Here is a 57,671-nt window from a genome sequence, read left to right as displayed (position 1 = left end):
CACCTTTGTGGAATCAGGGCGCAATCCGGTTAAAATCGAAGAACGACTTGGGCTGCATAGCGGGAACTGACAATACGCATGACTAAAAGCGATTCCCCGGTTCGCCAGCCGGTCGATATTCGGTGATTGAACCTGGGAATTCCCAAAACATCCAAGGTCATTGTTCATATCATCAACGGCAATAAAAAGCACATTGAAAGGTTGCTTCTCCTTTTTCTTCCCAGTTGTTGGCGAACAACTAATTATTGAAGCAAGAGCAAGAATTAGCATTGATTTAGTCAGGAAATTCTTCATTATTCTAAAAGTGTAGTTTTTAATAAGGCTTCAGCATGGGGCTAATTAATCAACAAAGCATGTCAGGATCAAATGATAATCACAAAAACTCATCAATTTTTACTTATCATTTGTATACGATTTATTAAAAGCCTTTTGACTGGTGATCTCGAAACGACCTTCCTGCCGGATATCCTCCGACGAACTTCCAATCATTATCTTGAACCAGCCCGGTTCCACACCCCATTTCATGTTGCGGTCAAGCATTTGCAAATCTTTTGGAGTTAAAGTAAAATGGACTGTTTTGGTTTCACCAGCTTGCAAATGTATCCGTTCAAAACCACGCAGTTCTTTTACAAAACGGACCACCGAACTCACTTCATCTTTGATGTATAACTGAACCACCTCATCGCCTTCCATTTCTCCGGTATTCTTTACATCTACAGAAACTTCAATATTTCCCTCAGCTTTTTGTTTCATCGGGTTAATTTTAAGGTTTGAAAAAGCAAACGAAGTAAAGCTCAGACCATAGCCAAAAGGGTAAAGAACACCGTTAACGGTTGTTTTGGCAGAGGAATGTGTATTAGGTTTGTAAGGAAAACACATTGGTATTTGCCCGACTGATTTTGGGAACGTAAAATTCAATTTTCCGCCCGGGTTGTAGTCGCCGAATACAATGTCAGCAATGGCCTCGCTACCGTATTTACCCGGGAACCATGCTTCAATTATGGCCTGGCAGGTTTTGTCTGCTTTGTTAATGGTCAGCGGGCGACCGTTCATTAACACCAGAACGACCGGCGTTCCGGTTTCCTGAATTTTATCAATCAACAGTTGCTGATAACCAGTCAGATCAAGGCTTGTTCTCGATTTGGATTCGCCGACAATATCATTGTTTTCCCCCATAACCAGGATGGCCACGTCTGCTTTTTTTGCCTTCTCAACCGCGTCATTAATTTCTTTCCATTCATCAGTTGAAGGTTCTGAAGGGATGATCTCGCTCTCCGGCCAGCTTTTATCGACAATATCACAACCTTTGGCATACATTACATTGATATCACTTCCCAGTTTATCACGGAAAGCGCTGACCACCGATTTGTAGCTGATTTGTTTAGGACCATAACGGGATACAGACAGCGTGGTATCCATGGCATTCGGACCGGCAATCAGGATATTTTTTATTTTTTCTCTTTGAAGTGGAAGGAAATGATTTTCATTTTTTAATAAGGTCATGGCTTCGTAAGATGCCCGTTTGGAAACTTTTTCAAAATCGGGATTTAAAAACGTTTTTTGAGAAGCTTCAGGATCGTTAATATAAGGCCGGTCAAAAATCCCTGTCCAGTATTTTACGCGCAGAACATCACTTACGCGGGCGTCCAGCGTTTCCATTGATAAGGAACCTTCCCCGACCAATTCACGCAAAGGTTTTATAAAAACTGACGGATCATTGAAAGTCGTCCGAACATTCATTCCGGCCTGAACTGCCTGACGCACTGCATCCTTGTAATCGGGAGCCACACGGTGTTTCGACCAAATATATATCAGGGCATTGCTATCGGATACCACATAGCCTTTAAAACCATAATCTTTGCGCAGCAGTTCTGTTAAGAAATACGGCGATCCTGTAACCGGCACACCATCATAATCATTGTATGAACTCATCGTACCCAAAGCATGTCCTACTTCAAAAGCTGTTCTAAACGGTGGCAACAACAAAGTATGCATCTCCCTGAAACTGATTTGCGGATCGGTGCGGGTCATTCCATCCCTTCCTCCAATAGGAATGCTGTATGCGGCAAAGTGTTTGACGGTTGATACCACACGGTTTTTCTGGATAGCTTTCACCTCCTGTAATCCCAACTGAGACACCAGGTAAGGATCTTCCCCATAACTTTCTACTATTCGTCCCCAGCGTGGATCACGGGCAACATCCAGGATTGGTGAATATACGTTTGTATAACCATCAGCTTTGGTCTGAATGGCAGTGATATTCCCGATCTGCGAAACCAGGTCTTTGTCCCAACTTGCTCCAACCCCGCATTGCGCAGGAAATAATGTTGCACCGGTAACACAAGCTCCGTAAATACCCTCGTTGGTAAAGTCTACGGGGATGCCGAGCCGGGTATCTTCAACAAACCAGCGTTGCACTTCGTTGATTGTTTTTACATGATAAGAAACCGGCCAGGAACATTGATCCGACTTGTTCCCGTTACAGTGTTCATCGATATTACCAATCCCGTCCTTCCAGACTTCGTTTTTCCATTCAGGTGTTGGTAGTGTGTCTTTCAGTACTCTGGGATAGCCATATAGTGTAGCCAACTGGCAGGTCTTTTCTTCCAGGGTCATGCGATTCAATAAATCCGTGATCCGCAGCTCGATGTCCAATGCAGGGTTCTCGTATGGATCCATCTTTCCGTTTTTGTTAAGATCAATCCAATCTTTATGGTACATCGATTTAATTTTGAAAGGAACGTATTTCCCTTTCCCTTGAACAGGAAATACTATAAAGCCGAGAAATAAGGCTATTAAAACAGAAATAGTAATTTTATACAGGTTTGTCATTTTTATTTTTTTTATTGCTGCCCGATAAAAAAAGGCTAGCGAATTATATGTATCATTTTTTATAATAAGGCTGATAATTAGCCAGGAAGTGGTCATACACGTTATCAGGAATATGAATCAGGTCATGCGTATTTTCCATGTGATCTTTGATCTGATTAATTAATTCATTGACTTTATATTTGTATTCAGGCTGAAACGCAAGATTGTCCTTTTCTTCTGGATCTTTTCTTATATTGTATAACTCTACAAAAATTTCATCTTTAAAAGTATCCAGTATAAGTTTGAAATCATCCTGTACAATACATCTCTGGTTATTGCCATAGGCACCGTTTCCATCGTATTGAATAAAAACTGGTTTTCGATCGATAGTTTTGCCGTTAACGACCGGCATGAAAGAGATCCCGTCTGTTTCAGCTGCGTCAGGTATCTTAAGATAATCGATAAGTGTTGGCCATACATCCATTAAGCTCACTACTTCATCCGTTTCATTAACAGCGGGTTTGAAGTCAGACGGAAATTTGATAACAAAAGGCACCCTGGCCGATTCTTCGTACATACAGTTTTTTTGCCATAAACAATGGCTGCCCAGCATCTCGCCATGATCTGCTGTAACAATGATCAGCGCGTTATCATAGATACCCTTATCTTTCAGGGCCTGAATTATCCGTCCCACTTCATCATCAAAAAGGCTGACAAGCCCGAGATATTTCGGCCATATTTCCGACCATTGTTCCCTGGAATAACGCGAACCAAAAAAGCCGGTCAGATTATACAATTGAAGCGGAGACTGTCCGGGATACCATACACCAACATTGTCAGGAAGAGTAAAATCATCTTTTTTTACCTCGCTGTAATAGGGCTCCGGAACATCGAGCGGTGGATGGGGTGCCAGGAACATGGCATTAACAAGCAATGGTTTTGATCCCTCGGAATGGCCCTTAATTGTCTCAACCACCTTATCGGCCACATACTGGTCGAAATAATACTTTGCCCCCGGTTCATAAAGCCCGGTTTCCGGTATTGAGTAATTTTTTATGGAAGTATGCGTGTTTGCCACAAGCTCAGGATCAATTGCTTTGAAATTGCTGCCTCCGGCTTTGCGAACATTTTGTTTTTTCAGCCACTTTTCGTAGTTATTTGTTGTAATCCACTTAGTTTTCGTTTGCGGGTCTTTATCTATCTTATCCTGCGTGAAAAAATGTTGTTTGCCTATATGCCAGCTATCCCAATCTTCTGACATAGTCCTGTACAAATCAGGCATCCCTGACCTAACCTTCTGATAATGTCTATCCTCTGGTTGCCAGCCATTTATTATACAGCCGGTATTATTGGGGTACCTGCCTGTGAAAAATGATGCCCGGGAGGGAGCACAAAGCGGACATGCAGTGTATAGCCGGTTAAAAGTAACTCCTTCCTCCTTTAACGAATTAATATTAGGCGTAAACTTACCTATTGCATCATAGCGGAGCTGATCGGCCATGATGATAATTACCGGAACATTCTTCTCTTTATTTTGAATCTGTGGTCGGGCCTCTGTTTTAACCTGTAAGCCCAGGGCTAATAAGAGGTAAAGAAACAATCGCGTTTTCATGTTATTAAAATTATAAGTTTTTCAGTTGTATCATACGGAACTCGCGTGGATGATTTAATTATTTCCTTTTGTGCAATCCTGTCCATACTTATTTAAACTTTGTTATTTAAAAATTGTCCAAAAATCGATTTACAATGAATTACCAATCAGATTATTTCAGCTTCATAACATCCTATTTCAGTTTTCAAAAGCACCTGCTATGGATTTAGATAAATGATTTCGAAAATAAGGTGTTAAGATCTTCATCATTTTATCATTTATTAGTCAATCACGACTTAAAGGTTAAATGTTATTCTACTTTCAGGATTGTTTGTTTCAGGTTTTGGGAGTCAGGCCCTGTCATTACCAAAAAATTGCCGGATTCCACCACATGATCTAAATCCATATTATAAAATGAAAGATCTTCGGGAGTTAGGTCAAATTCCAGGGTCTTCACTTCTTTCGGATTTAAAGTTACTCTTTTAAATGCCTGAAGCTCCTTTAACGGTCTTGTTACTGAACTAACTTCGTCCCTGATGTATAGCTGTATAACTTCATCGCCGATAAACCGGCCTGTATTTTTAATTTTCAGGCTAACTGTCACATTCTCATCCTTGCTGATGATGCTTTTAGAAATAGAAGGTTCTGAAATTTCGAACGTTGTATAACTCAAACCATATCCAAACGGGTAAAAAGAATTATTCAATTCGGAATTATCATTGGACTTACCTTTTGGAATGGTAACCGGAAGTTTCCCCCCCGGATTATAACTGCCAAAAAGAACTTCTGCAATTGCCTGATTTACCAACTGATTTTGATGCCAGCTTTCCAGTATAGCATCTGCTTCGTAATTCAGCAGCGATAATAAATGAGGATTATTATTGACGAGTATAACCGGTTTTCCTGTACTTTTTAATTTGTGCAATAGTTCCGAATGTTGCAGTACGAAGTCTGTATTTTCCTTATTAATTGTTGAATTTCCGGTTTCGTGAGGTGATTGTTGTCCGGTATTGCCGGTTACAAATAGTATAACATCTGCATCCTCAGTCACTTCTTCAGTTTTATTTCCCAGATCACGTTTCAATTCTGAAATTCCTTGTTTAAATTTTTTTGAATCTGTTATTGTATTATGACCCCTTGCAAATAATACCTTTACTTTTTCACCGCTTTGCTTTTTTATTTCTTCCAATAATGAAGTTGTAAAATTTGAAGTATCGTTTGGCATTTCCAGCTCAACGGGATATTTATCGATGCCAATAACAGCAATGGTCTTCAGTTTATTCGCCTGAAGTGGTAGGATTTGCTCTTTATTTTTTAATAAAACAATGGATTTTAATGCAGCTTCATGTGCCAGCCGAATGTTATCTTCAGTGCCGCTTATTTTTTCGGCGTGATCAGGGTCTACAAATGGATCATCAAAAAGACCCAGTCGGAATTTTGTTTTAAGAATGGGCAATACCATTTCATCCAGCAGATTTTCGCTTATTTCTCCTGATTTTACCAGTTCAACCAGTTCAGCGTAGCATTCATCAGAATTAAATTCTAAATTCAAACCGGCATTGAAAGCTATTTTTGCTGCCTCAATTTTATTCTCTGAAATAGAATTATAGGCACTTTTATGAAAGAGGTCAGAAATACCATAATAACCAGACAGTACAACACCGTCAAAATCCCATTCCTCACGAAGGATATCTTTTATGAGCCACGTATTGGTAAATGCAGAAACTCCGTCTATTTCATCATTTGAAACCATTATACCAAGAGCGCCGGCATTTTCAATACCTTCCTGAAATGGAGGCAAATACATTTCTTTGATTACCCTTTTCGAAATATTTGATGATTCAGACTCTTGACCAAATTCACCTAAATGTGTTAAAGTTGCTATTACATGATCTTTGGTTTTAAAATCACCTTTCCCCTGCAAGCCTTTTATGGCCGCAGAAGTTACCCGGGTGACCAGGAACGGATCTTCACCAAAAGTATTTTCAGTCTTAAACCAATTAGATTTTGTTGCAAGCTCTGCTGCCGGCTCCAGTACCTGTTGCGTACCTCTTGCACGAATTTCCGCAGCCGACATGGCAAACAACTCTTCAACGAGAGTCGGATCCCAGGTAGCCCCCAATCCAATGGGACTTGGCAGCAAAGTCCCATCTTTTACTGTTTGTTCATATAGATGGTCTTCCAATATTATAACCGGAATACCATACTTGTTTTCATTCATGAAGAATTTTTGGATAGAATTGGTAAACTCAGCCAATTCCCTTGAATTCATTGTTTTTTTTATATCCTGCGGAATGAAAACATAACCGGTTCCGTTTGGGAAATTTGCTGTTGCTTTATCCTGATTTAAATGGCCCGATTCATCGAAAATACCATCCATATTTGATTCACCAGTACAAAGGGTTTGTGCCACTTTTTCTTCAATACTCATCAATGAGATCAAATTTTGTGCCCTGACTTCCGGAGTATTGCCGGAATTCTTATAATTCTTAAAATTATCCTCTTTATTTATGCCTGTACAACTTACAAGTGCTAACAAGAACAACCCAAGTATCCCGTAATTTAAATGCTTAATTTTCCAGATCATTTGATTTAATAGAATATTTTGTTTGTAAATGTTTTTCATTTTTTCAAAATTAAACGCTGAATCAACCGGATTTTATACCGGATAATTTCAGTTTAAAAATCAGGAAATTATATTTCTGAACAGGGCAAAAAACGTTCGTATATTGCTGCAAATCGTTCTTAACCTTCAAATACAAATATTTCATATTCTTACAGGAGAAAATGGTGTGATGTCTGTCGAATATATTAATCCGGTTTAATACAATCATGTCTTGAAGGAAAAGTAAATAATACATTTCTTTTGACTTTCTTATCCCAATTCGGTAGGGAGAAAATAAAAAATCAATCGGATTCCCTTGAGGATAAAAATTAAATGATAACCGATAAGGAACAGGCACTAAAATCCTTAGCGTGTGTAGTGAGATGGAGCTTTACCGAAATATTTTTTAAAAGCTTTGGTAAAATGTTGTGGTGCCGAAAAACCACATTCATAAGCGACTTCCGAAATATTATATTTTTTGCTTACGAGGAGTTCCATTGCTTTTTCCATTTTAATTTTAGTGATGTACCCTTTTACTGATAATCCTGTCAATGCTTTTAGTTTTCGGAAAATAACAGGACGACTAACAGCCAGTTCTTCGCAAAGCGTATTTACCGAAAATTCAGCTTCATTTAAATTCTGAATTACAATTGATTCCAATCGTTTAAGAAATTCGCGGTCGGCTTCATTTTTAATATTTTCCTTTATGGCTTCAAATCCCTGCTCCCTGTATTTCTCTTGAAGAATTTCCTGCATCTTCAACAGGTTGTGTATAGTTATTTCAAGGATATTGACATCAAAAGGTTTTTCAACAAAAGCGTCGGCACCGGTTTCAAGTCCGGTCAGTTTATGTTGTTCTGAACTTAATGCCGTAAGCATGATTAACGGAATATGACTGGTTGCCGGATCGGATTTTAATATTTTGCACAGTTCCATACCCGATAATCCAGGCATCATTACATCCGTAATTATCAAATTTACATCTTCATTTCCTGCTTTCTCCAAACCCGATTCACCATCCACCGCCTCCAAAACATTATGTTTAATTTTCAGCCGGTTACTGAGTTGAGTGCGCAATTCGTTATTGTCCTCAACCAAAAGTAACGTATATTCTTTTTTAACATGTTCTTCAGTTGATTCTGTTATGCTTCTTAAAGTATCATCAGGCTCAACAGAATGTTTTAGATATGCATCATTAAATGGAAGCAAAACAATAAAACAGGTACCTTTTCCTTCTTCACTGCTAAAAGTAATTTTGCCACCATGTTGTTCAATCAGACGACGAGAAAGAACCAATCCCAGTCCACTACCCGGTTCCTGACGGTTGGCCACATTTTCTGCCCTGAAAAACCGCTTAAAAATATCTTTTTGCTGTGCTTTAGGAATACCTATTCCGTTGTCGGATACTTCCACTTCAACATATTTGCCTTTACGATTGGTTTTTATAGTTACCTTTCCTTCATCGTGCGTATATTTTATGGCATTGGATATCAGGTTATTAAGCACGCGTTGTAACTTAAAATGATCGGCATGTACGTAAAGCCCATCAGTCAAACTCGTTTCAATAATTATTTCGCGACGTTCCGTTATGGGAGAAAAATCATTTACTATTTCTGAAATGAACGGTGAAATTTCCAATCGTTCAGGATTAAGTTCAGAAGTTACGTACTCTGATTTCTGAAAATCGAGCAGTTGGGTAATAAAATGGTTTAGCCGCTGAACATTCCTGTTTATCGACTGCATATCTTCATTCGAATCTCCAAAACCTTGTTTTGTTGAGAGATTATCTGCAGAAAACTTGATTAAGGATAAAGGTGTACGAATGTCATGTGCCAGATTAATAAACAACCGCATTTTTTTTTGAAAATATTTTTCCCTGATAATTATTCGACCAAAGGAAATGCTGAAATATACCAAAGCTGCCAGGAATATGATATATAAAATAAATGCCCAGTTTGATTTCCAGAAAGGTGGCAATATAGTAAAACTTAACTGTTTAACTTTTGGATTCCACACTCCGTCGCAATTGGAAACCATTAATTTAAATGTATAATTTCCCGGGCGAAGGTTGGAATAATTAGCTTGTCGGTTAAAAGTGGGAGTATTCCATGTATTATCATAACCTTCCAATATCCATTTGTACTGGTTTTTACGGAAATTGGTAAATTCAATAGCTTCAAATCCAATAGTAATGTTATTTCTGTTATAATCGAGTACTGTTTTCTTAAGGTAATTGGGATAGGTTATCTGGCCATTATCAATAGAATCATTTACCTCTTTCCCTATTATGTTTAAAGTTGTAATAAAGGGGACAGGCAAATTGGAATATGAAGTTATTTCTTCAGGCTTAAAATAAGATACTCCGTTTGCCCCGCCCAAAAAGATTTCGCCTGAGGCTGTACGAAAATAGGCACCCAGGTTAAATACATTATCCGAAAGCCCGTCACGTACATCGTACTTTTCCGTTTTTGAATTTAATGGATTGAATTTTAAGATGCCTGAATAAGTACTGAGCCAGAGATTCCTGTTGTCATCGGGGGCTATTCCACAAATAACATTTGAAGGGAATCCGTTTAATTCATTAAAAAATGTAGTTTCTCTGTTTTCAAAGTTATACCTTACCAAACCACCACCTTCGGTACCTAACCAAATGATACCTGATTTATCTTCATAAAGAGAATATACATAATCGTTGTCTAGATTAATATCATTGAACAAGGAATAAAGGATTTGTTCAAATTCAACCATTCTTTTATCGATCCTGAAAACCCCGTAAATAGAGCCGGCCAGAATTTCCCCATTTTTCCGTTGAATCACTGTCCGAACTGCGGGGATATTGTAAGTAATATATTTATTTGTTGTTCTGTTCCAGACTGTTACTCCTCTATTCATTTCCGAAAACCATACATCTCCTTCATTGTCAACCAGCACCGAATAAACATAATGAATTTCTTTTTTAGTTCCCTCTTCATTGTAATCCGTCATTGTACTCACATTGCCAGTTTCGGGATCGATGATATTAATTCCGCCTCCATAAGTACCGGCAATTATTTTTCCTTCCGTATCCTCTGCAAGACATAAAATAGAATTATTATTCAATTTCCCGTTTTCCCGGGTATAGTGAATCCATATGTTCTTTTCCCTTTTCCATTCAGATATTCCACCAATAGTACCAAACCAAAGATTACCGGATTTATCTTCCAGAATACGTTTCACCGTGTTATTTCCAAGACTGTTTTTATTATCGGGACTGTTTTTAAGTGTGAAAAACTTTTTTTGATTCGGGTCATAAAGATTTAATCCACCACCAAAAGTACTAATCCAAATCCTATTCTGAATGTCATAAAACACATCGTAAACGTTGTTTATCGAAAGTGTGTTGTCGTTCCCAAATTCATGTGAAAGGTGAGTTAATATTTTGCCTTCAGAATTGACAATAAAAACACCGTTTCCGTCGGTACCTACGATGAAATTACCTTGAGGAGTGCTTGTTATAGACCTGACAACGGATTGCTGATTCTCAATGTCAAGATTAACATTTATTTTTTCTCCATTTGAATCAATAATGAACAGGTTGCCTTGCATTGTTCCAGCCAATAGCAGGCTGTCCTGCCCATGATATAATGAAGAGACTGCTTCTCCATTGAGGATTAAATCCTGCGAAACAAGATCGCCGTTTCTTAAAATTCGATATTTTGCAATACCAGATCGGGTTCCCAGCCAGATTGTTTCATTTTTACTACTAATGGTCCTCAGATTTCCGGGCTCAATATCAATCCTTGAGAAACGTTCAACAGATATTTGAAATGAATATAAATGTTCATATGTAATCAGTAATAATGTATCCCTGTTGATTTTTACAAAGTCTATAACCTGGCCTTTTTCAGGCAATTCGAACATATAAAATAAATCATCCAGTGGATTATACTTTAATAACTGTCCGTTTTTGGAAACGGCCCAGATTTCGTTATCAATGCACTTTAATTTATTTACCTGTAAGATCGGGCTTTTTTTTGTCCCCTGAATGGCGGTGCTGTATGTGTTGATCGAATATCCTGAATATCGATTTATACCGTTTCTGGTTGCCAGCCAAATAAAACCAATAGAATCCTGAGCAACGGAATAAATCACATTGTGACTTAGCCCATCATTCGCTGTAATGTGCTCAAAAGAAATATTTTGAGCAGCAACACTAAAATGAGCCAATAATAAACAAAGCTGGAATAACCTTTTCATCAATCTTCAAACTGACCACTCATATTATAAACTTTAAATTACCAATTTTTATATCGTTTAAGCATTTTTGTGATCAAATTCTTTACTGAATATCTTATTTGTAAACAATCTTAGGTTCCGGTATAAAATCAACAAAAGTTGCTCCATTCTTCTTAAATTCAGAAATTGTTTTCTTTCTGAGCGCTGTTAATTTATCCTGAAATTCCTTTCTGACAGCGAGATTGTGAAGTTCCTCCGGATCATTTCCCAAATCGTATAACTCCTCTATGTAATCTTTCCAGATATAGCGTATATATTTGTATTTGCCTTAACGACACATGATCCAAGCACGTGTTTTAGATCCTTTATGAACGATAAATTTACTCTAATTACCAGTTTTGCATGCATCTTTTAATGCCTCTGTAATTACTTCATTCCCGTAACGGTTACCGATATAAAGCTGGATCATTACCGAATCCTTCCAGTTTTCCTGTTCAGGATTAATCAACAGTTGCCTAAAATCGCATCCATCGAGTTTATTAGACGGTGTAACATTACAAAGGGAATGAGTGGTTTTGATAATATCAACGCCATTAATGGGGTAATTACACACCTTCCCTTCGGCAAACCTATTAGGTTGTCTTACAATCATTGGAGCCAACAGGTTGGCATCATACGGTGCAATTTTGAGTTTATATCCATGCATAAGAATTGGGATATGCGTGGACGGTACGCAATGACTGATCATCACTAAAAATGTAAAGAATATTAGGTTTCTTATGGATAATAGTTGATGTATTATCAACTATAGCGCTAATTATTCCCAGTAGCCAACATATTGAAAATATTAATGAGACCATAGTTTATATAACCGCTTAATGTAACTATTAAAGAAAGATTCAGCATTTATCTAATGTTCTTGATTTTTGAGTATACAGGCTTTTTTCTGTGCCTCATACAGCGACTCAGGTTTCAACGTCCCTCGATTTAATCCTTCCCAATTGCCATCGGGTCGATCAGGGAATCGCCCAAGAAGCTTTGTAGCTGTTCCGCCAATAACATAATTTTTAGCAGACACCCAGGGATTTTGTGCTGTAATGGTTTTAGCCTTACAATTCCAAAACACCTGGTTCGCTCCGGCCCAGCCATGGCCTGTTCCGTAATTGCCTCTATCCTGAACGCTAATGGATCGGTCTGTTTTGATTACATCATACAACGTCCCTGTTGCCCAACGATGATGAGGTCCAATATCGGATTGACTGTTTACAGCTTCGCACTGGGTAAATACATTCGGGCCACAAACTTTTCTTCCGGTAACAAAATCATGTCGTCCGTAAGTTGAAAAACAACGTTTAAACAAATTCAGCTGACCATCACATTCAAAAGCATAACGACGACCACCTATGATTTCTGATTTCGGATCCAGACAATTACAATCTGTGACCGTTATATTTCTCGAGTTATTTGCAACGCTTACGCAACTGTAACCGAAAAACCGAGCTGTTACGTTCTTAATCCAACAATTTTGAGCCTTTACCAGTTTAATTGCAATCCAGGCATGATTCTCATCAGTTTCGTTTTCGTAAGTCGATTTTAAATACAGGTTTTCAATCCCGCATTCTGAAATTCTCCCTTTAAAATCATACCGGTAAACAGATCCTCCTCCATATTTTTCTTCCATTGCCATAACGACCGGATAATCTGTTTGGATTGTATCTCCAGATATTTTTTCGATTTTTCTTTCATATAATAAATCATAATTATCTTCTGTCCACTGCCTTAAGTTAAGATTATCTTCAATCTGGTCCATTTTAAGATCATGAAGCCATTTTTTTGTCCCGGGTCGATAAACTATTATGCTGTTGCCGTTTTGCAATCCATCAGTCGATGCTAAAACCAGTTTCTTGGCTCCAACGGGCACATATTTCTGGTGAATTGTCTTTTTCGATTTTTCGTCCATAATCAAATCACCTGTTCCCTGTATTTCTATTAAATTATACTTTGCTTTTTTAGTGGCCTTCAAAACCGTTTTGTCTTTGTTTTCGCCCCGAAGCACAACTCCTGATTTTCTTATTATTAAGGTTTGAGAAACTTCATATAACCCGTTTTTCAACAACACGGCACCTCTGAATCCGTTTTCATCTGGGAGAAAACTTTCAACTCTATTTATTGCATCCTGTATTCTTTGAAAATCGTCTCCATTCCCGGGAGAAACTTCCTTCACGACTCTAACATTAGGAATTTTTCCCCCTTCATGATACCCTACACGACCAAAATCAGGAATTGTATTCCCCTTTTCATCAGGATTGTATTTTAACTCATTGTTTTCATAGCTTATCCTCCTGGATTGCCAGGAATCCTGTCCATATAAATTCATTATTAAAAACATTGACAGAAATGTACTTATAAAATATTTCATAAGATCAAGATTGCTTATTATATGGTATTTTGTGCCTGCCTGGTGGCAGACTAAGAATTTGTCCTACGTCCGATTACGGATCGGGACTCATGTAACTATTTTATTAAAAAAAATATATCAATATTTCTAAATCACAATTTAAAAATCAATGGCCTATTATCAGGAACCGGATTACCCTCCTCAAATTTCTTTAAACTTGTATGGTTTTTAATCCTGTAAATCAGGAAAAGCAGCAGTCAGATCCAGTTTGTCTCCCATACCTTTCTGAAGGTCAATTAACTCTTTGAACATTTCCTTCACCTTGCCGTGATATTCGTTCACCTCCGATAAATCATTCATTTCCAAAGGATCTTTATTCAAGTCGAACAACAGTACTTTTTTAGCCTCGGGGTAAACAATCAGTTTAAATCCGTCTTTACGGATCATACGCTGAAGATTTTTGTAACAGCCGTAAATGGCAGGGTATGAACTTACGTTCTGCTCGCCGCGAGCTATTTTCATCACACTGTTAAACTCGACATATTGGGGCTTTTGTGCTCCGGCCAGTTCCAGTGCTGACGGCATAATATCCTGGAGATAAACATCCAGATCGATTTTTTTGTCTTTTGGCAGATCAGGGCCAATTATGATCATGGGCGGACGAACACTCAGATCGTACATATTTTGTTTTCCCATCAATCCATAGTTACCACAAGACAAACCATGATCAGCTGTATAGAAAATATATGTATTATCCATTTGCCCTGATTTTTTTAATACATCCAGAATTCTTCCAATCTGCTGATCGAGATGCGTAATCAAGGCATAATATTCCCGGCGGTTCACCTTCACTGCATATTCGGTACGTGGGAACGGGGCAAGTCTTTCATCACGCAGGTCTTTACCACAGCCGATATCGTCTTTATAAGGATATTCAGGCAGAAAGGTTTTCGGGACAGAAATATTTTCCAGCGGATACATATCCACAAATTCTTTCGGCGACTGGCGCGGGTCATGTGCTGCATTAAAAGCGATGTACATAAAGAACGGATTGTCTTTTTTCGACGCCTGACCGATAAAGCCAATCGCCTCATCTGCCAGCACTTCGCTCCAGTGCTTTCCGCCCTGCCAGTAGCCCCCAAAATGAGTATCCCAGGGTTCCCATATCGTGTCGTTCTCGCTCAATGGACGATTGTATCCTTCGGGAGTCTGCCTGGGCATTCCCCCCCTAACCGTTCCCATGGTTTCAAAGCAGGAATCAGGGGTCGCTTTTACATGCCATTTCCCTGCCATGTAAGTATCGTAACCGGCATCTTTTAACAGGTTTCCCCATAGGCCTGCGGTTATTTCAGGCTTTTTCAGACTGGGTATCAGCTTTTTGGCCCGCCAAACAGAACGACCTGTATTCAGCATGGTACGCGAAGCTACACACACTGCTCCACCCCAGGCACCCATGTTATAGGCATGGGTAAAAGTCACACCACTTTTTACCATTTTGTCAAGGTTAGGAGTAATTATCTCATGGTTACCTAAGGCATTAATAGTACTATAACATTGGTCATCTGCAAAGATGAAAAGGATGTTGGGCTTGTCTGCCTTATCCTTCATGCTTGAGCAGGACGTATATAAACAACACACAGCTAACAAGCCTAAAAGAAGGTTTAAATTTCGTTTCATTACTTAATGTTTATTTGATTTTGATTATTTACCTGTTGGAGAAACTCTTTTTCGGTTGCCAAATGTCATATGTCTTTATATTGTCTATGAGTTCTTGCCGATTTCTTGTTAAACACTTCAACCGGAACATCATTCATTGTATTTTAAAGGATCTTTCCAGTTCTGGTCTAACCTGATGTATGATTCGGTACCGTATTCATCACCTTCGAAACTGGATTTACAGGAATTGACAAAGTTAATCGCTCCTTCTTTCATTCCGTTAAATACCGAGGGATCACTTAAATTAACGGCAGATTTTTCATACGGGTCATTAGTCAGGTCGTAGAGTGTGAAAGTACCACTTTTTGCATACACTTTATACTGGTTATCGGAATACGCCACCTGGTTTCCGTAACAGAACCCGATCGGCTTCGGACGTTCCTGCATTTTTCCTTCCAGTAAAGGCAGGATACTTATACCATCCAACTGGTTGGGAGTTTTGCCTGTATCTATATCCAGAACATCCATAATTGTCGGCAGATAATCGGATGTAACAAAGGGAATATCGGTTTCAAAATGTTTTTTTACCGCTTCGGGCCACACCAAAATTCCTGGCACCCGCACACCTCCTTCATGAAGCGAGCGTTTCCTGTCCCTGAAACCACCACTGCTTCCCGGGGTATCCCGTTCGGGACCGTTATCGCTGCAAAACCAGATCATGGTATTTTCCGCCAAGCCTTTTTCGGCCAGGAAATCGCGCAGGCGGCCAACCTGTTCGTCGAGGGCAGTAATACAACCGGCATAATTTTTCATGTAATCGTCCTGGTCAGGGTACATGTCGCGGTACTTTGGCCCGGCAACAACGGGTAAATGCGGCGCATGGAACCAAACGACCGTAAAAAATGGTTTTCCATCGGCTGATGCCTCCTCAATAAAGGGCACTACACGATCCATAATCACCCGGCTGTCATCACCGTCAAGATTTTCAGTCACCTTATTTCCATTGATGTCCCAGTAATGCGTCCCATAATCGGTATAAGCTTCATCTTCTTTTAAGTAATCCCATCCCTCGCGGGTTGCTCCGGCAACTGGTTTTTTCATTGGATCCCAAGTAGGAACTTTTGACTCAGTAACAAAAGCATAGTCATATCCATGTACAGCTGGTGGATTATACTCCTTTAGGTTTCCGGGTCTTCCTCTATTCGCATCTTTTTCGGTATGTGTCAGAGTCCCCAGATGCCATTTGCCGAAATGAGCAGTCGCGTAGTCTTCCTCTTTGAGTAATTCGGGTAAGGTAACTTCTTCGGGTCTTAAAATACCCACGTTTGCAGTAAATACACCTGTTCGGTAAGGATTGCGTCCCATCAATACACTCGCACGGGTTGGCGAACATACAGCGCAGGCTGAATAAAACCGATTAAACTGAACGCCTTCTTTTGCCATTTTGTCAAGATTTGGCGTTTTAATCACCGGATTACCATTGTATCCAACATCTCCCCAGCCTAAATCATCAGCCATCAGCAATATAACATTTGGTTTGCCGGAAAGACCTGATGGCTTTGCCCCTATATCATTTTTTGATTGAGCCCATGTTGCTACACAACTCAATATTCCAAAACCTAATAAAATCTTTTTAATTAACATCACGAAATAATTATCTAATGAATTTTAATTGTTATAAATATTTATTATCCAGTTACCGTTATTCCCAAGTTAAACGATACTGTTTTGCTCCCGACCGCAAAAATAAAATCAAAAAAAAATCAGAATTATTCCTTAAGAAAATATTTTTCTCTTTATTCTTATTAAGATCTATTTCTTACTGAACCGGCTCCAGTATTAGCTTCTGCAACTTCATCAATTCTGTTGATGCAATATTAACGGGCTTAACAGTAATCGTTGCATCCCCTCTTTTCATGCTGACCCTACCGATTTTTGTTTTTTCAAAATAGGCCCCGGGCACAACATTGGCTGTAAAATGCTTATCGCCAATTGTAACTTCAAACTGATTATTTTCACTGCCTTTATCCGACTGGTAAGTCACAAACACATCGAAATTCACATCCTTTTCAATCCTGTTTTCCCAGGTAATAAAATCGTTTTTGTTCTTCCAGTTAATCACGCAATCTTTGTTCTTTTTCCCCGTATCGTACTTCAGGTCCTCATTGTTTAAGTTACCATCGAAAACATGAAAAGTATTTTCATAAGAGGGTGATATAAGCCTTGATGTACCGTTGTAAGCAACATCACCCTCACATTCGACAGCGACCACACTAACTACCGAATCAGGTGCTTCGGCCGGCATTGCAAACATTGCATCTCCTGCCGGAGTTTTTTCAAAAGCTAATGCTTTTTTATCCGGATCGGCCAATAGCCAGGCCTTTTCTATTTTGCTCTTCAAACCGCCAAGCACAAGTTTTTCTCCTGGATAATTATGAATGTGCAGGTATAGCATATTCCCTTTAATGGTTGTCTGGCCCCACGATTGCACAGGCAAACAGGTCTTTTCAGTTCCATAAATAGCCTCGCCGTTTACTTTAAGCCAGGCACCAATGCCTTTCAGAATTTTTACATCGATATCGGCAATGGTACCGTCGCCTTTTGGCCCGACATTCATCAACAGATTACCGCCACGGGCAGATGCTTTCGACAGCAATTTTATGAAATGGGACGCCGGTTTGTGCGAGTGGTCCATTTTATGGTAACCATACGATTCGTTGGTAGTTGGAATAGCTTCCCAATATCTGCTTCCTTCGTCCTTAAACTCAGCCGGTCTGTCGGTTGTCGATTTATAATCGGCGTACCCCCGAGCCGAACGACTGTTAAATATTACATTCGGGCCAGCTACTTTTCGCGCGGATTCCAGGATTAATTGACGCTGATCTTCCGGCAACCATGAACTGGTGTCGAACCAGATAATATCCGGATCATATTTCTTTGACAATATTTCTTCTAATTGCGGGATGGATTTCCCTTTTACGTAATATTCAAGCGATTTCTTTCTGTGTTCCTGCCACTCAGGCATATTATACCACTTTCCTTTTTGTGTGGGCTGATTGTAATCCACGGTATTTCTTTGTCCGTAAGGATGGCTCCAATCCTGTGCATGGGAGTAATAAAAACCAAACTTAATCCCGTATTTGTCACAGGCAGCTTTTAATTCAACCATGGGATCACGGCCAAATTTGGTACCATTAACTATGTCGTAATTTTCCCATCCTTTCACATGTGTATCCCACATGGCAAAACCATCGTGATGCTTTGACGTAATCACCATATACTTCATTCCAGCTTCTTTACAAAGCTTTACCCATTCTTCGGCATTAAATTTTTCCGGATTCCAGTTGGCAGCCACTTCTTTGTATTGTTCAAGCGGAATTCTCAATGACCGCAGAATATGTTCGGAATACCCAGGCGCCTGCTTGCCTTTCCACTCTCCGCCCAATTCGGAATATACCCCCCAATGGATAAACATCCCGAAGCGGGCTTCGTCCCACCATTTCATTTTTTCTTCCTGAGAGTCTTGTCCAAAACCAACCTGAGAAGTTAGTATAAAGAATAAAAAGGTAAAAATCTTTAGTTTCATTTCCTGTCAAATATTTGTATTTACATATCTCTATTTCCAACGAACCAATATCTACGTTATCTTTTAGCCCGTTGATTTCAGTTGCTAAATTACTTGTATACATTGATGGTTTGTTGCCCTTTTAGTTCAAAGTATGCCTCAAATCGTTCCGTAGATAATTTTAATCAGAACCCGATTACACATGAACCGATATTTCTTAATTTCAGAGATTGATGTCATGATAAGTGTAATTCTGGCAACTGATTAACCGTTGAGAAAGTATCATTATAATCCAGAATCAATTGTTCCCGAATAATATTGCATCAAACGATTCCGATTTTAAAATTGATGAGTATGTATGTGTATATGTATGTTGAAATTAGATACCAGATGTAATGATCTATAAACCATCAGGTATCTATTTTTATTGGTGACCAGAACAGCACTCGAACTTAAAAAGGAAGATCTCTTGTTCATACCCTTAATAAATGTTTAATAACTATTCCAGAGTATCAACCTTTATTGTCAATATTCCAGGTGTTTAGATACCCATTATTTCATTAAAACTCATCATTTTCATTCGTTTTTTAGGACTTTTTTGACCTGTTATTTGTGCAAATTAAAGGGGCTCATAACTTAATTTGGTTGTGAACCCCTTTGTTTACTGGTAGCGAGAGGCGGGCTTGAACCGCCGACCTCATGATTATGAATCAGATAGGGAGTTTGCCAAATAGTTTAGAATTTAGACTAACGCTGAGTGTATGATTTCGTAAGGGAATGCGAGATTCAAGCCTATCAAGTTAACACCAAAAATGATGCGGGTGATAATGCTCGAGTACCTCTGAATTCCTTATGAATTATACCCATTATTGTGCCGTCTTGCTTTATATTTTAAAATATCTCTGTTTTAAATCTTTCGAATCATACTTTATCTTTCTACAAGTAAAAATTCGATAATTATACCAGCTTCTATCAGAAGCATAGTGGTTTTCGATAACATCAACCTCTTCTACATATTCAAAATACTGCTCCCAATAATCTTGTTGAAGGTTCGATTCACTTATTGCTAAAACAACAATATTCCTGTCAATATCAGGTACCCATGAGAAATATGAACTTTGTAAAGAAAAAGCGTTGGGTAAATTATAGTTATGTCCCAATAAATTTGTGTTTCTAGCCATGCTGTAGTGTCTTCCCCAAACATAACAGTGTTGTTGTTCTTCGTCAGACATCGAGTGGTAATTGTTGGATACTGATTTTAGAATTCTTTCCCAGTTTTCTTTTGAATAGTAGTTTTCAAAGTTCAGCGGTATTTTATTGTCGCTATTTGGTTTTAGAGAATATATTTCAATATATTTTCAAGTTTTAAAAGTGGTATACCATGCGGTAAATAATAAGTTCCTAAAAATATCAGGAAGAATAGGTAACCATAAGCTATCCATTTGCTTTTTTGTAGGAGGTTTTCAATAAATACTGCTCATATGGCTATTAAAGAAAAAATTAATGGGAAAAAGTAATAAAATTTACCTTTAAAAAGCAATAATAGGATACAAAAGAAAAGTAATGAAAATATAGCCAGTCGTTGTTTTTTTAATATAGGATGAAAAGGAATAACATGCTGTCAGGAAACACACAGATGTAGCCTTTGCTCAAAAGATCAAAAGTTGATATTGGTAGTCTGATAGCTCATTTAATAATGTGAAAAAGGTTCAGCTAATTAAAGCTAAACCCTCTGTATTTTTACTTACACCTTTATTACAACATATATTGAAATTTGGAATTAATAAAAATAAAACATGAAGTTAGGTCAGTGTGTTCTCAATCCCATTATTTTTAATAGGCTTTAATGTATTTTATAGAACTGAGTTTTGACGGAATTCATTTAATCGAATTATATAATTTTCCTATACTTTAATCAGTATTAATCCCAATATTTTAGTATACTATATTCCAGTAATGACGCATATTATAGAAGAATTGCAAAAATAAATGATCATTTTTGAGCTTTTTCTTGTGCAAAAAAATAACCTCTTTTTTATCTGAGATTTAAAATTCTTGTCGGTTCATTTTTAGGACAAACTTGAAATCGTAATATCGTAACAGTTATGATTAAGAGATCTTAATTTGTTGAATCAAACAGTTCCAGGTTTTTATGGTTCACATTAAGACGAACGATTCTTCTTTATTATGATGTTGCCCTGCGATTATTCATCAAGAACTTGTTTCAAAGGACTTAAAACATTTAAATTTTGCAAAAAAAATAGGATCAAGTATATGGAGGTGATATTTTAACAAGGATTATTTTTATTCACCCACTTATTTTAATTCTTTCTTAAAGAGAAAAGGAAGTATTTGCAAGTACATATATGTACCAGCTTATCATACAAACATTATTAAAACTAAATATTATTATTTATTAATATATATATAGGTGTTGTTGTGGTGTTGTTATGGTGACGCGATGATGTTGTTATCCTTCCATACTATCCTGTTCGGAAAGTCTACATACACGCACAATCAATTTTGTTTTGAATTTGGTAATGGTCAGTTAATCGTAATATATAGGCGTCCAAATTTTACCTTCTCACATGTATTTATATAATTTTATTTTTCAGTGACGAAAAGTGTTAGTATAACTATTCATTTTAAGGCGTTTTCCAATGCTATTTTTGCATCTTTGATCTCATCCAGTGGAGCATTGTATTTGGCTCTATTTTTAATTATACGGTCTTTAAGATCGTTTGCATTAAGACCAGTTGATACAAAAAAACCCCTAGTATCTGATAATTTGGTTATCAATTTTTTTCTGATCAGTGAATCCATCATCTTATTAAATGGGTAGCGTTTACTATACTGATTAAATAGTTTATGTATTTGAGAGGTAGCAAGTCTGTTATAAACATTCTTATTTTTAGCTCCACAAGCTCTTAATACAACACCCTTTATAGTTGAATGATTATATTTTCTTTTACCAATAATCGTTTTTATGGCGGAAAGAAAACGAAATTCATCAACAGGGAACTTACCGTCTCTGACCGCAAACAAAAGATTGCTCTTAATACTTACATGGGCATCAATGCCATATTTTTTTTCAAATTGATGATTATCATTTTTCAATCGTTCATATTGTTCGATAGTGTTCTTTAGTGTTCCTCCTTTGAAAGTTAATGCGTGTTGTGCAAAAGTATAATTGATACCTTGTTCGCTTGTTCTCAAGATCTCTAATATATGCGGTCTCATTTTGATATAATCAATTACTTCTTTTTCATAAAGGTGTTGGTATTTTCCGTCATTATCAAAAAGAAACATGTCTTCCAATACACAGGAAATTTCTATGTCCTCATCCTCGATATCTTCTAAAACTTTAATTGTTTCTTTGGTCAGAACGTCAGAATTGAGATTCAAGCAATACAGACATTTTTTTATTAGTTCCTCGGATTTCATTTCAGGAAGAGATTCTATAAATTTCATAATGGAATAAGAAATAATATTATCGAAATGGCCTTTGTCAAGATTGGATTTTAGAAGAAAGTGAAGCGGAAAATTAAAATATGGATTGTCTTTCATTTTATTTCTATTTATGACAAAAACGAACACTGTAAATTATCCCAGTGTTCGTTTATGTTTACATACTTTAGAGATTATTCTCTTAATTAAGATCAAAAATCAAAGCAGGCTGGTTAATTAATGTTGGTATTATCTACCTGCGATTTTAATATATCGATATTCGGATATGGTGAGTTTAAATTTTCCGGGATGGGATTCTTAATCTCTTCATCTTCCAGAATATGTAGATCTTCACTAAATCGGCATACAGTATCATATTCACTTAAAATACATTGCATTTTTAAAAATGCTAGGATCATACTAAATTCAAAAATAATCTGTGCCAAGAGTTCTTCATCCAAGTGAAATAGCCAAAATGTGTGTTCAAAATCTGATTTTGAGAATTTTATGGTTTTATAATATACTTCCTGATCATTTTCTTCAAAAGTCACCACTTTTGCACGTGTTGGTGTAAACCACTCCATATTTTCATCCAGGTAAACTGAAAATTCAAGAAAATCTTCTTCAAATGTTACCCTTATTGTTTTTTGAGCTATCAGCTTACCTGAAGCGACCTTTTTATTTTTAGTGTCAACTTTTTGTGATTGCTCATTTTCAGACACTTGAGTTTCCGTCGATTCTTCGATAATGGTTTTAATTCTATGCAGCTGTTCTTCTAAAATCAAACTGGCATTCTGGATTGCTTCCGGAATTACATTATTATCCTTATTCACTATTTTTGTATCAATTTTAATTTTATTGTTCGAAACTTTTTTATTAACCATGTTATGCCCTCCTTTTAATTAACAAATTTTCAATTCTTTCTTCCCTCATACTTCTGCTTTGCTGGTTTACCCAACTGTCAATTTCTGTTTTTTTAAATAGTAGTTTCCCGTTTACCTTTTTGTGCGGTATTTCGCGTCGACTGACCTTCGCATAAATAGTCGATTTCGATGGATTCCCAGGCATGTATGCGCACAATTGGGACAAAGTAAGAAACTTAATCTTTTCTTCCTGTTGGGTACTGTTCTTCGCCTCCAGGAAGCGTTCAATCCGATCGACCTTATTGGCCATATCGGTGAACCGGCTTATTAAATTGTTTATTTGTAACTGCATATAACAGTATTTTGGGAGGCAAAGGAAAGGGAATGGGACTGATATAAATCCCCAAAGCACCCAATTGGGGAATGATTTATAATTCGTGTTGATAATGAGTATTATGGGTACTTGTGATGGGGAAGAAAATTACAATTTCAGTTCCTTATAGATGCAATAATATTAATAAAACATTTACTGTGATAATCATCAACCGAACAATTCTTTTTTATATTTTGAAATAGTTTTTTATCGATGGATCCACTTCCTCCTAATACAAAAGTATTTAGACAAATACTTCGAAGCTCTGCACCTGACAAATCTTCTGGAACATAACCGTATTCCATTAGAACTCTTACAAATCCTTTTAGGTATTCTCTACATCCAAATAATTGGACCCATTTTAGCTTTTCTGAATTCGTGTCTATAAATTTAATCATATCCCCATTGATAAAGATTTCTTTTGAAAGTATCTCGATTAATTTTGTTCTTTCTCTGTATGTCATTTTATCCCAGAGCGTAATATTTTCATTTATAGTTTCTGTTGTTTTTTGTTTTTCATCAGAAATTTCTTTCAAATGATTGATATATTGTTCTCTTAGTTTTAAACAATCGTCATAAGTTTTATAAATTATAGGAGTTCGAATGGAAAAGCAATAGCAGGAATAAGACTTAGATGTTAATTTTATAGTTGAAGTACCAATATTAATCACTTCATTATCCAGCCCAAAATCTTCTATATATTGTTTTTGTTTCGAATAAAACCTTTTAAGGATTTTATTTGATTTCCAACGGATAGAATTTGTAATATTAGCAAAACAGTAATCTTGAAACAAACCTAAAGTATCGACAGTCACTCTTTCGATTAAATCGTCAATATCATCTACCGAAAGTTCACCTTGAAGTTCTCTATAAATATCAACCAAATAAATTGCCTCATCTTCAGGAAAAACTTCCTCTAAATATTCGTCTATATATTCGTCTGTTAAATCGAAAGATTTAAAGTTGTCGATAAGTTTGTGTACTAATTGTACCTCAAATTCTTCCAAAAAATATTCCTTTGAAAGTTTTTTTATTGCTTTCATTCATATTAATTTAAATAAATAAGTAAGGAATAGTAGGAAGCTGTTTTGTTTGCAAAATTGTTTGCAAAAAAAAAGAGTTACGAAATCTGTATTTCATAACTCTTTGATTTTTAGGTCGGGATACCAGGATTCGAACCTGGGACCCCCTGCTCCCAAAGCAGGTGCGCTAACCGGACTGCGCTACATCCCGATGTAATATTTTTATGCGGAGAGGGGGGGATTCGAACCCCCGGTACAGTGTTACCCGTACGCCGGTTTAGCAAACCGGTGGTTTCAGCCACTCACCCACCTCTCCAAAAGATGATTATAGTTGCTAAATTTCCCTCGCCTCTTAGCGGTGGTATTTAAAACTTTATCACAGTGTCAAAAGAACGTTATTACTGTTCGTTTTTCGTGCGTGCAAAAGTAGAAATTGTTTTTACATTGGCAAAGAATAAATGAAAAAAATGGCGAAAAAAATAGACTTCATTTCTGCAATGAATTCTTGTCTTCTATCGCCCGTTATTTTTCAGGAGATTTAGCATCATTCTATTTGTAGTTTTTAATGATTTTGGCTGCAATTTTTCCGGGTACCTTAAAAACGGTACCATGACGTACTCCACCTGTAAACGACAGTTTATCTGATATATCTTTCCAGTTTTTGAGATCGCTCGATTCAACAGCTCCCATCTCTTTATCCAGGTATTTATCGAAGTACACAATGTACTTATCCCCGTTTTTGATTCCGGTCGGACCTTCTGCCCAGTAATCCCCGGTAATCGGTTCCGAAGCTTCAGAGTAAGGACCTTCGATATTTGCTGATGATGCCCATCTAATATTTTTTTCCGGTTCGGGCCAACGTGTTTCATTCTTCAGGAATAAGATATATTTATTATCTAACTTTAATATGGATCCGTCAATAACATTGAAACCACGATCGTAAAATAACTTCGTTTCGCTAAACGTTTCGAAATCTTTGGTTGTAACATAGTACATACGGTGGTTATAACCATCATCTCCTATAGCATCTGTTTCTTGAAATCGACCGGGTATTGTGGTCGACCAAAAGATCATAAATTGCTTTTCAACATCATCATAAATAATCTCCGGAGCCCAGCAGTTTCTGGCGGTTTCTTCCTGTTGCATTACCGGAATGTATATTTGCTCCGACCAGTTGATCAAATCCTTTGAACTGGCATAACCGATACCTTTTTCTGTCCAACCGGCCGTCCACACCATATGGAATAATTTGTCGGGACCGTAAATGATGCAAGGATCACGCATCAACTTGCTTTCTCCAACAGCTGGTGTAAGAAAAGACTCATCGTGTTTTAGCGTATTCCATTTGTAGCCGTCTTTGCTATACGCTAAATGCAGCCCGTCTTCACCGTTTCCTTTAAAATAAGAGAAAAACAACACTTCGTCCTGCGCAAAGCCAAATACCGGTATGAATAACAGGGCAAGTAAAATACGTTTATAATTCATGATTTTAGAATTTGATACCTGCAAAAATAAGGAATTCGATTGATTGAATGATTGTAATTTTCAATGTATCATTATTGTTTTTGAAGGCGACAGTTTTGTGTTGTTTAGATTTTGTGGTGCAAATATTAAACAAAAAACCTTTTTATCTGTTTCATGATTTTGAATTGAATAGTAGAAACAAAATATTAAAAATATAATGAGTTACAGGGAAGAGATACTTTTTACCGATTTCAGCCAACAAAGAAATGGTAAAAAAACAAACGGGAATCACCACGATTCGATAGGGGATAATCACATTGCCTCGTCAATTGAAACGCCATTACGTAAGGATGCATTTAAATTATCGGATGAGCAGAAAATAGAGCTCATCGAGGATAAGTTTCGCGACATTATGCAGGTAATCGGTCTCGACCTCAATGACGACAGTTTGCAGGGAACACCGCGTCGTGTGGCAAAAATGTTTGTTCAGGAAATCTTTTACGGACTGAATCCGGACAACAAACCAAAAATCTCGGTATTCGACAATAAATTCAAATACGGCGAAATGTTGGTGGAAAAGAACATCAACATGAACTCGTTTTGTGAGCACCATTTTTTACCGATCGTAGGTAAGGCACATGTGGCCTACATTTCCAGTGGCGAGGTTATCGGATTGAGCAAGATCAACCGGATTGTTGATTATTTTGCACGTCGTCCGCAGGTGCAAGAGCGACTTACCGTGCAAATTGCTGCCGAGCTCAAAAAAGTACTCAAGACCGAAGATGTAGCAGTTGTGATCGACGCCAAGCACATGTGTGTGTCGTGCCGTGGCATTCAGGACGAAAGCAGTACCACATTAACAGCCGAGTATTCTGGTAAATTTAAACAGAAAGAAACCCGGGAGGAATTTCTCAAATACCTCAATCTTTAATATACTTTAATCAGGCTTTTCCTTCCAGATAAGATTCCTGCATTTTGATAACCGACTTATGAAATTCCGGGAAGCGGGTCCAAAGGTCCTTTTCACAGCTTTTCAAGGTTTTGCATTGAATGCAGGAATCAAATTTATTTTCTATTGCACAGCTTCGTACCGTGCAGTTGGTAAGAACAACTCCTTCGGGTTTATCTGCTGTTTTGCATCCGAAACAAAAGATTTTATCTGCAGCAAAATCCACTCCGTAACGATCCTTAATTTTCCATTCCTCATAGGCTTCTTTTTTCAATGATGAATCATTTTTTAGCGAAGCTTCCAGAAACTTACAGTCTTTAGGGCAGGTATAACCGCAGTAGTTCAGTTTTTTAGGATAGGGTACTTCTTCCTGCGGAAACGAGAAAGCCATTAGTTTTCCTGAGATTAGAATTGCACATCCTGCAACGGATGAGTTCTTGATAAATCGGCGACGGTCAGGTTGAGTTTTCATGATTTTTTTTATTGGTTTTCGATATACAGACAATTCGGAAACAAGTTACCCCTAAAGTATTATCTGATTTAAGTGTTGACATTTGCGTTAATTGTTCACAAATTATTCATTATTTACGTGTAAATCAATTATTCGTCACGCCCAAAATGTATTAACTTTGGGCCTTTAATTTTAAACCAGGAAAAATGAAGAGAGATACTGCGGTTTTCGATATTATAAAAAAAGAACACGAACGCCAGTTAAGCGGGATTGAATTGATTGCTTCGGAGAACTTTGTGAGCGACCAGGTGATGGAAGCCATGGGATCGGTAATGACCAATAAATATGCCGAAGGTTACCCGGGGAGAAGATATTACGGAGGTTGTCAGTTTGTTGACATGACCGAACAACTGGCCATCGACCGCATTAAGGAGATTTACGGCGCCGAATGGGCCAACGTTCAGCCACACTCAGGCGCACAGGCTAATGCCGCAGTTTTAAGTGTAATCTTAAAACCCGGCGATACTTTTCTTGGCCTCGATCTTTCGCACGGAGGGCACCTTTCGCACGGATCGCATGTAAACTCTTCAGGTATTTTGTACCATCCGGTGGCGTATAAGGTAAAAGAAGACTCCGGTATGGTAGATTATGACGAAATGGAAACACTGGCAATCGAACACAAACCAAAACTCATTATCGGTGGTGCTTCGGCTTACAGTCGCGAGTGGGATTACAAACGCATGCGCGAGATCGCCGATAAAGTAGGTGCTTTATTTATGGTCGATATGGCGCACCCTGCCGGTCTGATCGCTGCAGGATTACTCGATAATCCGCTTGAACATGCACATATTGTTACCTCAACTACCCATAAAACATTACGTGGTCCGCGTGGTGGAATTATTTTGATTGGAAAAGATTTTGAGAATCCGTGGGGTATCGCAACCCGAAAAGGCGTGGTACGTACAATGTCGTCATTACTCGACTCTGCTGTATTCCCGGGACAACAAGGTGGTCCGCTTGAACACGTGATTGCCGCCAAAGCGGTTGCTTTTGGCGAAGCGTTGGAACCTGAATACAAGGAATACCAGGCGCAGGTAAAAAAGAATGCGGCTGTTATGGCTCAGTCTTTTGTCGATTTGGGATATAAAGTCATTTCAGGCGGAACCGACAATCATTCGATGTTGATCGATCTGCGTACGAAATATCCTGAAATTACCGGTAAACTGGTTGAGAACACCATCGTAAATGCTGAAATAACCGTAAATAAAAATATGGTTCCTTTCGATAGTCGTTCTCCGTTCCAGACTTCAGGTTTGCGTGTGGGAACTCCGGCTATTACTACTCGCGGAGTAAAAGAAGATTTAATGCCGGTGATCGTTCAATTAATCGACGATGCCATTGCAAACATAGAAGATGATAAAATGATCAAATCAATTGGCGAGAAAGTTCATGGTATGATGAAAGATTACCCGCTGTTTGCGTATTAGAAATAATAAACCGAATGATATAAAACCCTAAGGAGCAATGCTATCCTTAGGGTTTTTTTCTTTTACTTTAAACTCTGAATGCTAAACTTTTAACTCAGATATGGAATGGTACTTAATATTAGCTTTAATTGGAACAGGCATTGCCGCCGGTTTTATTAATACGACTGCCGGCGGAGGATCGATGCTTACCATTCCCTTACTCATGTTTTTGGGACTGCCCGCCAATGTCGCCAACGGAACCAACCGCGTGGCTATACTTTTTCAAAATGTAATTGGTGTACAAACTTTCAGGAAGAAGAATGTTCTCGATTTAAAAACCGATTACAAACTCGCAATTCCGGCAATTATCGGATCGATTGCAGGAGCATTTGTGGCGGTAGAAATGAATGTTGATCTGCTGAAGAAAATTATTGCGGGTTTAATGGTGCTGATGTTACTGATTGTGGTTTTGAAACCCGATGTTTGGGTGAAAGAACGTGCCGGTTCCATCATGGCAAAACCTACCATTCTACAGTACATCATTTTCTTTTTTATTGGTTTGTATGGCGGATTCATTCAAATGGGAGTGGGATTCTTTTTGCTGGCCGGTTTGGTACTTGCTTGTGGTCAGGATCTGGTTCGGGCAAATGCCATAAAAGTGTTTATCGTTTTGATTTATACCGTGTTCTCGCTCGGGATATTTATCTGGCATAAGCAGGTGGATATTTTAGTCGGTTTGATTTTGGCGGCCGGGAATATGTTCGGAGCCTGGCTGGGCGCTAACTTTGCGGTAAAAGGCGGAGCAAAATATGTGCGCTATGTATTGATTCTGGCCATGATCATTGTGATCATTAATTTGGTTGGAGTGTTTGGTTAAGAGTGCTAAGAGCTGTGAGCCAAGAGCTTTGAGCTATAGGTAAAAATTGGAACAAGAATGGTCTCCCCTCACCGAGGGGAGTGCCCAAAGGGTGAAGGGTGATTAAAATTTTAAATCGAGTTTCGATTGGAGCATAAAATAAAAATACCAGTCACAGTAATAACCGGTTTTCTGGGAGCCGGGAAGACGACTTTTATCAATAATCTTCTTAAAAAGTATCGGGGGCAGAGATTTGCACTGGTCGAAAACGAATTTGGTGATGTAGCCATCGACACAAAACTTATCGAAGGTGTGGATGCCAGTCAGATGTTCGAATTAAAACAGGGATGTATTTGCTGCACCATAACCGATGAATACGAACTGGTGCTACAGGAACTTGCCGAACGTTTTCCGGATGTGGAACATTTGCTGATTGAAACGACCGGTATTGCTGATCCGGCCGGCGTTATCCAGCCTTTCTTCAGCGATGAGCAGTTAAAAGAACTTTATCATTACAACGGAACGATTTGTTTGGTTGATTCCTTGCATTATAATGATCATCCGGAACAGGAAATCACGCTAAAGCAAATGGCAGTAGCCGATCTTCTCTTAGTAAATAAATCTGAAAAACTGGACGAGCAATCTATGAATTCACTTACATCTGAACTTCATGAATTCAACCCATTTGCGGCCATTGAATTTACTTCATTCGGGCAGACTGATCGGATCGATTTAACACGAATGCAGGAAAAGGAGCGATCAGTTTTCGATTTTATGAGCTTGTCTTCTGCGCATTCACACATTCAAACACAAACCTTAAGTTTTGATCGTCCTCTCGACAGGGAGGAGTTTATGCGCAACTTCGAATACACCATCGACATTCACAAAAGAAATATTTACCGGGTAAAAGGCGTGCTGTACTTTCAGAACGAACCTTTCGAGTATATTCTGCAAGGGGTTGGCGGCAGTTTCGAATTGATAGAAGGCGATCCCTACGTGAGACCAGGCGAAAGCAAAATCGTGTTGATTGGGAAACTGTCTGAAGTATCGTTTGATTTTTAATCGCTGCAGTTTGGCGATGCAATCTCTTTTAACTTACAACAGTTTTCAGAATCGTTAATGCAAACTTTTACCAGGTCGTGATCGCTGCCACTTTTCCTAAATTCGGTAATTGTTACCGGCAAATCTGTTAAATTATAATAGCCGTAATATTTATTGTTTCTTCCAAATACTTCGAATAATTTATTATTGGGGTTTGAATAACTGAAGTTTATGGTAACACTATACGTACTGTCGTTTACACATTCTCCCGGGTCAACTGTAAGTTCTGAGATGGTACATTCTTCTGCACAGTTGGGAGCCTGAAATTCGCTTACAATACAGCAATCGGGTTTATCGTTAATGCAGACTTTAATAAAATCGTAATCGTTCCCACTTCCCTCAAAATTTTCGATTACAACGGGGAGGTCAGCCAGTTTATAGGTTCCGATAAGTTTGTCTTCCCGGCCAAAAACATTGAAGAAATCATTCCCCGGATTTTCGTAATTGAAATTCAGATGCAGATTGTATTTGTTATTACCGGTGCATTCTCCCGGGTCAACTGTAAGTTCTGAGATGGTACATTCTTCTGCACAATTGGGAGCCTGAAATTCGCTTACAATACAGCAATCGGGTTTATCGTTAATGCAGACTTTAATAAAATCGTAATCGTTCCCACTTCCCTCAAAATTTTCGATTACAACGGGGAGGTCAGCTAGTTTATAGGTTCCGATAAGTTTGTCTTCCCGGCCAAAGACATTGAAGAAATCATTCCCCGGATTTTCGTAACTGAAATTAAGATGCAGATTGTATTTGTTATTACCGGTGCATTCTCCCGGATCAACTGTAAGTTCTGAGATGGTACATTCTTCTGCACAGTTGGGAGCCTGAAATTCGCTTACAATACAGCAATCGGGTTTATCGTTAATGCAGACTTTAATAAAATCGTAATCGTTCCCACTTCCCTCAAAATTTTCGATTACAACGGGGAGGTCAGCCAGTTTATAGGTTCCGATAAGTTTGTCTTCCCGGCCAAAAACATTGAAGAAATCATTCCCCGGATTTTCGTAATTGAAATTCAGATGCAGATTGTATTTGTTATTACCGATGCATTCTCCCGGGTCGACTGTGAGTTCTGAAATGATGCATTCAGGCATGCAATGTGGGATTTTGAGCTTAAATTCTTTACAACAATTTGGATTATCATCGGCACAGACTGAAATGGTCGTTGTATCCCCCTCTAAAAAACTACCAAAATCAACCTCAAGTGCTTGAAATTCTGAACTTAACGCTCCAATTTGTTTATTACTTGCATCATAAACAACTACGTGGCCAAGGTCGGAGTTTTGGTTTTGAAGATGAAGATGGATCATAAATGTACTATCAGAGTTACATTCAACATTGTCCAATTCCAGGTCGTCTATCAAACAATTATTCTCAGAAACTTCAGAGCATCCTATCAGTGCAACGAGCACTGAGAGAGCCAATAAATATCCTTTCATGCTGATGATTCATTTAAGTTAAGTTGCGTCCATAATTGTATGGAAATTACAAAAAAGATATTGTTACTCAAAAAGAGAATAAAATGTTGTAAAGTTTCGGAAGGCTCACCCGAAAAAAATATGACTTATACTTCCGAAAGAATTATAGTAATAGTAGGTAATTAACCCAAAAAAGCTATCCACAAAGGAAGAATAACTACAGACAATAATGTGCCAAGTACAACAATTCGGGCAGCCAGTTTAGTGTCGAGTTTATATTGCAGCGAAATGGCATAAGGAGTAAGTCCCAATGGCATGGCTGCATCAATCACGGAAGCTTTTAAAAATTCAGCATCCAGGTTAGTCGTTTTTAATGCAAGGAAATAGAAAAAGGGCAGAATGATCATGGTAGCCACCACAAAACCAAAAACGGTGTACCATTTTTTTAGCCGGCCAATCTTCTGCATGCCTAAAAATATGCCCAGCGAAAACAGGACTACAGCAGTTACCGAATCGGAAAAGAACTGGATGGTATCAGCAATAAATACAGGAAGCTGAATGCGAAAAACCACTAAAATCATTCCTGCGAAAACCGAAAGCAATAAGGGATTCTTCAGCAAATTCAAAGAGAGAGTTTTCAGGTGAAGTTGTTCTTCGCCGCTAATTTCAACCAGAACAAGTGCCAGCGTTAATAGCCAGAAAACAAAGACGGCAGAGATAATGGCTGCCACAGGTAAAATGGCATCGCCCAGCGCATTTTGCAGCACCGGAATACCCAGGTAGGCAATGTTTCCAAATGGAAGGATGAGAAACAGTGTTCGCCGGGTTTTTTTCGGGAAACGAAATAGTTTGCCAACAGGGTAGGCAAACAGCATACAAACCACAATATAAACCGAGTTAAGAATAATGAGCTGTGTATAGGATTGCTCCCCGATCTTTAAATGCATCAGTGATGCCACAACCAGTGCCGGAAAGCCAATGTACAAGGCATATTTGTTCAGCACATCAACCCAGGCTTCAGAGCTGACTTTGCTGCGTGAGAATAAAATTCCGGTGAATATAATGAGAAATAGTGGTGCGACTGTTTTTAGGGCGAGCAGAAAATGCGCCATAGTTATCTTATTTATTGGCAGAAACGGCCCATTCGCCGTAGTTAATGTGCTCGCGAATATCGGTGACAAACATTCCCGCCTCTTTGGCTGCCGAAATGCCCAGGTCGCCATCTTCGAAGACCTGGCAAAACTGAGGTTCAACTCCCATTAATTCAGCACATTTTAAAAACGTTTCCGGATGTGGTTTGTGTTTCTCCACATCGTCGGCGGACACTACAACGTCAAAATAGTCGCTTAATCCCAGTGCTTTTAACTGAACTTCAGCGCTGCGTCCGCTTGCTCCTGTTCCTACCGATACAGGCAATTTACCGTGGTAATTTTTAACAATGGAGATCACTTCAGCAACAGGTTCAAGCAAATGTGCAAGGTCCCAGAACGACTGTTGTTTTAACTTCACCAGCACATTTGGATCTTCGCTAATATTGTATCGTTCAATAATCCGTTTGGCAAATTCGATCGTCGGCCGGCCCGTCATTTCGAGAATAATGTTCGGATCAAACTCAAAACCGTATTTTTCACCTACTATTTTCCACGTTGCAATGTGTACCGGCAGCGAGTTCGACAGGGTTCCGTCTAAATCAAAGATTAAAGCTTTTGCCTCTGGATGAACTGAAATTCCCATTGTAAAATTAATTTGTGCTCAAAAGTAATAGAACCGCAGAACATGCAGAAAGTTCCCGGATGAATCAACAAATATTTAAAAATGAATTAAGAACCTTGTCTTTATTGTTTAATTTCCCACGAAATAACAATATTGGTTCGCATTTCAATTTCGTTGGGCGAAAGTACCTCGGTTATTTTTGCACTTGCTTCCCGGGTTATCGGCATAATATCAGCAGTCATCAATTCCATGCTGTTGTTGTATCCTCTGATCAGTCGGGGTTCGCCGTATTGGATATTCTTTATGTTTCCCAGTTCTGTTTCCGAGGCTTTTGTTATCCACTGTGCTTTTTGTTTGGCATCCTGAACGGCCAGCGCAATAAGTTTCTCCTTAACTTCTTCCATTTGCTCATCAGAAAGTGAAAAGTTCAGGTTGAAATTCGATTCCAGGTTTTGTTTGATCAAGGTAAAAATCAGGTCGTTCTTTTTGTAATCCCTTTTTGTTTTAATAGTTAGCGGGATGTTGGCTTCGTAACCTTCGAATACCTGTTTACGCGTCTGCGGATCGTATTTATTGATCTCACGGATGGAGTAGCTGTTTGATTTCAGCAGATCTTCATCGATGCTGTTATCGATAAACAACTGTTTTATGTTTGAAAGTTTCTCAACGGCCATATCGGCACAAACGTCGTAGTTGTTGTCTTTAGCGCTGAGGTTGACGGTAAAATACAATTCTTCGGGAATTAGTTTAATCGATGATTTCCCTTCAACCGTAATCAGACTGCTTGAATTATTTTGTGCGAATGTTATTGATGTAATCAGCACTGCGGCAATACCTAAAATAGCTTTTTTCATGACCTTAATTTTTAATGATTTTCGTCGTAAATCTGTTTTTCTGATTTTGAAGGGAAACAAAATAAATGCCAGAACTTAACGGACTCATATCAATCAGGTTGTTAAAGTTATTTAAAGTCCGGCTGAAAACAACGCTTCCCTGCAGATTGCTTACCACAATCTCCTGGAAATCATCACGGTTATCAACGGTCAGTTCATTTTGAACCGGGTTGGGAAAAATATTGCTGTCCACGTCCTTCATAATATGCGAGGAAGAAGGTTCCTGTAGTTTTATTTCTTCGAGGATAACCGATTTAATGCTGACATTTTCAGCCGAGTGTCCTATGTCGAAAACGATGCGGGCGGCATTATCATTCACGTTCATGTCGAAAACATACGAATAGGTGAGGAATTCTGTACCAAGAGTGGGGCTATTGTATCCACTGTACGATGACCATGGCGAAACACTTTGCCCGGTATATGCATTTATTTGTCGCTGCCCGGCCGCTTTTGCTGTGAATGTGACCCGGTATTTTTTACCGGCTTCGAGCCGGACATTGTTTTTTACCAGTTGAATGTGCCAGTTTTCAGTGCCAACATTGCTTATAGTTACATGGAGATTACCCGATGAATTTTCTTTGATCGCAACTGCACCGCCCTGCGTGTAAAGGTTCCAGCCTGAAGTGTTTTGCGAAAAATCGGAGGTGTAAACAGGAGTTCCGACATAATAAGCCGGTTCGGGCATCGGATTATGAAGCAGTGCATCGACCAGAAACTGGTTGTAAGTGTCGCTGCCGGGATTGTAGATCCCAAAACCTGCACTGAATTCCCAATAGGCCCAGCTCCAGTTCAGCGATTCGAAGTAACGGGCCAGGTAGGTGGTCCATTTTTTTCGCGATGTTTCGTCGGCTTTATTATAAGCTCCGAATTCGCCGATGTGAACAGGAATATTTTGTTGCTCTTCCATTGTTTTTAAGGGCGCAAAATCATTTTGAACAACCTGGCGTTCTGTTTCGGTATCGTTCCATTTTGTCCCCAGCCAGGCGTCCGATCCTTCCGACCACTCCGCTCCCTGGTGTGTAAAATGAAACGGATTGTAGTAGTGGATGGTCAAAATGATATTGTCGTCATTTGGGAGTTGCAGTTTTGATAAGCCGCCTAAACCGCCCCATTCAGGAGTACCAATAAGAACTACGCGGGTAGGATTTTTTACCCTGATCTTTGCCAGTGCGTCAACAAGAAAAGTATTCCATTTGGTGGCCGTCATATTGCCATTAGGTTCATTTAAAATCTCGAAAAGAAGATCGTCGGGGTAATCTTTGAAGAACTCAGAAATCTGTTCCCACTGTGCCAGAAACCTGGCTTTTTGCCCATCCGGATCTTCGAATAGAGCTTCGTGGTGGTGCATGTTAATGATCGCCATCAGTCCGTTATTCAGCGCCGAATCGACAACCTCTTTTATACGGTTAAGGAAAGTGGCTTCAATCGTGTAAGGTGTTGTGGAGGAACTTCTGGCTTCCGGTTCCCAGCGAATCAGAATACGTACGTGATTAAAACCGAGATCGGCGATCATTTTTGCATATTCCGGTTGCCAGGGATTTCCCCAGCCGGTTTCAGTCGGGGCTTCAAACATATTTCCGTAATTGATCCCGCGCCCGAGTCTATCATTAATTTGAAAAGCATGATCACGATTCTGGGCAACAAGAGAAAGCTGGCTCAAAATAAACAGTATCAGAATAATTGGTCGCATAAGGTTTGATTTCGTTCTGTTTGTAAAAGTAACAAACAGACTCGAATATCTATCGACTCCATCTAAAAGTTGCAGGAAATTATACCGGATTAAACTAATTTCTTCCTGAAAAAATCAACGGTTCGTTGCCAGGCCAGTTTGGCGGCTTTCTCATCGTAACGTGGCGTAGTATCGTTATGAAATCCGTGATTCACCCCCTCGTAAATGTAGGCCGTGTATTCTTTATTGTTGGCTTTAAGAGCCGCTTCGTAAGTAGGCCAACCTGCATTTACGCGTTGGTCGAGACCGGCATAGTGCAACAACAGCGGCGCCTGAATTTTGGGTACATCTTGATCATCGGGTTGGCCACCATAAAATGGTATGGCTGCTTTCAATTCAGGCACACGAACGGCCATCATATTCGAGATCCAGCCGCCAAAGCAAAAACCAACTACGCCAATATTGCCGTCGCATTCCGGATGATTTTTCAGGGTTCCAAAGGCGGCAATAAAATCTTCCAGCATCTCATTTCTGTCGCGTTGACGTTGTAGGGTCCTGCCATCATCATCGTTCCCGGGATATCCTCCCAGTGGTGTCAGTGCGTCGGGCGAAACAGAAATAAAACCTTCAAGAGCGGCTCTTCGGCCAACATCAGCAATATGCGGATTCAGTCCCCTGTTTTCATGAACCACCACAATCCCCGGAAGTTTCTTATTGTTGCCCGCAGGTCGCGAAAGTTGTGCCTTAATGGTTCCGCCACCTTTGGGTGATGAATATTCGATCGTTTCCGTTTTTAGTCGTGAGTCATCAGCTTTTACCTGGATCTTCAGCTGGTAATCGGGCATTATAAAACTCATTAGCGACGATACCGTTAAGCCGCCAACGGCATAAGCACTTAATCGTTCGACAAATTGCCGGCGGTCGATTTTGTTGTGTGCATATTCGTCGTATAAATCAAAAACTTCCTGTTTGATGTCTTCTTTCTTATGCTGCTTCATGATTTAGTATTTTAACATAGAACTCTGACCAACAGTAATTTGTTCAAGAATCGGAAAATCATGTTTATTTCAGCGAAAATTCAGTTATTTTAATCGCTTTATTATTGATGTCAGATAAAAATGAATTTATGAGAAGATTCTTTCGCTTCATTTTATTGCGCTCAGAATGACACGGGGTTTGTAAAGTGGGGCAGTGGCTGGAATGTTTTGGCGATATACCGCCAAAACATTCCAGCCACTGCTAGCGCCTAATATACTTTGTCATTCCGAGCATAGCGAGGCATCTTTAACAAGTTCAGGGTGACTACTTTGTAAAAAAGTAAGGCATACAAACTAAAATCAAGAAACATGAACAGAATTCTTCTACTCCTGGTATTGAGCACATTTGCATTGAGTGTTTCAGCAAAAAACGAATTAACAGCAAAGGAAAGATCGGCCGTATTGGCGGTGCTCGAAAAACAAAAAGAAGCCTGGAACGCCGGCAATCTAGAAATATTTATGGAAACCTACTGGCACTCCGATCAACTGGCATTTGTTGGAGGAAACGGCCCGGTTTATGGCTGGGATGCCACGCTGGAGCGCTACAAAAAAGGTTACCCCGATAAAAAAGCAATGGGGCATCTCGAGTTTAAGGTGCTTCGTCTTCAGAAAATCGACAAAAAAACAGCCTTTTTGATCGGGCGTTACGAACTAACCCGCGAGATCGGCGATGCGGCCGGGCATTTTACACTGGTAATTCAAAAGATAGATGGACAATGGAAAATCGTCAGCGATCATTCAAGTGCGGAAAACTGATTCTTCTTCTTTTTTTATAGCCACTCAGAGTGTATTTTCGTCGCCCATATTCAAATGATAGAACCATGAAGAGAATAACCTTTTTGTTTTTGATCCTCAGCCAGATTGCAATTGCCCAAACCAAACAAATGAGTCTAGATGATGCCATTTGGGGGCGTTACACTTATTTACGTCCTGAATCGGTGAACGGACTGACCTGGAGAACTGCAGAAACTTACACCTTGATTGAAGATAATGCACTGGTGGAGATCGATGCAAAAAAAGGTAAAAAGCAAACGCTGCTTACTGTCGATCAGCTGAACGAAATTGCCATCAAGGATTTTAAACGCTTTCCCTCTTATTCCTGGAATTCGGAAAATGAAATGCTGATCAGAACAAAAAAAAGTTTCCTTGTTATCGACGCGGTGAAAAAGCAACTTAGCTATGAAATTGATGTTCCTGAAGATGCGGAAGATCTGAATTTTAGTAAAGAGGGAAAATTTGTGGCCTACGTTCAGAACAATAACCTGTTTGTTGTTGATGCGCAAAACGAAGTTACGCAGATCACCGGCGACGGAGGAAACGGAATCGTAAACGGTATGACGGTACACCGCAACGAATTTGGTATATCAGGAGGCATTTTTATTTCTCCAAGGGCGAATTACATCGCTTTTTACCGAAAGGACGAAAGCATGGTAAAAGACTATCCGTTGGTTGATTTTATGGCCCGTGAGGCTGAATACACTCCGGTGAAATATCCGATGGCAGGAATGGCGAGTCATCATGTTACTTTGGGTGTTTATAATTTAGAAAGTGGGAATACGGTGTTTCTGCATACCGGTGAACCACTTGATCATTTTCTGACCAACGTAGCCTGGTCGCCCGATGAAAAAAACATTTACATGGCTGAACTCAACCGCGAGCAGAATCATATGCAAATGAATTGCTACGATGTTGCCGGCGGCGAGCGCGTTAAAACCTTATTCGAAGAACAGGCCGATACTTATGTGGAGCCCCTGTACCCGATACAATTCTCGAAAGTTAATCCTGATGAATTCTACTGGCTGAGCCGCCAGGATGGTTGGTTTCATGTGTACAAATACAATACGGATGGCGAACTGCTGCAGCAAATTACAAAAGGAGAGTGGGAGGTCACTTCAGTCCTTGGTTTCGATGAAAAGGAAAAGCAGTTGTTTGTGGAAGGTACGAAGGACGATGTACTGCAGAATAACATTTACAAAGTGGATGTAAAAAGCGGAGAAACGATCCGCCTGAGTAAAGAAGATGGCGTTCATCACGGAACGCTGAGTCCGGATGCTGCATATCTTTTCGATCGATGGAACGGAACCACAGTTCCCGGGAAAGTGGATCTGGTGAGCACCAACGGGAAATTGCTACGGAATGTATTTATAGCCGACGATCCGCTGGCGGATTACCAGCTGGGCGAAAATAAACTGATGACTTTAAAAACAAAGGACGGCAAATACGATCTGTTCGGGCGTTTGATTTTACCGACTGATTTCGATTCTTCAAAAAAATACCCGGTGGTGGTGTATGTTTACGGCGGGCCGCATTCTCAGCTGGTAAACAAAACCTGGCACAACCAGGCGCGCTGGTGGCAATACTTCATGGCCTCGCAGGGCTACATCGCTTTTACCATGGATAACCGGGGAACCAATAGCCGCGGACGTGCTTTCGAAACGGCTGTTCATCGGCAGCTTGGGATTCTGGAAACCGAAGACCAGATGCAGGGCATCAAGTACCTGAAAAGTCTGCCGTATGTGGATGCCGAACGTATTGGTGTGCACGGCTGGAGCTACGGTGGATTTATGACCCTGAACCTGATGCTGCGTCACCCCGAGGTGTTTAAAGTGGGTGTTGCCGGCGGACCGGTGGTCGACTGGAGCATGTACGAAATCATGTACGGCGAGCGTTACATGGACATGCCACGGGAAAATCCGGAGGGATACGAGGAAACAAACATGGCCAAGCATATCAAGGATCTGCAAGGAAAATTAATGCTGATCCACGGTGTTCAGGACCAGACCGTAGTGATGCAGCACAGCATGAAGTTTTTGCGCGAATCTGTAAAAGAAGGGAAGCAGGTCGATTTCTTTGCTTACCCGATACATCCGCATAACGTACGCGGAAAAGACCGCATCCACCTGATGCAAAAAGTAAGTCAGTACTTTTTTGATTATTTGTAGTCGTAAGGGATCCGATCCGTATGAGTTTAAACCGAAACGGATCGGATCCTTTTTATTAAGCCGATTCCGATTAAAACATAGACCTTGAAGGTTTCAAAAACCTTCAAGGTCTGGAACTGAGAATTGGCTTAACTTTCAACATTGTCTCGTTTTTTTACTTCGCTCCCTAAGGGAATTACCTTCCTTCCTAAGGGAATCATAGATATTCTCTAAGGAATTGCTCTTCGGGATTAGGGAATTTCTATTAAGCAACATGGAATTATCCTGCGGCGACGTGGAATTGGCTCAATTCCCTTTGGAATCATAGATATTCCCTTTGGAATAGTGTTTCGGAGTTAGAGAATATCTATGAAGCAAGGTGGAATTGCCCTTCAGCAATGAGGAATTAACCTTCTCCCCAAATGCTGCAAGCCTGTTACCTGCTTGCGAAAACCGCGGTAATACTGCTTTGGCGATCGTTTTTAAGTCTTTGTTTATAAAACAATTAGTTATTCTGTTGAACAAAACATAATTCTTTTTTATCTTCGGGAAAACTAAAAACTAAGACCGCTCTAATGAAAACACTCCCTCCCTTAAAAATCATAAAAGTTGGTTTATCTCCCCAAATTGGGCGTAAAACCCAACCTTAGAATAAAGATATAACCCAATGTTTTGGATTCCACACACGTTGTGCGCCATACTCAAAAAGAATATTACAAGACTTTAATTAGAAAGGAATCAAAAAATGGAAAACAATAATTTGAAATTTGGCAGTTTCTTTTGGAGAATATCATCATCACATATGATTACCTATTTTATTATGGGAATCATAGCTGCCTCCATACTTAATTATAAAGAGGTTTTTGAAAATCCCCCTTTGTCTTATTTGATGAAACCAATTGATTCTTCTTGGGTAGCTGTCGGCCCTGTTTTGCAGATATTCAGAGGATTAGTCTTTTCAATAGTACTTTGGTTTTTTAAGGATAATTTTCTTTATAAAAGATATGGATGGCTGAAATTATGGGGATTAATAGTTGGTTTGTGTATATTATCAACAACTGGACCCTCTCCTGGTTCTATTGAAGGACTGATTTACACTAAAATTCCAGTGATATCTCAATTGAAAGGATATTTTGAAGTATTACCCCAGACTTTGTTATTCTCATTGCTCGTGTTTTACTGGTATAAGAAACCAAAAAAGCTTTGGAATGTCCTATCAATAATTTTAGTCTCAATTATAATCATTTTATGTACTTTGGGACTGATCGCTTCAACAATAAATTAAAAAAGCACGAACGCACAACACGCGGTCATAAAACATTGCGCGGATAGTGCTATATATGAACTAAACAACATTTAATCAACGGCTTAGCTGGCTGATAAGTTTGAGCTTTGAAATGCGCAACGATTTTATACCGCAAGCCGTTGCAGGTAATTGGAAGAGTTGTTAATCTTAGATTTATGGATTGGAATAACCATCCGGATAAATCATTTGAACAAGTAAAGAAGGTTTTAAAGGAATCTGTTGATGAAGTTAAAAGACAATTAGAAAAATCATCAAAAAAAATAAATTACTTCAAGCAATATCATCCACCAGTGTACAATTGGTGTATAAATCATCATCAAATACTAATTATAATATTTATCTTCATTGTTCAACTTACGAATGCCCAAAGTAATCGTAAGCTAACAACGGGTTTGTACTGAATGTACAAAGCTAACATTTTCATATCCGTGATACGATGAGTATACAGCTAAACCTTAGGGTTACACCTATATAAAGTATTAAACCTAATTCTTACCAATATGAAACCACGTAACAAACATTATTTAAAATTACTACCGGTATTATTGCTTATTCTGATTATTACAGTTTCCTGTTCGGAAAAACGTAATTCAGATGGTCCGAGGAACCTGGCAAATATTGCCACTGCCAATGGTTCCTTTCGGTATATGTCGCGCCTTGAAGGATTGAATGACGGCCTGACACCCACTGATTCAAGCAGGTGGAGACCCAGACAGGGAAGGAGAAGACGAATGCCGGCAACTCCCCAGTGGATTGAATACAACTGGGATCATACAATTAAGACATCTGCGGTGGATTTGTTCCTGTGGGATTACTATGAGGTTATTCCTTTGCCGGAGGCATACCGCATTACTTACTGGAATGGATCGGAGTTCGTTGAAGTACCTAATGTGCAGGGATTGGGCCTGGAGGCCGGGAATTACAACACAACTACTTTCGACGCCGTGGAGACTGACAAACTAAGGCTTGAGGTGGATTCTTCGATCTTTCTTCCGATGAATGTTATGGAATGGAAGGTGTATGCCAGCAGCGACGCACCTAACTATCCACCCGTTATCGACGCAGGTGGCGACCGGGATGTGATGATCGGCGGTAAGACCTGGCTGTCGGGCGATGTGAAGGTGGTTGATGCCCTGGATAAGTTGAAATGGAAAAAAGTCAGTGGTCCGGGAAAAGTAAGTTTTAGTGATCCGGATTCTGTCAGGGGTACGGCAAGCTTTTCAAAAACGGGTGAATATGTGCTTTCGTTAACAGCCAAAGACGGCAAATCAAGCAGCACATCGCAGCTTATTGTACGGGTGCATGAACTTCCTCCAAAGGACAGGCTGGATGTCGTGTATACAAAAAAATACAGTATCGATAATCCGATGTGGAATACCAGGACAAAATCTATTATCGTTAACTGGATCCCTCATTGCATCAGGATGATCGAAAGCACAGACCTTGAGCAGGGACAGGGTGGTCTGGATAATTTTATAGAGGCAGCAAAAGCACTTCGCGGCGAGCCTCACGGAAAACACCTTGGTTATGTATTCTCGAATGCATGGGTGCACCAGACAATCGAATCGATGTGTATTGCACTGATGGTTGATGCACGGGGTGACAAAGAGATCCTGGCAGCCCAGGAGTATATGAAAGGAACGCTTGAAAAGTGGATACCAGTTATACTTGCGGCACAGGAGCCGGACGGATACCTGCAAACAGCTTTTACATTACGTGATACTACCCGATGGAAGGAAAGATGGTCTCCCGCACAACGTGGAAACCATGAGGGTTACGTCGCAGGTTATTTTATCGAGTCTGCCATCAATCACTACACTCTCACTGAAGGAACCGATACACGACTTTATGATGCTGCAAAAAAACTGGCCGATTGCTGGGTAGATAATATCGGACCGGATAAAAAGCCGTGGTTCGATGGTCACCAGGAAATGGAACAGGCTTTGGTACGCTTCGGTCGTTTTGTGAACGATATGGAAGGTAATGGCCGTGGGGACGACTACATCAAACTTGCAAAATTTCTTCTTGACAGCCGCGAAGGCGGTAATGAATACGATCAGAGTCATCTTCCAGTAACACAACAGTATGAAGCAGTTGGTCATGCCGTTAGAGCCGTTTATAATTACTCGGGAATGGCTGATGTAGCAGCAGAGACCGGTGATATTGATTACCAGAGTGCCGTGATGTCGTTGTGGGATAATATGGTGAATAAAAAGTATTATGTAACCGGTGGTGTTGGAAGCGGAGAAACTTCGGAAGGATTTGGTCCTAATTATTCGCTTCGTAATAATGCCTATTGTGAGTCCTGTTCAAGTTGCGGACTTATCTTCTTCCAGTATAAAATGAACCTGGCATACCACGATGCGAAATATGCGGATCTTTACGAAGAAACCATGTACAATGCCTTATTAGGTTCGCTCGACGTGGAAGGTGAAAATTTCTACTATACAAATCCGCTGGTTTCGAATTATTCGCGGTATCTCTGGCATGTTTGTCCGTGCTGTGTTGGAAATATTCCAAGGACATTGTTGATGGTTCCTACCTGGACCTATGTAAAAAGTCCGGATGCTATTTACATGAACCTCTTTATTGGAAGTAAGATCAGGGTCGAAAACGTAGCAGGAATGGACGTGGAAATGATCCAGGAAACAGACTACCCATGGAATGGGGATGTGTCGGTAATAGTTAATCCTGCAGAGAAAAAGGAATTTGCGCTCTATATCCGGGTGCCGGACAGGCATACCAGTGTTCTGTATACATCTGAACCGGCCGTGCAAGGCCTTGAATCACTTACGCTGAATGGTGAGGAAATTACCCCGGAAATTAATAACGGTTATGCAGTGATCAGGAGGGAGTGGGAAAAAGGAGACAAAGTAAGTTTCACCCTTCCAATGGACGTTCAGCGAATAGTTGCGGATGAGAGAATTCTTGCCGATAGTGGCAGGGTTGCTTTAAGATATGGCCCACTGATCTACAACGTTGAAGAAGCTGACCAGGAGAATATAGATAGGAAGATAAGTGATGAAAGCCTGACCCCGGTATGGAGAGAAAACCTGCTGGGCGGAATAATGACCCTTGAAGGAACATGGGAAGATGGAACTCCTCTTGTCGCAATTCCATACTACGCGAGGAATAACAGGATCCCGGAAGGTGAACATCCCGAACATTCAAGGTCTATGGTCTGGATAAAAGCGGAATGATAAACAATTAAATAAAAACTCAAATGAAAAAATCTTTCTTCTCAATTTTGCTTCTTACAGCAAGTATACTTTTTTACAGTTGTTGTTCAAATACACAACAAACTAAGCTGGACGCAAATCGTGATGTTGTAAAAAAATATCATGAAGTTTGGAGTAACGGACAGGTGAATGAATTAGACAAAATATTAGCACCAGATTTTGTCTGCCACTTTATAGACGGAATTGAGTGGAAAGGAATTGAAGGAGCAAATAGTGCTATTACAAGTCATAGAAAATCCTTTCCCGACTGGAATGAAGAAATAGTTGATATGATAAGCGAAGGCGACAAGGTGGTAACAAGATTTAAATCTACAGGAACTCAACTGGGATCTTTTAATGGACTTGACCCAACTGGAAAGAAAGTTACCATTTATGAAACTGCTATTTACAGAATAGCAAACGGTAAAATAGCTGAGCAATGGGGTTTTCCTGATGCACTAAGTTTGAACAATCAACTTGAAGCGAAAAACTAAAATTGACAAGTAAAAAGCGGCAATCGGTGTGTCTCGTAGGGATGCCTTCGGCGCAATTCGGTAAAATTGAAATCAACAAACTGTCAGCCCTTGGCTGAGGTACGGATTACATCCCGTTAATTATCGTGCCGTACCAGCGGAGGGAGACGACGAAGGAGGCGAAGCAATCTCTTGCGCCCGCTCCTCACGCTGAAGCATAATAACTTACGCTTCCTGTGTCGCGATATTTTTTATCATGCCATCGAAAATAAAAAAATGGAAGGGGGAAGTGGCGATCCAGTACAAACGCCCCCAGATACCGCGTGGCCGGAAAGTAGCCGTTTGATGCAACACATTGTTTTCGTCGATCTTAAATTCGAGCCAGGCTTCGCCGGGAAGTTTCATCTCGGCAAAAAGCAACAGGCGTTTCTTTTCGCGGCTGGCATACAACACGCGCCAAAAGTCGAGCGCATCGCCGGTACTGATCTCCGAGGGTAGTTTTCGACCCCTGCGCAATCCAACTCCGCCAAAAAGCATGTCGAACCAGCCCCTGATCTTCCACAACCAGTTGGCATAATAGTACCCTTTTTCTCCGCCAATTGTCCAAATGTTTTTCAATACTTTGTCTTCATCGGCGATCTTCCTGGTTTTGGTGTTTTTGTAGCACCCAAAGTTAGGTACTTCAATAAAATCGGAAAGCGTTAATCCCAGACTGCTGCTGATCATCGAATCTTTCCAGCTGCTGAGCACCAGGTTTTGTTTGATCCGCAGGAACGCATATTTTAGCGCTGTTTTGTAGGTGATCGGCTGGATGTTGAGGATTTCCTGCAGTTCGTTGTCTTTGCAAATTACCTCACTTTTCATGCTATCGGCCAGACTGATCGCAAGTTTATACGAAACCGAAGTGATAAAGAATAACCAGTAGGAAGACACTTTTGGGGAAATCAATGAAGTAGTGTAGATCCGCCTTTTGAGTTTTCTCATTTCGGCATATTGCAGCATCATATCCTTATAGGTGAGAATTTCGGGTCCGCCAATATCAAAGGTACGGTTGTAACACTGTTCGTGTCCCAGAACTCTCGCTAAAAACTGGACCACATCGCGGATGGCAATGGGTTGAGTGGCGGTAAGTATCCATTTGGGCGTGACCATGATCGGAAGTTTCTCCACAATATCACGGATCATTTCAAACGATGCACTTCCCGAACCGACAATAATTCCGGCTCGTAATACGGTTAACTGATAGTGCTCGCTGCGCAAATAATCTTCCACTTTTCTGCGCGAACGCAAGTGTTTTGAAAGTTGTCCGTGATTGGAAATACCACTTAAATAAATGACCTGTTTAACCGACGTTGCTTCGAGATGTTTTCTGAAGTTTTGAGCGGTCAGGGTTTCCAGCGCATCAAATTTATCCTGCGAGGTCGACATTGAATGGATCAAATAGTAAGCGGCATCGATATCCTCGGGTATGATCCCCGGTTCCACATCATCTAAAAAATCGATCTCGATCACCTTTATCTTTTCGAGAAGTGGCCGGTGAAGCGTTAGTCTGCGTTTCTCCCGCACACAACAAATCACCTCGTGTCCTTTTTCAATCAGAACGGGCAGGAGTCTTTTTCCAACATATCCGGTAACACCGGTCAAAAGTATCTTCATTGTTGTGCTGTCTTGGTATTAAAACCTCAGAACGATTAAGAAAGTTTATGACGGTAATGTATAAAACATCCTTGATTATCGGAAATCACTACAGGAATGAAAGTTTTATCCTGAACATTTACTCTCCCTCATTTCCCTCTCAATGCCTAGCTACCCTTAATACACAAATATTTTACGCTCAATTTCTGAAAAGAAGGTTTCTATATGAGGCGCATGATAGGTTTCATTTTCAATTTGTTTTTGCATTTGCGCCTGTTCTAATGCTTATCATTAACCCCGGGCGACACTTTCCGCCTTACGGCGGTTCGTTTGCCCGGGGCTAAATTAGTATGGACTTTCAGCCCTATGACATATTTTCTGTTGGGTTATAGTATAAAAAGAGCGCTGAAAGTGCTTTTTATTATAGCCCAGGGCAAAGTAATTCAACGAATTACGTCGCCCTGGGTCAGGAAAATGTGATTTGAATCGTCCGGCGAAGAAAGTTACATTGTGATTATTCGTAGTCCCGGACGAAATAATAGTGTTCGGCAATTTTTAAAAAGATGTGTATAAAGGGTAGCTATTCCTAGAGAGGGACGATTGTGTCGAAGGCACAATCAGGGTGAGTCTCAATATTGGAACAATATTTTGATGTGAATTCTATACGACGATTTACAGGATTTATAGCTGAAATTAGTGATCAATGTTCAAAAATTACACTCGGCTGTCGGTATGTTTTACATATCATTTCCTATTTTTGCCGACTTGAGAACGTTAATTAGATCAACTTAAATAAAGGTTCTATCGGATTGAAAAGCTATTTAAAATATCTTTTGTTACTTCTGTTTTTGCCTGCAGTAAGCCGATCGCAACCTGATACGATTTCAGACTTTACGCTTCAAAACTTTACCCGTAACCTTTCAGAAAAGAACTTCTATTCTTCCGAAAGTGCTCAGGAGCTTGCTGTCGCTGATGTTGTTTTTGCTGATGAATTCAAAGCGCTTGATAAGACTTTGTTTATGCAGGAACTTCCTCTTACCCAAAAGTTCTATGGTTTTTTGATAAGCTTACCGGAATCAGAAAAAGAACTACTGGTAACGCGCTTTTTGAACGAAGCGAATTATTTCGAATCGGTATTGAAGAAGGCGAACCTTCCGATTGAGTTAAAATACCTGGCACCTGCACTGTCGGCCATGAATACAAAAGCAGTTGGCGCTGATAAAAGAGCCGGTATCTGGCAGTTGACACATTTACAGGGAATATTGAACGGGCTATTGGTGAATCGTCTGGTGGATGAACGTTTCGATCCGGTGAAGGCTACCCGGGCTTTTGCTGATCAAGTTCAAAAAAATAAGGGGTTGTTTGGCTCGGTTGAAAATGCCGTTCTGGCTTATTTGGCCGGAAATGTAACTTTCAGAAACGCGCAGGCGAGAGTGGGACAAAATGTTTCGACAAACGATTTGCTTGCTGTTTTGCCGGACCGGGTGAGCGAGAACCTGGCTGCTTACCAGGCAGTAATGGTTTTTCTGGATCATGTGAAAGTACCTAAAACAGCAACACCAAAAACAGACACGGTATTTGTTCGGCAAAAACTGCATTTTCAGCAGGTTTCACAAGTGCTGAATATTCCAATGAATACTTTGAAGGAACTAAATCCGCAGTACACTTACTTCATTGTTCCGGGAGATGAACGGCGGTCGGGATTGCTGCTGCCAGCCGGGAAAAAAGATGACTATGTAATTTGGGAGGATTCTGTTTTTAATGCTTTCGATTCCACTTTATTCGAAGTGGTGGCTCAACGGATTGAATACTCGCCGGCACCGAACCGTCAGTACCTTGGAGAAAAAGTAAAGGACCTGGAAATCGAGGGCAAAACAAAGATCAAATACACCATAAAAACCGGTGACGTACTCGGATTTATTGCCGAAGATTTTGATGTCAGGGTGGCCGATTTAAAGTATTGGAACAACATTTACAACGAACGAAAGATCAGGGCCGGAGCTAGGCTTGATATTTTTGTGGATGACGACAAGGTCGATTATTACCGAAACCTGTTTCCTGAGCCAACTGCGACGTCAACAAATGCTGCGGTGGCAAAGGTGTACGCTATCCCGGAATCAGCTAAAAAAATTGAGCATGTGGTAAAAAGTGGTGAATCGCCTTATGTTATCGCCAAAAAATACGAGGGGGTAACACCTGAAGCCATTTTGTACTGGAACGGGATCAGTGATGCGCGAAAAATTCAGATTGGTCAGAAACTAACGATATACGAAACACAATGAGGCCGATACAAACATTAGCATATGTAATGGGCGTATTTCTGCTGCTTTCGCTGGTGATGGTCATCACGCCGAAAGATGGTGTGACGGTCGGCGAGTTTACTTTCCATATGCCCACTTTCAAAGAAATGCTGGTGGATGATAAAGTGGAGTACGCTGATGTGTCAGAAATCATTGGGCAGCAGTTTGAAATTGATTCGCTGGTGGAGATCGAGGTGGATACTTTGATGGGCGACACCCTGGTTGAAGTGATCCATCGGGCCAATTATGATACACTGGTTCAGCGCATCCATAAATTGGAAATGAGTCGCCTGGGACGCGAGAACCTGGAAAAATTCTTTTATCACCTTCAACACGATTCAATGATCCGAATAATGCATTATGGCGACAGTCAGATCGAAGGCGACCGGATTACCGCTTTTGTACGTAACAAATTACAGGTTCGTTTTGGTGGAACGGGAGTGGGGCTGCGTCCTGCCCTTCAGCCTTACGATTATGTGTTTAGTGCCAATCAGTACAATACGGATAACTGGAAACGTTACCCGATTTATGGCGATGTGGATTCAACAATAACTCATGACCGATATGGTGTAATGGGAGCATTTTCAAGATATGCGCCGTTGGTTCCTGATTCAGTTCCGTTCAAAGATTCGATGCTGTATGAGGCTGAAATGACCGTGTCGAAATCGGATATCTCGTACCGGCGCACCCGGGAATATGATTACATGCGTTTGTTCTACGGAAACACAAGACGGCCTGTTCAAACTCTTGTTTTTGCACGCGGAGATACCATATTAAGCGATTCGCTTCAGGCGAATGTCGATTATGCTGTGCTGGAATGTGCGCTGCCCGATTCAACAGAAAGTGTTACCCTGAAATTTTCGGGCAACGATGGTCCTGATGTTTACGGTATTGAGCTGGCATCGCGCCGGGGAGTGATTGTGGATAACATTGCATTGCGTGGAAGTTCGGGTACCATATTTACAAAAGCCGATTACGTGCACAGTATGAAAATGTACAAGGACCTGAATCCCGAACTGTTTATACTTCAGTTTGGCGGAAACGTGGTTCCTTACATTCAAAACAACAAAGCCATAAAACGCTATGGCCGCTATTTCGGCAGCCAGATCAAAAGAATAAAAGCACTTTGTCCGGATGCTGCTATTATCGTGATCGGACCGAGCGATATGTCGACCAAAGAGAAAGACAATTATGTGACGTATAAACATCTTCCGGAGTTGGTGGCCACTCTGCGCGAGGTTTCGGTTTCTAGTGGCTGTGCCTATTGGGATATGTACACGGCAATGGGAGGTTACAACAGCATGCCTTCGTGGGTAAATGCCGAACCTTCACTGGCACGCCCCGATTATGTGCATTTTTCACCCAAAGGCGCCCGGCTAATCGCTAATATGTTCTACAATTCGCTGATGTTTGAATACAATGAATATTTAGAGGAGGCAAGAAGATGAAGGTAGTTCAGAGTTCAGAGTTCAGGGTTCAGAGTTCAGAGTTCAAAGTTCAGGGTTCAGGGTTCAGAGTTTGCAGTGGACTATATAAGACTTTTTCCCTGATAGCGGCATTTTTACTGTTGTTCAATATCGAGACTCAGGCGCAGGAAGAGGCTTATTTGTACCATCTGAATCCCTACAATTTTATCCGATACGATTTAAATCAAATGCATTATCCCGGTGGCCGTCAATACAGCGATCAATTTCAGGATAAGTTGCAAGACTTATTGACAAGAGGGGAAGGAAAGATAAACATTGTTCATATTGGTGGTTCGCACATTCAAGCCGGATCCTTTTCGGGAGAAATGCGCACCCGTTTTCAGCAATTAAATGGCGGAATGAATGCCGGGTGGGGATTTATGTTTCCCTATCGCATTTCGCGCACCAATTCGCCTTTTGGTTACTATATTCGATACAATGGTGCCTGGCGAAGTTTCAGGAATGTGGAACGTAAAAAGAGCGGAACACTTGGTGTAGGAGGGATCGCCGTTACAACGGCCTCGCCAAAGGCAGAACTGACCATTCTGCTGGAGGACGAAAATCAACTGGATTATAGTTTTAATCAACTCCGAATTTATTACAGCAATAAAGCCAACAATTACGAGGTGAGCGTAGATTCTACACTGGTAAAAAGCGTTAATAAAACAGATGATTACGTCGATTTTACTCTGAATGAATACGTGGACAGCCTCAACATAACGCTACTTAAACAACCTGAAAAGCCCGGCGAATTTACCTTGTTTGGGATGACCACCGAAAAAGCCCCGAACGGAATTTTGTACCATAGCATCGGGGTGAATGGTGCGCATGTACCTGCATTTTTGCGTTGCCAGCTTTTTCGCGAACAACTGGCCGAACTTCAACCTGATGTTGTGATTCTTGGTGTCGGAATTAATGATGCTTATGGACGACGCTTTTCTCAGGCCCGGTTCGAGGATAATTACGACCAGCTGATTACGAAAATCAAACGGGCTACCCCCGAAGCACTGATCATATTTACGACCAACAACGATAGCTACCTGTACCGAAGATATGTCAATAAGAACGGATTAAAAGTCCGCGAAAGCATGTATAAAATGGCCGAAAAATACAAGGCAGGTGTTTGGGACATGTTTGAAGTAATGGGAGGTTTGAATTCCATAGTATTGTGGCAGAAAAATAATTTGGCGCAAAGCGATAAAATACATTTTACACGTGAAGGTTACCTGCTGATAGCCGACTTGTTTTTTACGGCGTGGATGCAGGATTTTGAAGCACAGCTGCAGTTAAAAAATAAGATAGCCGAAACATCAGATACGGCAGAACCTGAGGATAATTTTTCAGCACCTTCGGCTGAGACTGATGAAGAATAAAAACAACTAGCGAGAACAAAACTTGGATCTACTTCAACAAATAGATATTGGGCAACTGGCCAAAAACATTTTTGTTTACGATAAAAGTGCGCCTTTAATTTTTACGCGCTTTTTTTTCTGGGCCTTTTTTGCCATTGTTTTATTGGGGTATTCGCTGGTTTACAAAAACAAGAACCGAAGTATCAGGGCCGGTTACCTTTTTATGGCAAGCCTGTTCTTTTATTACAAGTCGAGCGGCTTTTTCTTTTTTATTCTTCTGTTTAGCACCTTTACCGACTTCTTTATCGGGAAAGCAATTTACCGCTCGAAAAACGAAACGAAACGTAAATTCCTCATCGCGGCCAGCGTGATCGTTAACTTAGGTTTGCTAGCCTATTTTAAATACTCGTATTTTTTTGTTGATAGCATTAACCTGATGTTGGGCACCGATATTCACGTGATCAATCACCTGGCACTTTGGGCTAACGAAGCAACGGGAACGCATTTTAATGTGAACCAGATTTTACTGCCAGTCGGAATTTCGTTTTTTACGTTTCAAACCATAAGTTATTCGGTTGATGTTTATCGGGGAGAAACCAAGCCGGTAAATAATCTTATTGATTTTGGATTTTATGTGTCCTTTTTTCCGCAGTTGGTGGCCGGACCGATTGTTCGTGCTTCGGGCTTTGTAAAACAGATTTATGAAGATTACCACCTGACTCGGGCCGAGTTTGGCTGGGCGCTGTTCATTATACTGAAAGGACTGGTAAAAAAGATATTTATTGGCGATTACATTGCCGTTAATTTTGTCGATCGGGTGTTTTCCGATCCGATCCACTACTCGGGTTTCGAAAACCTGATGGCGCTGTTTGGTTATTCGCTGCAGGTTTATGTCGACTTTTCGGGCTACACCGACATTGCTATTGGCGTAGCCCTGTTAATGGGATACCGTTTGCCACAAAACTTTAATTCTCCGTATAAAGCCAAAAGTGTTGGCGAATTTTGGAAACGTTGGCACATGTCGCTTTCATCGTGGTTAAAAGATTACCTGTACATCCCGATTGGCGGAAACCGCGAAGGTTCGGTATTTAGCTACATCAGTTTGGGACTGATTCTTGCCATAATTGTGTTGCTGGCAGGTGAAATTCTTCTGGTCCCGATATTTGCCGGGGCAGTACTTTTGTTTGGCTTACTGGCGTATTTCTCGCCAAAGGTAAAGCGTAGCATCGATAACAACATCAACCTGATGCTGACCATGTTGCTGGGCGGATTATGGCACGGTGCTTCGTGGCAATTTATTATTTGGGGTGGTTTGAATGGCATAGGTTTGGTGGTGTATAAATTCTGGCGCAAGATTAGCCCATGGGAAAAGCGAAGTAATATATTGGTGAACGTTTGGAAGATTGCCATTACTTTCACTTTTATCACCTTTACCCGGGTGTTTTTCCGCTCAGAATCAATGGATGTCGTAAACGGGATGTTGCACCAGATCGGAACCGATCTCGAATTGTCGATTATTCCTCAGGTGTTGGTAGCTTACAAACTGGTATTCCTGGTGATGTTGTTTGGCTTTTTTATTCACTGGCTCAGCCAGAAGTGGAAGGACCGGATCATGAACTGGTTTATCGAATCACCCATTTGGCTGCAGGCCATTGTATCGGCTGTTATCGTAATTGTGGTTTACCAGTCGATCACTTCCGATATGCAACCTTTTATTTACTTTCAGTTTTAATATTATTCAAAGTTTTTGGGAACGGGTTGAACCGGGTCGAAAGACATAAATCTTCGTTTGGATTGTTCATCGAGAACAAAGCCGACAAAACTTACATCTTTGGGATGAAAAGGATAGAAAGCCAGCCTTAGCCGGAAAGTTTCGAATACCAGGTTTTCGTTGTGCAGCCGGATACCAACTCCCAGACCGGAGTAATAATCTTGCGTAAAAATAAGTTTATTGCTTTCACCAATAATTCCAAGATCGGCAAAACCGAATAAGGCCATATTGAATTTATAAAACTGGCGCGGAAGGAATACTACATGTTCAAATTTAGCCGAAAAGCGTTGCTGACCTACAGCTTCCCTGCTGCTGAATCCGCGAATATGATCGAAGCGACCAAGTGTAAGATATTCCAGTTCATAGCGTTCAATGCCAAGTGTATAACTTAAATTAATAAACGAACGAACCTGCTTTCTCCCGGCCGTGATCAATTTTGTTATAAATTCCATTTCCCCGTTTATTTGTCCCTGTTCAAAATTGCCTTTGTTGAAGTAGCCGCCAATATCTGCCGAAAGGAAGAGGTAACCTTTTCTGCTCAGTAAGAGGTTTCCGTTCGAAGTCCCAAATTGTAAATAATGGCGGTCGCCAAATTCGTTGGCATCGTAACCATAGAGCAATTCGTGTTTAAATCCTTCGGGAATGTCCTCGGTAATGCCGTAACTGTAGATCAACTGGTCCTGCACAAAACGGCGCTGAGTAAGGTTTATCCCCGCCATGTACATCGTCCGATTGGCAAACAGGTGCTCATTTCCCGGAGCCACATCCGGTTTTTCAAAAAAGGTAAGATTATGAAGAGAAGTGGTTAAGGTTAGCTGCGTTAAGTTTTCGCGGTTGGTGCTGAGGTTGAAACTGTATCCGGCCCAGAAATTATAATACGATTCGTTAATTGGCTCTTCAAATTTTATGGGATCGTCGTTGGTAATTCGCTCGGTTCGGAACAAACGACTGACATTCATTCCATATCCCCATTTTATTTCCTCCGTTATAAATGGTTTTTCAAGAGTATACACAAATCCTTCGTCACGGTATGTATTCAGATAAGCCAGTTCCATGTCCAGAAAACGACCGCTGATGTTGTTGATCTTATAATACGTTTCAATTCCCAGGTAGGGTTCTTTATTGAGATGTCCCACAAATTTCACCGAGAATTCGTGCCCAATACCAAAAATATTTTTGTTGTATAGCCTGATGTCGCCCGAGGTTGTTCCACTTACACCGCCGGAAGCACCAAACGAAAAACGGTCTTTGGTTAATACGGTAACATTAACAAATGCAGAATATACGCTGTCCTGCTCTACGATAAACTTTACATCTTTTAGGTAAGGCAGCTTCCTGATCAACCTCTCGTTCTCGTACATCAGTTCGGGATCGAGGATATCGCCAATACCAAAAAGCAATTGTTTTTTGATTGTTTTCAGGTTCGATTTGGTGTGTATTGTATTGGCGAAGCGTTCGGCCCAGTTACCGGCTTCTTTTTCGGTGTTGGTAAAAGAAGGCCCGAAAACTTCGAGCGCCTGAATATCCACTTTCGCAATGACCATTCCTTCATACTTGTTGAAATAATCGAGCGCCAGTGCTTTTTTATCGACGTAGGGACGAGGTGGAGAAACAAGAATGTCGTACAACCATCCGGTAAATTTATTTCGATTGGCTCGGTAGGCTAAACTGTCGTAAAATTCATCTTGTTTTTGCAGTGAAACAGTTGTTGTAGTATCGGGCTGAACAAGCTGAGCGCAGGTAATTGTCGGTCCGGTAACGGTTACAACAACAACCAGAATAATAAATATGTAAAAGCTTTTAATCATCCCAAACTTCTACCCGGAATTCTGTTTCTGTATTTTTAGTTTTCGTGGCCCATCGAAAATTAACCAATTTAACATGAATCGTATTCAAAAGCCGTTAAAATTCGTTAAAGATGTTGTGAAATAAAAAACCACTTGCTGAACGCAAATGGTTTTTCTGAAAATTTCAGTGCTTATTTTCTTTTGTTTCGGTGTTCAATAAAAGTGTTAAGAAACTCTTTATCCAGTTCATCGCTGTCGCCGTATTGTTTCCGAAGGTCGATGAGTTTTTGGTGTAATTCTTCCCTTACTTCCTTATAAGCCGGATCATCGTAAACGTTTTTCATTTCGTGCGGATCAGTTTCCAGGTCGTACAGTTCCCACTCATCAACATCGTAGTAAAAATGGATGAGTTTGTAGTGTTCGGTTGCTACCCCATGGTGGCGTTTAACCATATGCTCGGCCGGATATTCATAATAAGTGTAATACACGGCATCGCGCCATTCATCGGTTTTGCCGCTGACCAAATCGCGGAAAGAAACTCCCTGCATTTCTTCCGGGATTTCAATATTGGCATAATCGAGAAAGGTAGGTGCAAAATCGATGTTCTGAACCAGCTTGTCGATTTTAGTTCCGGCTTTAATTTCCTTGGGATAGCGAACGAGCAACGGAGTACGGAACGATTCTTCGTACATAAATCGTTTGTCGAACCAACCGTGTTCTCCGAGATAAAATCCCTGGTCGGAGGTATAAATAACAATCGTATTTTCGGCCAGCCCGGCTTCTTCCAGGTAATCCAGAACTTCGCCAACACCATCATCAACCGATTTTATGGTGCGCAAATAATCTTTTATGTATCGATTGAATTTCCATTTGGCCAGTTCTTCTCCTTTTAGCCTGGCGGCGCGAAAAGCATCGTTTTTGGGCGTGTACGCTGCCAGCCAGTCGGCCCGCTGCTTTTCATTAAAACGATTGAGCTGTCTGTCAAATCCGGTTGGATTTCCATCAGGATCTGTTAGCAGTTTAAAATCGTGCCCCCAGCGTGCATCTCTGGCTATTTCCATTTCCTGCGTTTTTGCCGCAGTACCCCGATTGCTGTAATCGTCGAAATAGTTTACCGGAGGCTCAAAGGTCATGTCATCATATAGCGTAAGGTATTCAGGTGCCGGTTTCCAGTTCCGGTGGGGTGCTTTTTGGTGGTAGAGCGCGCAAAAAGGCTTGTTCGGATCTCTTTTGTTTTTTAGCCAGTCTAACATTCGCTCAGTGACGATATCGGTACAGTACCCTTCAATCCGTTCCCATTTTCCGCTCCCGTTAAGCATAAACTCAGGATTGTAGTAGTTGCCCTGTCCGCGCAATACCATCGAGTAATCAAATCCCTGTGGAGCGCCATCGAGATGGATCTTTCCGATCATTGCAGTTTGATAGCCGTTGGCCTGCATCAATTTCGGAAAATTGTCCTGGTCCCAGTTAAAGGGTTGCAGGTTGTCGACTTTACCGTTGATGAAGCTGTGTTTACCGGTAAGCAAAACGGCACGGCTTGGTGCACAAATCGAATTGCTTACGCATGCCCGGTTAAAAATGGCACCTTCTTCCGCAATCCGGTCGATGTTGGGTGTTTTATTCAAACCATAACCATAAGCACTGATGGCCTGGTAGGCATGATCGTCGCTCATTATATAAAGAATGTTGGGACGTTCATCCCCATTGTTTGTTTTGCCGGTGCAACTGAATAAAAATGCAGCGAGCAATAGAAGGAGTAAGCAATTCTTGACTTTTTTCATGTTTTAGATTCATTTTAAGTTAACGTCAGTTCGACATAAGAAACACAATAATTTATTAGAAAAGAAACAAGGTTTTGTTTATATTTAAGTATCTCACA

The 57,671-nt window shown here is 40.2% G+C and carries 39 protein-coding genes and 2 tRNA genes (1 of these 41 running past the window's edge); 13 read left to right on the top strand and 28 right to left on the bottom strand.

Annotation, left to right across the window (positions count from 1 at the left end; translation table 11 throughout):
* The 18 genes from WFY05_RS00205 to WFY05_RS00120 all read right to left on the bottom strand — a co-directional run.
* On the bottom strand, nt 1–294 hold the 5' end (the start) of the coding sequence (locus tag WFY05_RS00205) for a sulfatase (RefSeq protein ID WP_340110677.1). The gene continues 1,182 nt to the left of window position 1, outside the view; 294 of the gene's 1,476 nt are visible here — the first part of the coding sequence; it begins with the start codon at nt 292–294; its stop codon lies beyond the left edge, outside the window.
* 99 nt (nt 295–393) lie between these two features.
* Nucleotides 394–2,832 (bottom strand): glycoside hydrolase family 3 N-terminal domain-containing protein, encoded by a 2,439-nt coding sequence (locus WFY05_RS00200; protein WP_340110676.1) that lies wholly within the window; start codon nt 2,830–2,832, stop codon nt 394–396.
* Nucleotides 2,833–2,884: 52 nt separating this feature from the next.
* Complete coding sequence (locus WFY05_RS00195) at nt 2,885–4,423, bottom strand: sulfatase family protein (RefSeq protein ID WP_340110675.1); 1,539 nt, start codon at nt 4,421–4,423, stop codon at nt 2,885–2,887.
* A 289-nt stretch (nt 4,424–4,712) separates the two neighbouring features.
* The gene (locus WFY05_RS00190; RefSeq protein WP_340110673.1) at nt 4,713–7,028 is read right to left on the bottom strand and encodes a glycoside hydrolase family 3 N-terminal domain-containing protein; all 2,316 of its coding nucleotides are present in this window, start codon (nt 7,026–7,028) and stop codon (nt 4,713–4,715) included.
* A 345-nt stretch (nt 7,029–7,373) separates the two neighbouring features.
* On the bottom strand, nt 7,374–11,243 hold the full coding sequence (locus WFY05_RS00185; RefSeq protein WP_340110671.1) for a hybrid sensor histidine kinase/response regulator transcription factor: 3,870 nt from the start codon (nt 11,241–11,243) through the stop codon (nt 7,374–7,376).
* Nucleotides 11,244–11,607: 364 nt separating this feature from the next.
* Nucleotides 11,608–11,928, bottom strand: a complete 321-nt coding sequence (locus WFY05_RS00180) for a sulfatase/phosphatase domain-containing protein (protein WP_340110669.1) — start codon at nt 11,926–11,928, stop codon at nt 11,608–11,610.
* A 204-nt stretch (nt 11,929–12,132) separates the two neighbouring features.
* Nucleotides 12,133–13,599: a hypothetical protein gene (locus WFY05_RS00175; protein WP_340110668.1), complete on the bottom strand. Its 1,467-nt coding sequence runs from the start codon at nt 13,597–13,599 to the stop codon at nt 12,133–12,135.
* Nucleotides 13,600–13,848: 249 nt separating this feature from the next.
* Nucleotides 13,849–15,228 carry a sulfatase family protein gene (locus WFY05_RS00170; protein WP_340110667.1) on the bottom strand — a complete coding sequence of 460 codons (1,380 nt, stop codon included), beginning with the start codon at nt 15,226–15,228 and terminating at the stop codon, nt 13,849–13,851.
* Between the two features lie 198 nt (nt 15,229–15,426).
* A complete protein-coding gene (locus WFY05_RS00165; RefSeq protein WP_340110666.1) occupies nt 15,427–16,920 on the bottom strand; it encodes a sulfatase family protein in 1,494 nt (497 codons plus the stop codon).
* A 175-nt stretch (nt 16,921–17,095) separates the two neighbouring features.
* Nucleotides 17,096–18,862 (bottom strand): alpha-L-fucosidase, encoded by a 1,767-nt coding sequence (locus WFY05_RS00160; protein WP_340110665.1) that lies wholly within the window; start codon nt 18,860–18,862, stop codon nt 17,096–17,098.
* A gap of 863 nt (nt 18,863–19,725) precedes the next feature.
* Complete coding sequence (locus tag WFY05_RS00155; protein WP_340110664.1) at nt 19,726–20,073, bottom strand: hypothetical protein; 348 nt, start codon at nt 20,071–20,073, stop codon at nt 19,726–19,728.
* Nucleotides 20,074–21,481: 1,408 nt separating this feature from the next.
* A complete protein-coding gene (locus WFY05_RS00150; protein WP_340110663.1) occupies nt 21,482–22,408 on the bottom strand; it encodes a hypothetical protein in 927 nt (308 codons plus the stop codon).
* Nucleotides 22,409–22,521: 113 nt separating this feature from the next.
* Nucleotides 22,522–23,172, bottom strand: coding sequence for a hypothetical protein (locus WFY05_RS00145; RefSeq protein WP_340110662.1), 651 nt, complete (start codon nt 23,170–23,172; stop codon nt 22,522–22,524).
* A 1-nt stretch (nt 23,173) separates the two neighbouring features.
* Nucleotides 23,174–23,503 (bottom strand): helix-turn-helix domain-containing protein, encoded by a 330-nt coding sequence (locus WFY05_RS00140; RefSeq protein WP_340110661.1) that lies wholly within the window; start codon nt 23,501–23,503, stop codon nt 23,174–23,176.
* Between the two features lie 137 nt (nt 23,504–23,640).
* Nucleotides 23,641–24,567, bottom strand: coding sequence for a hypothetical protein (locus WFY05_RS00135; protein WP_340110660.1), 927 nt, complete (start codon nt 24,565–24,567; stop codon nt 23,641–23,643).
* 115 nt (nt 24,568–24,682) lie between these two features.
* Nucleotides 24,683–24,757 (bottom strand) — tRNA-Pro (locus WFY05_RS00130).
* Between the two features lie 16 nt (nt 24,758–24,773).
* Nucleotides 24,774–24,862, bottom strand: a tRNA-Ser gene (locus tag WFY05_RS00125).
* A 233-nt stretch (nt 24,863–25,095) separates the two neighbouring features.
* Nucleotides 25,096–26,031, bottom strand: a complete 936-nt coding sequence (locus WFY05_RS00120) for a glycoside hydrolase family 43 protein (protein ID WP_340110659.1) — start codon at nt 26,029–26,031, stop codon at nt 25,096–25,098.
* A 196-nt stretch (nt 26,032–26,227) separates the two neighbouring features.
* Here WFY05_RS00120 and folE point away from each other — a divergent pair, with 196 nt between their 5' ends.
* Entirely contained in the window at nt 26,228–26,941 is a 714-nt protein-coding gene (folE, locus tag WFY05_RS00115; protein ID WP_340110658.1) for a GTP cyclohydrolase I FolE, read from the top strand.
* A 10-nt stretch (nt 26,942–26,951) separates the two neighbouring features.
* Here folE and WFY05_RS00110 read toward each other — a convergent pair whose 3' ends face one another.
* Entirely contained in the window at nt 26,952–27,431 is a 480-nt protein-coding gene (locus WFY05_RS00110; RefSeq protein WP_340110657.1) for a DUF3795 domain-containing protein, read from the bottom strand.
* 185 nt (nt 27,432–27,616) lie between these two features.
* Here WFY05_RS00110 and glyA point away from each other — a divergent pair, with 185 nt between their 5' ends.
* The 3 genes from glyA to WFY05_RS00095 all read left to right on the top strand — a co-directional run bounded on the left by glyA (nt 27,617) and on the right by WFY05_RS00095 (nt 30,794).
* Nucleotides 27,617–28,897, top strand: a complete 1,281-nt coding sequence (glyA, locus tag WFY05_RS00105) for a serine hydroxymethyltransferase (protein WP_340110656.1) — start codon at nt 27,617–27,619, stop codon at nt 28,895–28,897.
* Between the two features lie 100 nt (nt 28,898–28,997).
* On the top strand, nt 28,998–29,753 hold the full coding sequence (locus WFY05_RS00100) for a sulfite exporter TauE/SafE family protein (RefSeq protein ID WP_340110655.1): 756 nt from the start codon (nt 28,998–29,000) through the stop codon (nt 29,751–29,753).
* A 126-nt stretch (nt 29,754–29,879) separates the two neighbouring features.
* Nucleotides 29,880–30,794, top strand: coding sequence for a CobW family GTP-binding protein (locus WFY05_RS00095; protein ID WP_340110654.1), 915 nt, complete (start codon nt 29,880–29,882; stop codon nt 30,792–30,794).
* On the opposite strand, the gene WFY05_RS00090 is transcribed toward WFY05_RS00095, so the two are convergent.
* The 6 genes from WFY05_RS00090 to WFY05_RS00065 all read right to left on the bottom strand — a co-directional run bounded on the left by WFY05_RS00090 (nt 30,791) and on the right by WFY05_RS00065 (nt 37,524).
* Nucleotides 30,791–32,272, bottom strand: coding sequence for a hypothetical protein (locus WFY05_RS00090; RefSeq protein WP_340110653.1), 1,482 nt, complete (start codon nt 32,270–32,272; stop codon nt 30,791–30,793). The genes WFY05_RS00095 and WFY05_RS00090 overlap by 4 nt on opposite strands.
* A gap of 161 nt (nt 32,273–32,433) precedes the next feature.
* Nucleotides 32,434–33,363 carry an AEC family transporter gene (locus WFY05_RS00085; protein WP_340110652.1) on the bottom strand — a complete coding sequence of 310 codons (930 nt, stop codon included), beginning with the start codon at nt 33,361–33,363 and terminating at the stop codon, nt 32,434–32,436.
* Nucleotides 33,364–33,370: 7 nt separating this feature from the next.
* Nucleotides 33,371–33,985: a beta-phosphoglucomutase family hydrolase gene (locus tag WFY05_RS00080; RefSeq protein WP_340110651.1), complete on the bottom strand. Its 615-nt coding sequence runs from the start codon at nt 33,983–33,985 to the stop codon at nt 33,371–33,373.
* A 101-nt stretch (nt 33,986–34,086) separates the two neighbouring features.
* Nucleotides 34,087–34,818 carry an SIMPL domain-containing protein gene (locus WFY05_RS00075; protein ID WP_340110650.1) on the bottom strand — a complete coding sequence of 244 codons (732 nt, stop codon included), beginning with the start codon at nt 34,816–34,818 and terminating at the stop codon, nt 34,087–34,089.
* A gap of 4 nt (nt 34,819–34,822) precedes the next feature.
* A complete protein-coding gene (locus WFY05_RS00070) occupies nt 34,823–36,547 on the bottom strand; it encodes a cellulase family glycosylhydrolase (RefSeq protein ID WP_340110649.1) in 1,725 nt (574 codons plus the stop codon).
* An 89-nt stretch (nt 36,548–36,636) separates the two neighbouring features.
* Nucleotides 36,637–37,524 (bottom strand): dienelactone hydrolase family protein, encoded by an 888-nt coding sequence (locus WFY05_RS00065; RefSeq protein ID WP_340110648.1) that lies wholly within the window; start codon nt 37,522–37,524, stop codon nt 36,637–36,639.
* Between the two features lie 348 nt (nt 37,525–37,872).
* Here WFY05_RS00065 and WFY05_RS00060 point away from each other — a divergent pair, with 348 nt between their 5' ends.
* The 5 genes from WFY05_RS00060 to WFY05_RS00040 all read left to right on the top strand — a co-directional run bounded on the left by WFY05_RS00060 (nt 37,873) and on the right by WFY05_RS00040 (nt 45,502).
* A complete protein-coding gene (locus tag WFY05_RS00060) occupies nt 37,873–38,319 on the top strand; it encodes a YybH family protein (RefSeq protein WP_340110647.1) in 447 nt (148 codons plus the stop codon).
* A gap of 65 nt (nt 38,320–38,384) precedes the next feature.
* Nucleotides 38,385–40,505: a S9 family peptidase gene (locus WFY05_RS00055; protein WP_340110646.1), complete on the top strand. Its 2,121-nt coding sequence runs from the start codon at nt 38,385–38,387 to the stop codon at nt 40,503–40,505.
* A gap of 724 nt (nt 40,506–41,229) precedes the next feature.
* The gene (locus tag WFY05_RS00050) at nt 41,230–41,769 is read left to right on the top strand and encodes a hypothetical protein (protein ID WP_340110645.1); all 540 of its coding nucleotides are present in this window, start codon (nt 41,230–41,232) and stop codon (nt 41,767–41,769) included.
* A gap of 521 nt (nt 41,770–42,290) precedes the next feature.
* Entirely contained in the window at nt 42,291–44,990 is a 2,700-nt protein-coding gene (locus tag WFY05_RS00045; RefSeq protein ID WP_340110644.1) for a glycoside hydrolase family 127 protein, read from the top strand.
* A 23-nt stretch (nt 44,991–45,013) separates the two neighbouring features.
* Nucleotides 45,014–45,502 (top strand): ester cyclase, encoded by a 489-nt coding sequence (locus WFY05_RS00040; RefSeq protein ID WP_340110643.1) that lies wholly within the window; start codon nt 45,014–45,016, stop codon nt 45,500–45,502.
* A gap of 204 nt (nt 45,503–45,706) precedes the next feature.
* Here WFY05_RS00040 and WFY05_RS00035 read toward each other — a convergent pair whose 3' ends face one another.
* Complete coding sequence (locus WFY05_RS00035) at nt 45,707–47,137, bottom strand: SDR family oxidoreductase (protein ID WP_340110642.1); 1,431 nt, start codon at nt 47,135–47,137, stop codon at nt 45,707–45,709.
* 812 nt (nt 47,138–47,949) lie between these two features.
* Here WFY05_RS00035 and WFY05_RS00030 point away from each other — a divergent pair.
* From WFY05_RS00030 to WFY05_RS00015, 4 genes are read left to right on the top strand one after another with little or no spacing between them, the layout of a single operon-like run.
* Nucleotides 47,950–49,398, top strand: coding sequence for a LysM peptidoglycan-binding domain-containing protein (locus WFY05_RS00030; RefSeq protein WP_340110641.1), 1,449 nt, complete (start codon nt 47,950–47,952; stop codon nt 49,396–49,398).
* The gene (locus WFY05_RS00025; RefSeq protein ID WP_340110640.1) at nt 49,395–50,864 is read left to right on the top strand and encodes a GDSL-type esterase/lipase family protein; all 1,470 of its coding nucleotides are present in this window, start codon (nt 49,395–49,397) and stop codon (nt 50,862–50,864) included. Before WFY05_RS00030 ends, WFY05_RS00025 begins: the two co-directional genes overlap by 4 nt.
* Nucleotides 50,861–52,255 (top strand): GDSL-type esterase/lipase family protein, encoded by a 1,395-nt coding sequence (locus tag WFY05_RS00020; protein ID WP_340110639.1) that lies wholly within the window; start codon nt 50,861–50,863, stop codon nt 52,253–52,255. Before WFY05_RS00025 ends, WFY05_RS00020 begins: the two co-directional genes overlap by 4 nt.
* A gap of 22 nt (nt 52,256–52,277) precedes the next feature.
* A complete protein-coding gene (locus WFY05_RS00015; RefSeq protein WP_340110638.1) occupies nt 52,278–53,966 on the top strand; it encodes an MBOAT family O-acyltransferase in 1,689 nt (562 codons plus the stop codon).
* Nucleotides 53,967–53,968: 2 nt separating this feature from the next.
* Here the strand turns inward: WFY05_RS00015 and WFY05_RS00010 are convergent, their stop codons facing one another.
* Nucleotides 53,969–55,813 (bottom strand): BamA/TamA family outer membrane protein, encoded by a 1,845-nt coding sequence (locus tag WFY05_RS00010; RefSeq protein ID WP_340110637.1) that lies wholly within the window; start codon nt 55,811–55,813, stop codon nt 53,969–53,971.
* 170 nt (nt 55,814–55,983) lie between these two features.
* Complete coding sequence (locus WFY05_RS00005) at nt 55,984–57,573, bottom strand: sulfatase family protein (protein ID WP_340110636.1); 1,590 nt, start codon at nt 57,571–57,573, stop codon at nt 55,984–55,986.
* Nucleotides 57,574–57,671 lie beyond the last annotated feature (98 nt).

The organism is Maribellus mangrovi, assembly GCF_037646455.1.
In the GTDB taxonomy this organism is placed as follows: Bacteria; Bacteroidota; Bacteroidia; order Bacteroidales; family Prolixibacteraceae; genus Draconibacterium; species Draconibacterium mangrovi_A.
The sequence above is the reverse complement of the archived record's forward strand: the minus strand, read 5'-3'. Positions and strand labels throughout refer to the sequence as shown.

Bases quoted from the DNA above. Each gene is read 5' to 3' on its own strand.
- WFY05_RS00200 (WP_340110676.1), bottom strand. From the start codon at position 2,832: ATGACAAACCTGTATAAAATTACTATTTCTGTTTTAATAGCCTTATTT.
- WFY05_RS00195 (WP_340110675.1), bottom strand. From the start codon at position 4,423: ATGAAAACGCGATTGTTTCTTTACCTCTTATTAGCCCTGGGCTTACAG.
- WFY05_RS00190 (WP_340110673.1), bottom strand. From the start codon at position 7,028: ATGAAAAACATTTACAAACAAAATATTCTATTAAATCAAATGATCTGG.
- WFY05_RS00185 (WP_340110671.1), bottom strand. From the start codon at position 11,243: ATGAAAAGGTTATTCCAGCTTTGTTTATTATTGGCTCATTTTAGTGTT.
- WFY05_RS00180 (WP_340110669.1), bottom strand. From the start codon at position 11,928: ATGCATGGATATAAACTCAAAATTGCACCGTATGATGCCAACCTGTTG.
- WFY05_RS00175 (WP_340110668.1), bottom strand. From the start codon at position 13,599: ATGAATTTATATGGACAGGATTCCTGGCAATCCAGGAGGATAAGCTAT.
- WFY05_RS00170 (WP_340110667.1), bottom strand. From the start codon at position 15,228: ATGAAGGATAAGGCAGACAAGCCCAACATCCTTTTCATCTTTGCAGAT.
- WFY05_RS00165 (WP_340110666.1), bottom strand. From the start codon at position 16,920: ATGTTAATTAAAAAGATTTTATTAGGTTTTGGAATATTGAGTTGTGTA.
- WFY05_RS00160 (WP_340110665.1), bottom strand. From the start codon at position 18,862: ATGAAACTAAAGATTTTTACCTTTTTATTCTTTATACTAACTTCTCAG.
- WFY05_RS00155 (WP_340110664.1), bottom strand. From the start codon at position 20,073: ATGTCTGACGAAGAACAACAACACTGTTATGTTTGGGGAAGACACTAC.
- WFY05_RS00150 (WP_340110663.1), bottom strand. From the start codon at position 22,408: ATGAAAGACAATCCATATTTTAATTTTCCGCTTCACTTTCTTCTAAAA.
- WFY05_RS00145 (WP_340110662.1), bottom strand. From the start codon at position 23,172: ATGGTTAATAAAAAAGTTTCGAACAATAAAATTAAAATTGATACAAAA.
- WFY05_RS00140 (WP_340110661.1), bottom strand. From the start codon at position 23,503: ATGCAGTTACAAATAAACAATTTAATAAGCCGGTTCACCGATATGGCC.
- WFY05_RS00135 (WP_340110660.1), bottom strand. From the start codon at position 24,567: ATGAAAGCAATAAAAAAACTTTCAAAGGAATATTTTTTGGAAGAATTT.
- WFY05_RS00120 (WP_340110659.1), bottom strand. From the start codon at position 26,031: ATGAATTATAAACGTATTTTACTTGCCCTGTTATTCATACCGGTATTT.
- folE (WP_340110658.1), top strand. From the start codon at position 26,228: ATGAGTTACAGGGAAGAGATACTTTTTACCGATTTCAGCCAACAAAGA.
- WFY05_RS00110 (WP_340110657.1), bottom strand. From the start codon at position 27,431: ATGAAAACTCAACCTGACCGTCGCCGATTTATCAAGAACTCATCCGTT.
- glyA (WP_340110656.1), top strand. From the start codon at position 27,617: ATGAAGAGAGATACTGCGGTTTTCGATATTATAAAAAAAGAACACGAA.
- WFY05_RS00100 (WP_340110655.1), top strand. From the start codon at position 28,998: ATGGAATGGTACTTAATATTAGCTTTAATTGGAACAGGCATTGCCGCC.
- WFY05_RS00090 (WP_340110653.1), bottom strand. From the start codon at position 32,272: ATGAAAGGATATTTATTGGCTCTCTCAGTGCTCGTTGCACTGATAGGA.
- WFY05_RS00085 (WP_340110652.1), bottom strand. From the start codon at position 33,363: ATGGCGCATTTTCTGCTCGCCCTAAAAACAGTCGCACCACTATTTCTC.
- WFY05_RS00080 (WP_340110651.1), bottom strand. From the start codon at position 33,985: ATGGGAATTTCAGTTCATCCAGAGGCAAAAGCTTTAATCTTTGATTTA.
- WFY05_RS00075 (WP_340110650.1), bottom strand. From the start codon at position 34,818: ATGAAAAAAGCTATTTTAGGTATTGCCGCAGTGCTGATTACATCAATA.
- WFY05_RS00070 (WP_340110649.1), bottom strand. From the start codon at position 36,547: ATGCGACCAATTATTCTGATACTGTTTATTTTGAGCCAGCTTTCTCTT.
- WFY05_RS00065 (WP_340110648.1), bottom strand. From the start codon at position 37,524: ATGAAGCAGCATAAGAAAGAAGACATCAAACAGGAAGTTTTTGATTTA.
- WFY05_RS00060 (WP_340110647.1), top strand. From the start codon at position 37,873: ATGAACAGAATTCTTCTACTCCTGGTATTGAGCACATTTGCATTGAGT.
- WFY05_RS00055 (WP_340110646.1), top strand. From the start codon at position 38,385: ATGAAGAGAATAACCTTTTTGTTTTTGATCCTCAGCCAGATTGCAATT.
- WFY05_RS00050 (WP_340110645.1), top strand. From the start codon at position 41,230: ATGGAAAACAATAATTTGAAATTTGGCAGTTTCTTTTGGAGAATATCA.
- WFY05_RS00045 (WP_340110644.1), top strand. From the start codon at position 42,291: ATGAAACCACGTAACAAACATTATTTAAAATTACTACCGGTATTATTG.
- WFY05_RS00040 (WP_340110643.1), top strand. From the start codon at position 45,014: ATGAAAAAATCTTTCTTCTCAATTTTGCTTCTTACAGCAAGTATACTT.
- WFY05_RS00035 (WP_340110642.1), bottom strand. From the start codon at position 47,137: ATGAAGATACTTTTGACCGGTGTTACCGGATATGTTGGAAAAAGACTC.
- WFY05_RS00025 (WP_340110640.1), top strand. From the start codon at position 49,395: ATGAGGCCGATACAAACATTAGCATATGTAATGGGCGTATTTCTGCTG.
- WFY05_RS00020 (WP_340110639.1), top strand. From the start codon at position 50,861: ATGAAGGTAGTTCAGAGTTCAGAGTTCAGGGTTCAGAGTTCAGAGTTC.
- WFY05_RS00010 (WP_340110637.1), bottom strand. From the start codon at position 55,813: ATGATTAAAAGCTTTTACATATTTATTATTCTGGTTGTTGTTGTAACC.
- WFY05_RS00005 (WP_340110636.1), bottom strand. From the start codon at position 57,573: ATGAAAAAAGTCAAGAATTGCTTACTCCTTCTATTGCTCGCTGCATTT.